This window comes from Streptomyces sp. NPDC052496, assembly GCF_040679095.1.
Lineage (GTDB): Bacteria > Actinomycetota > Actinomycetes > Streptomycetales > Streptomycetaceae > Streptomyces.
On the sequence record NZ_JBFAUH010000005.1, the window covers coordinates 169,436 to 223,675 of the forward strand.

61 protein-coding genes and 1 tRNA gene (2 of these 62 only partly in view) are annotated in these 54,240 nt (G+C 71.1%); 16 read left to right on the forward strand and 46 right to left on the reverse strand.

Translation table 11 applies throughout. The features are described 5' to 3' along the window. The 3 genes from AB0L45_RS09515 to AB0L45_RS09525 all read left to right on the forward strand — a co-directional run. Positions 1-853, forward strand: the 3' portion of a protein-coding gene (locus tag AB0L45_RS09515) for a DNA polymerase III subunit delta' (protein ID WP_365837768.1). The gene continues 437 nt to the left of window position 1, outside the view; 853 of the gene's 1,290 nt are visible here — the last part of the coding sequence; its start codon lies beyond the left edge, outside the window; the stop codon is at positions 851-853. A 356-nt stretch (positions 854-1,209) separates the two neighbouring features. After that, positions 1,210-2,811: an alpha/beta hydrolase gene (locus tag AB0L45_RS09520; RefSeq protein ID WP_365837770.1), complete on the forward strand. Its 1,602-nt coding sequence runs from the start codon at positions 1,210-1,212 to the stop codon at positions 2,809-2,811. A 60-nt stretch (positions 2,812-2,871) separates the two neighbouring features. Next, a tRNA-Thr gene (locus AB0L45_RS09525) sits at positions 2,872-2,945 on the forward strand. Between the two features lie 45 nt (positions 2,946-2,990). Here AB0L45_RS09525 and AB0L45_RS09530 read toward each other — a convergent pair. The 24 genes from AB0L45_RS09530 to AB0L45_RS09645 form a co-directional block, all read right to left on the reverse strand. Beyond that, positions 2,991-4,397: a tyrosine-type recombinase/integrase gene (locus AB0L45_RS09530; RefSeq protein ID WP_365837772.1), complete on the reverse strand. Its 1,407-nt coding sequence runs from the start codon at positions 4,395-4,397 to the stop codon at positions 2,991-2,993. 65 nt (positions 4,398-4,462) lie between these two features. After that, positions 4,463-4,666, reverse strand: a complete 204-nt coding sequence (locus AB0L45_RS09535; RefSeq protein ID WP_365837774.1) for a helix-turn-helix domain-containing protein — start codon at positions 4,664-4,666, stop codon at positions 4,463-4,465. Between the two features lie 171 nt (positions 4,667-4,837). Then, a complete protein-coding gene (locus tag AB0L45_RS09540) occupies positions 4,838-6,067 on the reverse strand; it encodes a DUF3631 domain-containing protein (protein ID WP_365837776.1) in 1,230 nt (409 codons plus the stop codon). Between the two features lie 349 nt (positions 6,068-6,416). Further along, the gene (locus tag AB0L45_RS09545) at positions 6,417-7,337 is read right to left on the reverse strand and encodes a bifunctional DNA primase/polymerase (RefSeq protein ID WP_365837778.1); all 921 of its coding nucleotides are present in this window, start codon (positions 7,335-7,337) and stop codon (positions 6,417-6,419) included. Continuing rightward, positions 7,334-7,639: a hypothetical protein gene (locus tag AB0L45_RS09550; RefSeq protein ID WP_365837781.1), complete on the reverse strand. Its 306-nt coding sequence runs from the start codon at positions 7,637-7,639 to the stop codon at positions 7,334-7,336. Before AB0L45_RS09550 ends, AB0L45_RS09545 begins: the two co-directional genes overlap by 4 nt. Before the next feature lie 90 nt (positions 7,640-7,729). Next, a complete protein-coding gene (locus tag AB0L45_RS09555) occupies positions 7,730-9,121 on the reverse strand; it encodes a DNA cytosine methyltransferase (RefSeq protein WP_365837783.1) in 1,392 nt (463 codons plus the stop codon). 124 nt (positions 9,122-9,245) lie between these two features. Continuing rightward, positions 9,246-9,644, reverse strand: coding sequence for a hypothetical protein (locus tag AB0L45_RS09560; protein WP_365837785.1), 399 nt, complete (start codon positions 9,642-9,644; stop codon positions 9,246-9,248). Beyond that, positions 9,641-10,375, reverse strand: coding sequence for an exonuclease domain-containing protein (locus AB0L45_RS09565; protein ID WP_365837787.1), 735 nt, complete (start codon positions 10,373-10,375; stop codon positions 9,641-9,643). Before AB0L45_RS09565 ends, AB0L45_RS09560 begins: the two co-directional genes overlap by 4 nt. Positions 10,376-10,615: 240 nt before the next feature. Then, on the reverse strand, positions 10,616-12,910 hold the full coding sequence (locus tag AB0L45_RS09570) for an FtsK/SpoIIIE domain-containing protein (protein ID WP_365837789.1): 2,295 nt from the start codon (positions 12,908-12,910) through the stop codon (positions 10,616-10,618). A gap of 89 nt (positions 12,911-12,999) precedes the next feature. Then, positions 13,000-13,179 (reverse strand): DUF6257 family protein, encoded by a 180-nt coding sequence (locus AB0L45_RS09575; RefSeq protein WP_365837791.1) that lies wholly within the window; start codon positions 13,177-13,179, stop codon positions 13,000-13,002. Positions 13,180-13,194: 15 nt separating this feature from the next. Beyond that, on the reverse strand, positions 13,195-13,521 hold the full coding sequence (locus AB0L45_RS09580; RefSeq protein WP_365837793.1) for a hypothetical protein: 327 nt from the start codon (positions 13,519-13,521) through the stop codon (positions 13,195-13,197). A gap of 90 nt (positions 13,522-13,611) precedes the next feature. Next, positions 13,612-13,806: a hypothetical protein gene (locus tag AB0L45_RS09585; RefSeq protein WP_365837795.1), complete on the reverse strand. Its 195-nt coding sequence runs from the start codon at positions 13,804-13,806 to the stop codon at positions 13,612-13,614. A 7-nt stretch (positions 13,807-13,813) separates the two neighbouring features. Next, positions 13,814-14,014, reverse strand: a complete 201-nt coding sequence (locus tag AB0L45_RS09590; RefSeq protein WP_365837797.1) for a hypothetical protein — start codon at positions 14,012-14,014, stop codon at positions 13,814-13,816. A gap of 92 nt (positions 14,015-14,106) precedes the next feature. Next, positions 14,107-14,481 (reverse strand): DUF6251 family protein, encoded by a 375-nt coding sequence (locus AB0L45_RS09595; RefSeq protein ID WP_365837799.1) that lies wholly within the window; start codon positions 14,479-14,481, stop codon positions 14,107-14,109. After that, complete coding sequence (locus tag AB0L45_RS09600) at positions 14,481-14,852, reverse strand: RRQRL motif-containing zinc-binding protein (protein ID WP_365837801.1); 372 nt, start codon at positions 14,850-14,852, stop codon at positions 14,481-14,483. Before AB0L45_RS09600 ends, AB0L45_RS09595 begins: the two co-directional genes overlap by 1 nt. Beyond that, positions 14,852-16,135, reverse strand: a complete 1,284-nt coding sequence (locus tag AB0L45_RS09605; protein ID WP_365837802.1) for a hypothetical protein — start codon at positions 16,133-16,135, stop codon at positions 14,852-14,854. Before AB0L45_RS09605 ends, AB0L45_RS09600 begins: the two co-directional genes overlap by 1 nt. Then, the gene (locus AB0L45_RS09610) at positions 16,132-16,284 is read right to left on the reverse strand and encodes a hypothetical protein (protein ID WP_365837804.1); all 153 of its coding nucleotides are present in this window, start codon (positions 16,282-16,284) and stop codon (positions 16,132-16,134) included. The genes AB0L45_RS09605 and AB0L45_RS09610 overlap by 4 nt, the downstream gene beginning before the upstream one ends. Further along, positions 16,281-16,733 carry a Pycsar system effector family protein gene (locus AB0L45_RS09615; protein ID WP_365837806.1) on the reverse strand — a complete coding sequence of 151 codons (453 nt, stop codon included), beginning with the start codon at positions 16,731-16,733 and terminating at the stop codon, positions 16,281-16,283. Before AB0L45_RS09615 ends, AB0L45_RS09610 begins: the two co-directional genes overlap by 4 nt. Next, positions 16,730-16,987, reverse strand: a complete 258-nt coding sequence (locus tag AB0L45_RS09620; RefSeq protein WP_365837808.1) for a DUF6284 family protein — start codon at positions 16,985-16,987, stop codon at positions 16,730-16,732. The genes AB0L45_RS09615 and AB0L45_RS09620 overlap by 4 nt, the downstream gene beginning before the upstream one ends. A gap of 122 nt (positions 16,988-17,109) precedes the next feature. Beyond that, positions 17,110-17,487 (reverse strand): NUDIX hydrolase, encoded by a 378-nt coding sequence (locus tag AB0L45_RS09625; RefSeq protein WP_365837810.1) that lies wholly within the window; start codon positions 17,485-17,487, stop codon positions 17,110-17,112. Positions 17,488-17,642: 155 nt separating this feature from the next. Further along, positions 17,643-17,831, reverse strand: a complete 189-nt coding sequence (locus AB0L45_RS09630; RefSeq protein ID WP_365837812.1) for a hypothetical protein — start codon at positions 17,829-17,831, stop codon at positions 17,643-17,645. A gap of 90 nt (positions 17,832-17,921) precedes the next feature. After that, positions 17,922-18,284 (reverse strand): HIT domain-containing protein, encoded by a 363-nt coding sequence (locus AB0L45_RS09635; RefSeq protein WP_365837814.1) that lies wholly within the window; start codon positions 18,282-18,284, stop codon positions 17,922-17,924. 116 nt (positions 18,285-18,400) lie between these two features. Continuing rightward, the gene (locus tag AB0L45_RS09640) at positions 18,401-18,589 is read right to left on the reverse strand and encodes a hypothetical protein (protein ID WP_365837816.1); all 189 of its coding nucleotides are present in this window, start codon (positions 18,587-18,589) and stop codon (positions 18,401-18,403) included. A gap of 86 nt (positions 18,590-18,675) precedes the next feature. Further along, positions 18,676-19,158, reverse strand: a complete 483-nt coding sequence (locus tag AB0L45_RS09645; RefSeq protein ID WP_365837818.1) for a hypothetical protein — start codon at positions 19,156-19,158, stop codon at positions 18,676-18,678. 508 nt (positions 19,159-19,666) lie between these two features. Here AB0L45_RS09645 and AB0L45_RS09650 point away from each other — a divergent pair. Together AB0L45_RS09650 and AB0L45_RS09655 are read left to right on the forward strand one after the other, a co-directional pair. Continuing rightward, positions 19,667-20,533 carry a GntR family transcriptional regulator gene (locus AB0L45_RS09650; RefSeq protein WP_365837820.1) on the forward strand — a complete coding sequence of 289 codons (867 nt, stop codon included), beginning with the start codon at positions 19,667-19,669 and terminating at the stop codon, positions 20,531-20,533. Next, positions 20,523-21,218, forward strand: a complete 696-nt coding sequence (locus AB0L45_RS09655; RefSeq protein ID WP_365837822.1) for an HAD family hydrolase — start codon at positions 20,523-20,525, stop codon at positions 21,216-21,218. Before AB0L45_RS09650 ends, AB0L45_RS09655 begins: the two co-directional genes overlap by 11 nt. A gap of 1,086 nt (positions 21,219-22,304) precedes the next feature. Here the strand turns inward: AB0L45_RS09655 and AB0L45_RS09660 are convergent. The 13 genes from AB0L45_RS09660 to AB0L45_RS09720 form a co-directional block, all read right to left on the reverse strand. Further along, positions 22,305-22,484 (reverse strand): hypothetical protein, encoded by a 180-nt coding sequence (locus AB0L45_RS09660; protein ID WP_365837824.1) that lies wholly within the window; start codon positions 22,482-22,484, stop codon positions 22,305-22,307. A gap of 227 nt (positions 22,485-22,711) precedes the next feature. Next, a complete protein-coding gene (locus AB0L45_RS09665) occupies positions 22,712-23,464 on the reverse strand; it encodes a hypothetical protein (protein WP_365837826.1) in 753 nt (250 codons plus the stop codon). Beyond that, the gene (locus AB0L45_RS09670) at positions 23,461-23,625 is read right to left on the reverse strand and encodes a hypothetical protein (RefSeq protein ID WP_365837828.1); all 165 of its coding nucleotides are present in this window, start codon (positions 23,623-23,625) and stop codon (positions 23,461-23,463) included. Before AB0L45_RS09670 ends, AB0L45_RS09665 begins: the two co-directional genes overlap by 4 nt. A 121-nt stretch (positions 23,626-23,746) precedes the next feature. Further along, on the reverse strand, positions 23,747-24,580 hold the full coding sequence (locus AB0L45_RS09675; RefSeq protein WP_365837830.1) for a hypothetical protein: 834 nt from the start codon (positions 24,578-24,580) through the stop codon (positions 23,747-23,749). 143 nt (positions 24,581-24,723) lie between these two features. Beyond that, complete coding sequence (locus tag AB0L45_RS09680) at positions 24,724-27,279, reverse strand: hypothetical protein (protein ID WP_365837832.1); 2,556 nt, start codon at positions 27,277-27,279, stop codon at positions 24,724-24,726. Beyond that, the gene (locus tag AB0L45_RS09685) at positions 27,276-27,728 is read right to left on the reverse strand and encodes a DUF6507 family protein (protein ID WP_365837834.1); all 453 of its coding nucleotides are present in this window, start codon (positions 27,726-27,728) and stop codon (positions 27,276-27,278) included. The genes AB0L45_RS09680 and AB0L45_RS09685 overlap by 4 nt, the downstream gene beginning before the upstream one ends. A 126-nt stretch (positions 27,729-27,854) precedes the next feature. Continuing rightward, positions 27,855-28,166, reverse strand: a complete 312-nt coding sequence (locus AB0L45_RS09690; protein ID WP_365837836.1) for a pore-forming ESAT-6 family protein — start codon at positions 28,164-28,166, stop codon at positions 27,855-27,857. 53 nt (positions 28,167-28,219) lie between these two features. Next, positions 28,220-28,552 carry a hypothetical protein gene (locus AB0L45_RS09695; protein ID WP_365837838.1) on the reverse strand — a complete coding sequence of 111 codons (333 nt, stop codon included), beginning with the start codon at positions 28,550-28,552 and terminating at the stop codon, positions 28,220-28,222. Positions 28,553-28,730: 178 nt separating this feature from the next. Next, positions 28,731-30,149: a DUF6177 family protein gene (locus AB0L45_RS09700; protein ID WP_365837840.1), complete on the reverse strand. Its 1,419-nt coding sequence runs from the start codon at positions 30,147-30,149 to the stop codon at positions 28,731-28,733. Positions 30,150-30,219: 70 nt separating this feature from the next. Further along, positions 30,220-34,263, reverse strand: coding sequence for a type VII secretion protein EccCa (gene eccCa, locus AB0L45_RS09705; RefSeq protein WP_365837842.1), 4,044 nt, complete (start codon positions 34,261-34,263; stop codon positions 30,220-30,222). A gap of 36 nt (positions 34,264-34,299) precedes the next feature. Next, a complete protein-coding gene (locus AB0L45_RS09710) occupies positions 34,300-35,181 on the reverse strand; it encodes a MinD/ParA family protein (protein ID WP_365837843.1) in 882 nt (293 codons plus the stop codon). A gap of 426 nt (positions 35,182-35,607) precedes the next feature. Beyond that, positions 35,608-36,963: a type VII secretion integral membrane protein EccD gene (gene eccD / locus AB0L45_RS09715; RefSeq protein ID WP_365837845.1), complete on the reverse strand. Its 1,356-nt coding sequence runs from the start codon at positions 36,961-36,963 to the stop codon at positions 35,608-35,610. A 169-nt stretch (positions 36,964-37,132) separates the two neighbouring features. Continuing rightward, positions 37,133-37,447 (reverse strand): hypothetical protein, encoded by a 315-nt coding sequence (locus AB0L45_RS09720; protein WP_365837847.1) that lies wholly within the window; start codon positions 37,445-37,447, stop codon positions 37,133-37,135. A gap of 296 nt (positions 37,448-37,743) precedes the next feature. On the opposite strand from AB0L45_RS09720, the gene AB0L45_RS09725 reads away from it, so the two are divergent. Continuing rightward, entirely contained in the window at positions 37,744-38,301 is a 558-nt protein-coding gene (locus AB0L45_RS09725) for a TetR/AcrR family transcriptional regulator (RefSeq protein ID WP_365837849.1), read from the forward strand. Positions 38,302-38,304: 3 nt separating this feature from the next. Here the strand turns inward: AB0L45_RS09725 and AB0L45_RS09730 are convergent, their stop codons facing one another. Together AB0L45_RS09730 and AB0L45_RS09735 are read right to left on the reverse strand one after the other, a co-directional pair. Then, complete coding sequence (locus AB0L45_RS09730; protein ID WP_365837851.1) at positions 38,305-39,735, reverse strand: amidase; 1,431 nt, start codon at positions 39,733-39,735, stop codon at positions 38,305-38,307. Then, positions 39,732-39,956, reverse strand: coding sequence for a hypothetical protein (locus AB0L45_RS09735; protein WP_365837853.1), 225 nt, complete (start codon positions 39,954-39,956; stop codon positions 39,732-39,734). The genes AB0L45_RS09730 and AB0L45_RS09735 overlap by 4 nt, the downstream gene beginning before the upstream one ends. 310 nt (positions 39,957-40,266) lie before the next feature. On the opposite strand from AB0L45_RS09735, the gene AB0L45_RS09740 reads away from it, so the two are divergent. From AB0L45_RS09740 to AB0L45_RS09750, 3 genes are all read left to right on the forward strand, one after another. Continuing rightward, positions 40,267-41,238 (forward strand): MBL fold metallo-hydrolase, encoded by a 972-nt coding sequence (locus tag AB0L45_RS09740; RefSeq protein ID WP_365837855.1) that lies wholly within the window; start codon positions 40,267-40,269, stop codon positions 41,236-41,238. A gap of 148 nt (positions 41,239-41,386) precedes the next feature. Further along, positions 41,387-42,283, forward strand: a complete 897-nt coding sequence (locus tag AB0L45_RS09745) for a glycerophosphodiester phosphodiesterase family protein (RefSeq protein ID WP_365837857.1) — start codon at positions 41,387-41,389, stop codon at positions 42,281-42,283. A 273-nt stretch (positions 42,284-42,556) separates the two neighbouring features. Then, complete coding sequence (locus AB0L45_RS09750) at positions 42,557-43,480, forward strand: arylamine N-acetyltransferase (RefSeq protein ID WP_365837858.1); 924 nt, start codon at positions 42,557-42,559, stop codon at positions 43,478-43,480. Between the two features lie 22 nt (positions 43,481-43,502). Here the strand turns inward: AB0L45_RS09750 and AB0L45_RS09755 are convergent, their stop codons facing one another. After that, positions 43,503-43,997, reverse strand: a complete 495-nt coding sequence (locus AB0L45_RS09755; protein ID WP_365837860.1) for a RidA family protein — start codon at positions 43,995-43,997, stop codon at positions 43,503-43,505. Positions 43,998-44,109: 112 nt separating this feature from the next. Beyond that, the gene (locus AB0L45_RS09760; RefSeq protein WP_365837862.1) at positions 44,110-44,814 is read right to left on the reverse strand and encodes a spheroidene monooxygenase; all 705 of its coding nucleotides are present in this window, start codon (positions 44,812-44,814) and stop codon (positions 44,110-44,112) included. A 137-nt stretch (positions 44,815-44,951) separates the two neighbouring features. On the opposite strand from AB0L45_RS09760, the gene AB0L45_RS09765 reads away from it, so the two are divergent. Continuing rightward, positions 44,952-45,551: a TetR/AcrR family transcriptional regulator gene (locus AB0L45_RS09765; protein ID WP_365837864.1), complete on the forward strand. Its 600-nt coding sequence runs from the start codon at positions 44,952-44,954 to the stop codon at positions 45,549-45,551. On the opposite strand, the gene AB0L45_RS09770 is transcribed toward AB0L45_RS09765, so the two are convergent. From AB0L45_RS09770 to AB0L45_RS09780, 3 genes are all read right to left on the reverse strand, one after another. Further along, the gene (locus AB0L45_RS09770) at positions 45,535-46,500 is read right to left on the reverse strand and encodes an alpha/beta hydrolase (protein ID WP_365837865.1); all 966 of its coding nucleotides are present in this window, start codon (positions 46,498-46,500) and stop codon (positions 45,535-45,537) included. The two genes, AB0L45_RS09765 and AB0L45_RS09770, sit on opposite strands and share 17 nt — an antisense overlap. Positions 46,501-46,566: 66 nt before the next feature. Next, positions 46,567-48,234, reverse strand: a complete 1,668-nt coding sequence (locus tag AB0L45_RS09775) for a bifunctional 3'-5' exonuclease/DNA polymerase (RefSeq protein WP_365837867.1) — start codon at positions 48,232-48,234, stop codon at positions 46,567-46,569. 176 nt (positions 48,235-48,410) lie between these two features. Beyond that, positions 48,411-49,589 carry a winged helix DNA-binding domain-containing protein gene (locus tag AB0L45_RS09780; protein ID WP_365837869.1) on the reverse strand — a complete coding sequence of 393 codons (1,179 nt, stop codon included), beginning with the start codon at positions 49,587-49,589 and terminating at the stop codon, positions 48,411-48,413. 285 nt (positions 49,590-49,874) lie between these two features. On the opposite strand from AB0L45_RS09780, the gene AB0L45_RS09785 reads away from it, so the two are divergent. The 3 genes from AB0L45_RS09785 (at position 49,875) to AB0L45_RS09795 (ending at position 52,355) form a co-directional block, all read left to right on the forward strand. Beyond that, on the forward strand, positions 49,875-50,642 hold the full coding sequence (locus AB0L45_RS09785) for an alpha/beta hydrolase (RefSeq protein WP_365837871.1): 768 nt from the start codon (positions 49,875-49,877) through the stop codon (positions 50,640-50,642). Positions 50,643-50,814: 172 nt separating this feature from the next. Beyond that, positions 50,815-51,660 (forward strand): nitrilase-related carbon-nitrogen hydrolase, encoded by an 846-nt coding sequence (locus AB0L45_RS09790; protein WP_365837873.1) that lies wholly within the window; start codon positions 50,815-50,817, stop codon positions 51,658-51,660. A gap of 110 nt (positions 51,661-51,770) precedes the next feature. After that, a complete protein-coding gene (locus AB0L45_RS09795) occupies positions 51,771-52,355 on the forward strand; it encodes a Uma2 family endonuclease (RefSeq protein WP_365838065.1) in 585 nt (194 codons plus the stop codon). 57 nt (positions 52,356-52,412) lie between these two features. Here the strand turns inward: AB0L45_RS09795 and rpsN are convergent, their stop codons facing one another. Together rpsN and rpmB are read right to left on the reverse strand one after the other, a co-directional pair. Then, positions 52,413-52,718 carry a 30S ribosomal protein S14 gene (rpsN, locus tag AB0L45_RS09800; RefSeq protein WP_365837875.1) on the reverse strand — a complete coding sequence of 102 codons (306 nt, stop codon included), beginning with the start codon at positions 52,716-52,718 and terminating at the stop codon, positions 52,413-52,415. Next, a complete protein-coding gene (rpmB, locus tag AB0L45_RS09805) occupies positions 52,718-52,954 on the reverse strand; it encodes a 50S ribosomal protein L28 (protein WP_365837877.1) in 237 nt (78 codons plus the stop codon). Before rpmB ends, rpsN begins: the two co-directional genes overlap by 1 nt. A gap of 50 nt (positions 52,955-53,004) precedes the next feature. Between rpmB and rpmG the strand changes: the two genes are divergently transcribed. The 3 genes in view from rpmG to AB0L45_RS09820 are tightly spaced (at most 8 nt apart) and all read left to right on the forward strand, a layout consistent with a single transcriptional unit that may run on beyond the window. Beyond that, positions 53,005-53,169, forward strand: a complete 165-nt coding sequence (gene rpmG / locus AB0L45_RS09810) for a 50S ribosomal protein L33 (RefSeq protein ID WP_361155585.1) — start codon at positions 53,005-53,007, stop codon at positions 53,167-53,169. Positions 53,170-53,177: 8 nt separating this feature from the next. Further along, on the forward strand, positions 53,178-53,432 hold the full coding sequence (locus AB0L45_RS09815) for a type B 50S ribosomal protein L31 (RefSeq protein WP_365837879.1): 255 nt from the start codon (positions 53,178-53,180) through the stop codon (positions 53,430-53,432). Next, positions 53,432-54,240, forward strand: the 5' portion of a protein-coding gene (locus tag AB0L45_RS09820) for a GTP-binding protein (RefSeq protein WP_365837881.1). It continues 394 nt past the right edge of the window; 809 of the gene's 1,203 nt are visible here — the first part of the coding sequence; the start codon lies at positions 53,432-53,434; the stop codon falls past the right edge of the window. Before AB0L45_RS09815 ends, AB0L45_RS09820 begins: the two co-directional genes overlap by 1 nt.

Consider the following 54,240-nt stretch of genomic DNA (forward strand, 5'->3'; position numbering starts at 1 on the left):
CCGTTCCTCCATGTCCCCGTCCGGCGGCCGTTGGCAGGTCATCGTCCTGGAGGACGCCGACCGCCTCACCGAAGGCGCGGGCAACGTACTCCTCAAGGCCGTCGAGGAGCCCGCCCCCCGTACGGTCTGGCTGCTGTGCGCCCCCTCCATCGAGGACGTCCTGCCCACGATCCGCTCCCGCTGCCGGCACGTGACCCTGCGTACGCCGCCGGTCGCCGCCGTCGCCGACGCCCTCGTACGCCGGGACGGCATCGACCCCGACGCCGCCGCGGCCGCCGCCCGCGCCACCCAGGGGCACATCGGGCGGGCCCGCCGCCTGGCCACCGACGAACGGGCCCGCGCCCGCCGCGACGCCGTCCTCAAACTGCCCCTGCGCGTCGACGACATCGGCGGCTGCCTCAAGGGCGCCCAGGAACTGATCGACGCCGCGACGGAGGACGCGAAGCAGGTCGCCGAGGACGTCGACGCCAAGGAGACGGAAGAGCTGCGCGCCGCCCTCGGCGCCGCCGCCGGTACGGGCGGCCGCCTGCCGCGCGGTACGGCGGGCGCCATGAAGGAGCTCCAGGACAAGCAGAAGCGCCGCTCCACCCGCACCCAGCGCGACAGCCTCGACCTCGCCCTGACCGACCTCACCGGCTTCTACCGCGACGTCCTCGCCGTCCAGCTGAACGCCACGGTCCCGCTCGCCAACGACGAGGCCCGCGACAGCATCCGCCGTATCGCCTCCTCCTCCACCCCGGAACGCACGCTGCGCCGGATAGAAGCCGTCATCGCCTGCCGCCAGGCCCTCGACCGCAACGTGGCCCCCCTCCTCGCAGTCGAAGCCATGACAGCAGCCCTCCGCAAGGGCTGACCCACCCCGCCCTCCAGCCCCCACCACCCCTCAACCCACCCCATCCCTCAACCCCACCCCTCCTCCCTCACCCATACGAGCACACCCACTCACCCCCACGGACCGTCCCGACACAGATACGCTCCGTCCACCACCCCCTGACACCCGCCCCAACCCACCCCCACATCCGCACCCACTCCCACCGACCACCCTCACCACCACTGACCACCCCCGCCTATCCCTCTCCCCACCCCTCCCTTCGCCCATCCACCCACCCCCCCCCATCCACCCCCCCCATTCACCCACCCATCCATCCATCCATCCACCCCCCCACTCCTGCCGCTGCGACTCAGGGACCGAGGGACCGAGGGACCGCCATGGCCACCAGCCGCCTGCTCCGCACCGCCGGTACCGTCCTGACGGCCACCGCACTCTTCGTCTCCGGCTGCTCCTCGGGCAACCCTTCGCGCGGCGCCACGGCCTCCGGGCAGCCGACGGACGGCCGTACGGGCTCCGCCGGCGCGGCCCCCGACGCGGCGACGGCCTCCCTCAAGCCCCTCCCCACAGCCATCCCGTCGGCCCTGCGCCCGTACTACGACCAGAAACTCACCTGGCGCGAGTGCGGCATCGTCGGCTTCGAGTGCACGACGATGAAGGCCCCCCTCGATTACGCGCACCCGAGCGCCACCACCGACCTGAAACTGGCCGTCTCGCGCAAGAAGGCCACCGGACCGGGCAGCCGCCTCGGCTCCCTCATGGTCAACCCGGGTGGTCCGGGGGGTTCGGCGATCGACTACCTCCAGCAGTACGCGCCGGAGCCCGACTCCGTCCGGGCCCGCTACGACATGATCGCCATGGACCCGCGCGGCGTGGCCCGCAGCGAACCGGTCATCTGCCTGTCCAACGCCCAGATGGACGACTTCACCCGCGTCGACCAGACCCCCGACGACGACGCCGAGGTCGACCGCCTCACCACCGCCATGCGGACATTCGCCCAGGGCTGCCGTACCCGCTCCGGGGCCCGCCTCGGCCACGTATCGACCGTCGAGTCCGCCCGCGACATGGACGTCCTACGGGCTGTCCTCGGCGACGACAAGCTCACCTACGTAGGCGCCTCCTACGGCACCCTCCTCGGCGCCACGTACGCCGGCCTCTTCCCCTCCCGCGTCGGCCGCCTCGTCCTCGATGGCGCCATGGACCCGGCCCTGCCCGCCCGCGCGATGAACCGTGACCAGACCGCCGGCTTCAACACCGCCTTCACCGCCTTCGCCAAGGACTGCGCCAAACACCGCGACTGCCCCCTCGGCACCTCCGGCCCCGAAGAAGCAGGCCGCCGCCTCACCGCCCTCTTCAAGAAGCTCGACGCGCACCCCGTGCCGACCGGCAGCCCCCGCACCCTCACCGAATCCCTCGCCATCAGCGGTGTGACGGCCGCCATGTACGACGAGGGCGCCTGGCCGGTCCTGCGCGAATACCTCGCCCAAGCCCTGAAGGGCGACGGCCGCGGCCTGCTCGCCCTCTCCGACTCCTACTACGAGCGCGACCCGGACGGCACGTACGCCAACCAGATGTTCGCCAACCCCGCCGTGAACTGCCTCGACCTCCCCGGCTCCTTCTCCGGCCCCGACGAGGTACGCGCCGCCCTGCCCGCCTTCCGCAAGGCCTCCCCGGTCTTCGGCGAAAGCTTCGCCTGGGCCGCCCTGAACTGCGCGTACTGGCCGGTCAAACCCACCGGCGAACCCCACCGCATCACCGCCGACGGCGCCGCCCCGATCCTGGTCGTCGGCACCACCCGCGACCCGGCCACCCCCTACCCCTGGGCCCGCTCCCTCGCCTCCCAGCTCTCCTCCGCCACCCTCCTCACCTACGAGGGCGACGGCCACACCGCCTACGGCCGCGGCAGCGACTGCACCGACACCGCCATCAACACCTACCTCCTGGAAGGCACACCCCCACCCCCCGACAAGCACTGCACCTGACCCCACCCAAACCCGGTTCGGACCACCCCCATCCGATGTGTAGACTGGGCTCCGCACCACGCCGCCTTAGCTCAGTCGGCCAGAGCGACGCACTCGTAATGCGTAGGTCAAGGGTTCGATTCCCTTAGGCGGCTCTTGCGAAGCCCAGGTCACACCATGTGTGACCTGGGCGTTTTCGTTCATCGAATGCGGCGGCGGCGTTGTGAACGGGCCGCACGGGTGTCGACGGTCTCACTTCTGGTCTCAGTGGGGCCCGGATGCGGGGCTGACGGAGGCGACGGCGGCGGTACGAAGAACTCGCCCATGCGCCGCATGGCGTCCTTCGACAGGTGGGACCGGCCCTTGACGTATCGCCGGGTCTGACTGATCTGTGTGTGCCGCAGAATCTCCATGATGGTGGGCATGTCGACGCCCAGCTCATTCAGGATCGTCCCGGCGGTGTGGCGGCTTCCGTCGTACAGGCGGCGGTCATCGATCCCGGCCTCCTGGAGCAGTTCCTTGAACTCCTCGTAGTCGGCGCGCGGGTCCAGTGGCCGGCCGTCCGGCCGCGAAAACACCACATCGTGCTCTTGCCACAGATCCCCGGCGGCATCCCGTTCCGCATCCTGTCGGGCCTTGTGGTCGTAGAGGAAGGGAATGAAGACGGGCGGGATCGGCACGGCGTTTCGGCTCTTCTTGGTCTTGGGCCGGGTGAAGGTGAGCCCGCCTTCCTTGCGTTCCGGGCAGGCGCTCGCGTGCTTGGTGCACGTCTTGGTGCACGGCTTCGGGCAGCCGCGCTTGTAGTTCTTGTGCGTGGTGCAGTCCGGCGGGCACGGCTCGAAGCGGTGTAGGCGCGCTCCACAGGCGTGCGGGTCGTCGCAACCGTGTCGCCATGTGAGGCGCTGAAGCTGCCACGCGGGGTGGAACAGCTCCGCTTCCAGGTCGACGTACGGCCAGCGCAGTCCGAGCGTCTCGCCCTGCCGGAATCCCATGCCGACACCGACGATCCACCGCATGAGGGTGGGGCGCTTCGCCGCTGCTTCAAGGAAGGCTTTGGCCTCCTCCTTGGTGAAGGGGTTGGCCTCGGTCTCGTCGATGCTCGGCGGGTCGACGAGTGTGGCAACGTTCTCTCCGACGATGCGGCGCCGGTGAGCGATTTTCAGGGCGCGCGACAGGATGCGGTGGACCTTCACGACATGCGAGGGGGCGTGTCCGGCGTCGAGCATGGCCCGGTACATCCGCTCTAGGTGTTCGGGTTGCAACTTGTCGATGCGGTGCTTGCCGATGCCGGGCACGATGTCGTTCCGAGTCTTTGACCAGTAGTCATCGAGCGAGCGCGGTTTGAGCTTCAGGCTTGCGATATCGGTCAGGTAGGTCTCCATCCACGCCGCGACGGTCGGCTTCCGGCCGGCGGCGGGCGCGCGTCCCTGGTCCCGCTGGCGCTCCAGTTCCTTCACCTTGCGCTTGATCTCGGGCTCGGTCCGGGCCCGGCGGTGGCGGCGGTCAGGACCACCGTCGCTCTTCACGCCCATCGTCACGCGGCCGTGCCACCAGCCGTCGGCGCCGAAGTAGATGGATGAATCCATGTTGGCCTTGCGGGGGCTCATGTGCTCCTCCATGCGGGAGGCGCCCCGCGCGGGATGCTCGGGGCGCCTCGATGACGTGCTTGGGGTCAGTTGGGCAGTGGGGCGAGGTTCGCCACGTACGCCTCAAGGTCGGTCCGCCGAATGCGGCGTGCGCGGCCCAACTTGATGTACTTGAGGGTGCCTTCGGTCATCAGCTCGTAGACGGTCGAACGGCCGATGGCAAGCGCTTCGGCAGCCTCTTCGGGCTTGTACAGGAGTCGGTCGACGGGAGCGGCAATCGCAGTGCTCATCCGGGGTGCTCCTCGGCTGGTGTCGTGGGCCCTTCTTCCGGGGGATCCGCAACGTCCGCCACGCCGCCACATCGCAGGTCAGAGCCTTGATCGTGTGGCGGATCGCGGATTTGTGGCGGATCGGTGCCGCCACACCGGGACGGGTGTGGCGGCACCGGGGACCGGTCGGCGTCAGCCGGTCAGGGTGATCGGTGTGGCGGTTTCCGCGGGCGTGTGGCGGCTGCCCGTGGCGGTATCCGCCACGGATTCACCCTCGCTGACCTGCGGGTGTTGCGGCGTGGCGGACGTTGCGGATTCCACAGGGGGTGGGGGACAGTACCGCGTCCAGGCGTCCATGAGGTCTTCCGCGTAGTAGCCCTTGGGGGTGCCCATAGGAGTCCGCATGCTGCGCGGCTTGATCGGCTTGTTGGCCGGGGTGACGTACTGTCCCAGCAGCCGCGCGAGCGTGCGGGAGTTCAGCGGCTTGTCGTCCACATCACCCCACGGCGCGTCATCCATGGCCAGCAGACATTCGAGGATGGCGGCGGTGGGCATCCGCTCCTCCCCGCACAGCACCTTGTCCCGCAGGTCGGTCAGCAGCCGCACCCCCAACGACGCCTCATCGTTGTCGTGCCCGGCGCTGATCAGTTCCAGGCAGGCGGCGCGGGCCCGCTTCGGCCAGTGGCCGCCGGCCGCGTCCGCCACGGCCAGCAGCGGCTCCCACACATCGGCCGGCCGGTCGCTGACGCCCTCGGGCATCGTCGGCCACGCCCCGGCGACCTGATCGCGCACCGCATCGGCCCATTCGGCCAGCCGCTCGCGCAGGGCATGCCCTTGCCCTTCGTGGAGGCGCTGGCGGTAGGGCTCCACCTTCTCGTTCGGGGCGCGCTTGCGCATCCGGATGATGACCGAACGCGTCAGCACGGTGTCCGGCAGCGAGCCCAGTCCCGCCATGGCGACCGCGCAATAGGAGTTGAAGACCTGCGCGTTTTGGTTCGAGCCCTCCCCCACGCACCGCAGCGCGCCCCCGATGCGCCGGTACCCGGCGTTCAGGAACCCCCGCAACTGTTCATCGGCCCCGGCCTTAGGTCCGAAGATGGTGTCCACCTCATCGAAGAGGACGGTGGGTAGCCCGGCGGCGGAATCGACCAGCCGGTACAGGGCGTTGGCGGATGCCGAGACCGTGGCCACCGGCCGCGGGGTGAGCAGTTCCACGATCTCCAGCGCGCGGGACTTGCCCGATCCCGGTTCCGGGGACAGGAACGCGATCCGCGGCGTGGTCTCAAAGCAGTCGATCAGGTGGGCGTGCGCATCCCACAGGGCGACGGCCACGTACCCGGCCTCGGTGGGAAAGACGTTGAAGCGGCGATGGAAGGCCTCCACCTCGTTGAGCACGGCGGCCCCGTCGATCGTGTCGGTCATGCGGCAGCCCTCCCTTCCTGGGGGTTACGGAGCGGGCAGGTCTCGCGGTGCGCGGCGTGTTCTTCGATCAGGTCTCGCACCTGGCGGTGGCCGACGGCGCTGCGGTTACGGCCGCACCGGCACGTAGAGGTGGCCGTCGGCACGGCGCCGCGCGGGACCGTGATGCGCAGCCAGGCCACGGGGTACCGCCCGGCGCTCCGGTGCGGGTCAGGATGACAAGCTGAATCGACGCCCTGGCGGGCGGCGCCCTTCGGCGCCCCACGGCCTGCGGGGGTGCGGGCCGGTTCGGCGGGGCTGGGGCCAGTGGCGGTGCAGGCAGGCATTTCAGTGGGGGAGGAGGGGGTGGGGGTCATGCCGTCTCCCTGGGCCGGGCGGTGCGGATCGACCAGTTCAGGGCGCTGCGCAGCGTCGAGCGGCACTGGTGCGGCGGCAGGCCGGTGGACTCCGCCGCCGACTGAAATGCTTCTTCGACCACGTGCCGGGGGATGTCGCCCCATGCCACGAAGCGCCCCAGCTTGCGGGCGCTGGTGAACAATGCCGCCTCCCGGCCGCCTTCCTGTGCCGCCGCCACCACGGCGGTCTCGCGTTCCAGGGCGACTTGAGCGCAGCGGGTACCGCCGCGCGGCACCCGGACCGGCACGGGCGCCCGTACGGGCTGCTGGACGGGCGTGAGGGCGTCCAGCAGCCACCCGGGCAGCGGAGCCACCGGAACGTCGTCCAGCACCTCGTACGCCCCCGCCGCCGTGGCGCTGCCCGCGCCGACGACGTAGCCACCCCACGCGCGGGTGTCGACCAGCGGCGCGAGGCGGCCCGCGCTGTTACCCAGCCGCACCCCGTCCGGCGCGGCGAAATACAGGTGCGTCCCGCCGCTCGCGGTCCGCGCCCGGTAGGTAGTGGGGACAGCCTGCCCGGCGCGCTCGCAGAGCGCCTCGAAGACCGTCGCGCCGTCCGGCGCGTTCCTCATGCCCTTGTTCTTGGGCAGGTCGAGGTCCACGACGACCAGCCCGGACGGGCCGGCGGCCACGCCGACGTTGTACGGGGCGTGGGCCCACGCGCGCTCGATGCGTTCGGGGTCGGTGGTGGCGCGCTGCTCCCACTTGCGGTGCCCGCCGGCGCACTCGCCGGTGCGGGGGCACTGGGCTTCGCCGTGCAGCGCCGGGCGCTTGTCCCCCGGCCGCAGCGGGTGCACGTGCCAGCCACGGTCCGCGGCGGCCAGCGCCGCAGCCAGCAGCGGCACCTGCGGAAGGTCGATGGGCAGGGGCGCGCTCATCCGGTGGTCCTCCTTTGCGGGAGGTGGCCGCGCCTGCGGCGCAGATGGCGCTGGCGGGCCATGTCGCCCCAATGGGGCAGCCAGATTGCGGCCAGCGGCCAGTCCGGGGCGCACGGGCAGGCGTCGAAGGCGGGCCGAATGCTGCCGCTGCCGAAGCACTGCGGGCAGTGAGGATCGGGCAGCCGGTGCAGGGCCAGAACGGGCCGGATGCGGCCGGTGCCGGGCCAGTAGCGCACTTCCAGACGGGCGCGCGGCCGGGACGGCCTGGAGCCGTCTGGCCGGGCGGGGGCATGTTGGGTCATGCTGGAGACCTCCAGTGCTCTGTTGAGTTGTGCTGGGAGGAGAGGGCGGCCCCGGTTCTTTGGAGAGATGCGGGGTCGCCCTCGGCACGTCTAGGCGATGTCCAGGGTGAGTTGGACCGGAGCGGGGGCCGTGGCTTCGAGTACGTCGGCGGCGAGCAGCGCGCGGTAGGCGGTGGTGGCCTGTTGGATGACGACGCCGTTGCCGAGGATTTTGAGCTGGTCGGCGCGGGACAGGGCCAGGTCTGTGCCGGTGACCCAGCCGGGTTCGGCGCCCATCATCCATTCCACGAAGGCCGGGGACAGGCGGCGGTTGCCCTTGGTGCCCGGTTCGGTCGGCTCGGGCGCGGGCCGTCCCAGGACCGCTTCCCAGCGGTGGATGGCGGGGCCGTAGTCGGTGCCGTTGGTGGCCACCCAGCGCCTGTCCAGGCGGACGGCCTGACCGGGCAGGTAGTAGTTCCCGGCCTTGTCGCGCTGGTTGGGCCCGCCGTGCGGCCCGTCGGACGCTTTGGGGGTGGGCAGCAGATGCAAACGGACGATGTCCGTCAAGGTGGGGCCGTACCCGCTGCCGTACGGCGTTCCGTCCGCGCGGAAGTTCGCCGTCCCACGCGAATCGGCTGCCGCCGGGGTGGGCAGCAGGTTGACCACGACCTCGTTCAGCGGTCGGCCGTTGCGCTCCGCCAGGTTCGAGGCGCCGCACTTCCAGTCGCGGGCGAGCGGGGTGGGTAGCAGGGTCACGGCGGTGCGCAGGTTCATGCCGCCCTTGCGCTTGGGCGAGAGACCGGGGCCGCCGGTGCCGTCGGCGGCGGCCGGGGTGGGCAGCAGCCTCAGCCGTCCGCCGGGGGTAGCAAGAAGACCACTTCGTCCTCCAGCGTCGGCCCGTGTCCCCCGGCTTTGCGTTTGTCCGGGTGCTGGGGTCCGCCGTTGCGTCCGAGCTGGGAGGTGGGGGTTTTCAGCAGCGGGATAGGCGACGGCGAACCAGCGGTCGCGGCGGTGGCAGGCGCCGACTTCGGGATCTCCAGCGCGTAGGCACATCCACCGCGCGTCGTACCTGATCGCGGCCAGGTCGGCGGCGACGACGTCGAGTCCCCGGCTTCGGAGGGCGGCGACGTTTTCCAGGAAGACGAGGCGGGGTCGAAGGTGGCGAATGGCTTGGGCGATGGTTTTCCACAGTCCGGAGCGGTCACCGGCGATTCCTCCCCGAGGTCCGGCGTTGGAGATGTCCTGGCAGGGAAAGCCGGCGGTGAGCGCCGCCGGGCGTGGCAGGTCGGCGGCTAGGGCGGCCCAGTCGACGGCTGTGATGTCGCCGAGGTTGCGGGCGTGGGGCATGCGGGCGGCCAGCAGGCGGGAGGCGGCCGGGTCCTTCTCGCCGGCCAGGAGAGTGGGCAGGCCGGTGACAGCTTCCACGGCCAGGTCAAGCGCGCCGGAGCCGGTGCACAGACTGATGTTGCCGCCTTCCTGTGGCGCGGCGGGGGGTTGGGTCATGTTGGAGACCTCCAGTGCTGCTCTGTTGAGTTGTGCTGGGAGGAGAGGGCGGCCCCGGTTCTTTGGAGAGATGCGGGGTCGCCCTCGTGTGTGCGAGGGGTCTGAGATTCGCGCGGGGCTTTCGTCAGCGACCGCGGCGCGGGGGCGGGTGCCGGGGGCGGCGCCGCAGTTGCTCCGTGCGCATGGCCACGTCTTCCAGGGCGTAAGCCAGGTCGGTGGCGCGCGGATGCGGGGCGCCGGTCTGCTGCTCGAAGTCGCCCACCAGCTCGGTCACGAGCCGGTGCAGGTGAGCGATGCACGGTTCGTGGAGCGGGTCGGCGGAGACTTCGGTGTACCCGGCCCGGTCCGGAATCCCTGTCACCGTGATGCGCTCACCGTGGGGGTCGGCCGTCCAGCGTCCGGTGTCCGGGTCCTGCACCGCCGCCGTCAGCTCGGCCACCCACTGCTTGGCCTCTTGGTCGAAGTGGTCGAATTCCTCTTCGTCCCAGTGGCGGCCGTCCGGGCCGCGAAGGAGCCGGTTCACGGTGCCTCGTGTGCGGGTCGGCCAGGGACCATCGGCCATTCGCCGTTGACGTGGGCGGACGGGTCGGTGCGCCGCTTGTGTTCTTGCAGTCCGGCGGCCTGTTCGGCGGCCCAAGCGATCTGCCGCTGGTGCAGGTCGGGCAGGGCCGTTGCGGCCAGGTCGGGGAAGGCGCGGGGAAGGCGCCAGGCCAGGCGGGCGGCGGCCATTGCGTCGTGTGCGGCGTCGTTGGGCCCGTCGTGGCGCACCTGGTAGTGGCGGCACAGCTCCGGCAGGGTGCGCCGGCCGCGCCGGTAGCGGTCCAGGTGCTTGTCGATGACGTACGGGTCGATGACCGGCGCCGCCTGGTCGGCGGGGAAGTCGATGTCGTGGCGGGCGCATTCGCGAGCCAGGACCGTGAGGGCGTAGGGGGCGCGGAAGACCACCAGCGGTACGCGCCACTGCCCACGGGGCCCGGTCACGGCTGCGGCGATTTCGGGCAGGGCGTCGACCACCGGCCTGCCGTCGGCCTGGGCTTGCTCCGTGGTGATGTGGTGGACGGCGGTGGCTTCGACGGGGATTTCGATGCCGGGGTCCAGCAGCCAGGTGGTGGTCTCGGCGGGAGCGCCGCCGCCGACGGCGACGACGGCCGCGGCGACGATACGGGCAGTCTCCGGGTCGGTGCCGGTGGTCTCGACATCCAGGGCCAGCATCCGGCCGTCCTGCCAGGGCAGACCGTACTGAGTTTCGGTCACGGGGGGTTCCTTTCCCTTGGCCACTGTGCGTGCCTGTTGAGGGGCAGGGGTGGAGGGGGTGGCGGAGCCTGGAAACGGGGGTGTCCGGGGTCTGCCGGCGGGGTGCCTCCATCAGGTCCATCAGGTCCATCAGGGCGGCGTTTCGGCAGGTGAGGGCTGATGGAGGCGGGTGATGGACCCTCTGATGGAGTTCTCCATCAGATTCCGGCGCCTCTATCACCTGCCTCCATCAGCTTTCGGCTACTCTGCGTAGCTCTCGGTGGCGTCTTCGCGTGCCTCGATGGCGGCCTGGACCCGGGCGCGGGAGACGCACACCACGCCGGCTTTGCCGTTGTCGGCCCGTGTCGCCTTCGGTTCGGCGCCCGCCTCGCGCAGTACCCGCGTGAGGTCGTGCAGTTCCCAGCTTGCGTAGATGTGCGGGTGCTTGCTGATGAGCCGCCGCAGGACTTCCTGGGTCTGGACGCGCTTGCCGTCCCCCAGTGCTTCGAGCACGTTGGTCAGGTGGTCGGCTTCCTCCGCGGGGTCCGCGCGGGTCTGCGTCTGGACGCCGGCCCGGAGGGCCTTGGCCCGTTCGGCGATTTCCTTGGCCGCGTCGATGTCGATGTAGTGCGTGCGCACGGTCACCGACGACTGGCCGGGGGCGAGCTTGATTCCGTCGCCGGCGACCACGAGCGTGCCCTTGTCGAGTCCCTGGCGCAGCTTGTGCGGGGCGGCGCCGCCCGCCAGGGCCTGGGCCCCGACGGCCATCTCCGCCTGCGACTCGGTGCCGACCACGAGCGAGGCCCGGATGTGGTTGCCCTCGCGGGACCGTTTGGGCAGGTTCTCGTTGGTCGGGTCCTGCGTGCCCTCCCAGGTCGTGACGCTCACCGCGCGTCCCTGGTCGTGGATCTTTTTGATGGCCTGGAAGTAGCGGCTGTCGGCTTTCGATCCCCCGTAGGGCGCGCCGTACTTGACCGTCCCGTTGTCCGTGACATGCGTTTCTCGGGCGCCGGAGCCGTAGGCGACCTGGGCCTCATCGATGATGACCACCAGGGGATCGAACCGCGGGTCAGCCAGGATCTTGTCCTGTGACCAGCCCTTTTGGGTCAGCTCGTTCATGAGCGCGATCCGGCGCCCCATCTCCTCTACGGCCTCCTCGGCCATCTCCGTGGCCGCGATGACGTGCTCATCGGTCGGTCCCTCGATGAGCACTTCGGCCAGTCCCCGGAGCATCGACCAGTCACCGACGCCCTTGAGGTCCGCGAGGCGGAACTTGACCCGGGGATCAAAGGCGAGCCACAGGGCCAGGGCCCGCAGAGAGGCGGTTTTGCCCTGGTTGGACAGGCCCGTGATGAGCAGGTGCCGCTGGAAGAGCGAAATCAGCGCCGTGTCGCCGCGCAGGTCCTGGCCCCACGGTGCGCGGCCCGACTTGTAGTCGGCGCTCACCTCTGGGTCTGTGACCAGCGGGGACGGGCCGATCGGCTCATCGAGGGCGCCGGAGTCGGCGATCCACATGCGCACGGTGCGGGGCGCCGGCGGAATGCTCATGTGCAGTTCGTGTTCGTGGCGGCTCATGTTCTCCGCCAGCTTGCGGCGCTTGCCCAGGATCTCTTCCGTTGAGACGCCGGACGGCAAGGTGACATCGACCTCCACGCCGCGCCCGGCGAGGGTGATCGGCCCGAGCATGCCCGCGGCCCCGTCGGCCGCGTCCTTGATGGCCTTCTTCAAGGCGGTGTTGCCCAGGTCGGACAGGGCCTTGACCACGATGGACGGGGTGATCGGTACATCGTCCACGGTCGCGGAGGCGGGCCGTGCCCAGGCGGGCGCCGTGCCCTGGGCCTGTCCCGCCTTCCACAGGTGTGCAAGCGCCCCGAAGAGCATCAGAGCCAGCGCGGGGCCCCAGGCCACGGACACGAACCAGCACACGGCCTGGATCGCGTCGATCGCGGCCAGCGTCGGGGCGATGACGTCGTGCAGCTGGTGGCTGTGCACGGCCATGCAGGCACCGAGCAGCAGTAGGCCGCCCTCTGCCCCGGCGGTGGCGATGGCGGCCGACTTGGCCATGTGCGGCACGCCCGTGATCAGCTCCATGCGCCGGCGGTGCCGGTCGGCGCGGAACTTGTCGGCCTTCTCCTGCCATTCACTGGCCAGTTCGTGGTTCCCGGCCGCGACCGCGGCGGCGCGCATCTGGTGGTGCACGGTTACCGTGCGGCCGTGCCAGGCCCGCTTGGCGACGACCCCGGCACCGCCGAGGACATAGGCGCCGTTGCGGGCCATCAGACGCGCCCCCTTGCGGGTGCGCTCGTGCATGACCACGGTGCGCGGCAGACGGGCGGTGCGCTTCCACGCCGAGACGGACGATGCCCCCGCACCGTCGGGCGGTGCGCCATCGTCCTGCGGAGCCGGTACCGGCTCGGTGTCGGCGTCCGCGGGCGGTGGCGCGGGTGCGGGCTTGGTGAGGTCGACGGGCGGGTGGCCGGTGCGGGCGCGGTGTTCTTCGAGGTCGTGCACCGTGCCCATGGCCGGGGCCGGGGCTTCCGGCGCCAGATCAGTCATGATGGTCTCCTCCGGCCCGCGCAGTGCGGGCGGGTTGGGCCCGGGACGGCCGGTGTGCTTGCCGGCCAGGCGGCCGTCCCGGGGCGCAGCTACTGGGATCGGGCGTTCTGTGCGGCGCGCTTGCGGGCGCCGTCCAGAATGCGGTCGAACTTCGCTTGCAAGTCGGCTTGGTCCACCTCGGGCCCGGCCAGCTCGCGCTTACACATCCGCGCACCGAGCCAGACCAGTTGGGCCTTCTCGGCGGCGGTCAGGGGCGGGTCCTGCGCCATACGCGCTCCGTTCGGTCAGGCGGTGCCGGTCAGGGGGTGGGTGCTGGACGGGATGGCGGCCGGGCGGGCCATGGGGCAGGCCGTCAGGTGCGCATCGGTCCACTCCCAGGCGGCCCGCAGACCGTCCCGGTAGGGGCCGTCGACGTACGCGCGGGCGTCGCCGCGGACCTCGCCGATGCCGAACGGCACGACCGTGCCGCAGGCGTGGCAGCGGGCCACGGCCTGCACGGCCACGTCAACGGCCACGTCGGTGTCGGGGTTGAGCGAGCGCATGTGCCAGCCGGGCGGCATCGGAATGCCCGCGGTGCGGCGCGCACCGGTCGTGCTCTGCGAAAACTCCATGTGCCGATCTCCTTCGGGTCGGCGCCGGGCGGACTGCCCGGCGTCCCCCTCACCGCCCGGAACACCTCCGGGCGGATCGGGGGCGGCCGGTCAGCCGACCGGGCGCAGCTCGGAGGGGCGGCACGGCACGGGGCCGATGAGCAGGCCGGCGCCGTGGACGGTCCAGCGGCCGTCTGTGCGGTGGGTCGGCGGTGCTTCGTCCACAATCCGCCCCGTACGGCCGGCCGCGCGGGGGTCGTCCTCGCACGAGGTGATCAGAACCTTCTGACCTGCGTGGAAGCTCACGGTGCGCCTACAGGGCGCCACGGCGCTGGAGTTCCCGGGCGATCTCGTCCTGATCGATGACGTGATCGGCGGCCAGCAGGTCATTGCCGGAGGCGGCGCAGTTCAGCTGCTTCTGCTCCCCCAGCAGGGCGTACGAGTCGTGCAACTCGCGGTCGGTGTAGCGGGAGTAGTCGGGCTCCTGCGACGCGTCCCGAATGTACTTGCGCATGGAGATCGGTCCTTTCGACGGGTGGACCGGGGTTGTCCCGGCTCCCCTTGCCGCCCCGGTGGTGCCGGGGCGACGCGGGCAGCCGTCCGCCTTCAGCGGCGGGCCGCGGGCTTGCCGCCCGGGGCGGGCGGGGAGACGGCGCGCACCACGCTGACCACGCCCCACACCCCGACTGCGACGATCAGGCCGCCGATGACGAGGATCGTGGCGACGGAGACGGTGGCGGCGGCCAGCAGTGGCCCGAAGTACACGCCCGCGGCCACCGCCCCGGCGCCCGCGCCGGCGCCGAGGGCGACGCGCTGCACCGTGCGGTCCGGCGGCGCCTGGTGAATGTGCTGGACGATGACGCGGTGCCCGCCCTCGTCGGCGTGCGGCAGGGGTTCGGGCCGGTAGACGACATCGCCCGCGCTCTGCTGCGCGCGGGGAACGGGAAGCTGGTTGTCGAACTGATAGCGACGCCGGGGCATCACGACTCCTCACACGAAGAAAGACGGAGGGGGTAGGCGGCGCGCTGTGGGCCGGATTCGGCGCAGGGCACGCACATGCCGAGGGAGCGGGGGATGCAGTAGCCGGCATCCGTGCGGCACTGCGGGCAAAGGCGGCGGGCGCGCATCATCGCGGCGTGCGCACGCCAGCGGCCTGGCGTCATCGGCCGGACCGGCCGGGCCAGGTCGATGCGGTAGAGGTAGGCGACCAGCGGACCGCGGCGCCGCCGCGGCCGTTTGAGCTGCGCGGCCACCGGCTGCGCACCGGGCCGCAAGCCCCGGGCGCGCAGTTGGCGGCGGGTGGCATAGCCGTCCGGGGCCAGGCGCCACCGGAACACCGGCAGCGCCCCCATCACGACACCGCACGTTCGGACGCGGCCCGTTCGGCTTGCAGCGTCTCGCGCAGGACACGGGCCTTGGCCGGGGCGCAGTGGACCGCCCGGCGGATCGCCTCGGCTGTCAGCTCTTCGATTGGCCAGCCCTCGGTCGCCGCCCGGGCCTCGATGAGCAACTGTTCGGCGGTGCGCTTCGGCGGAGCCGATCGGGCCGACTGCGGCACCCGCCCGGTCGCCCGGCGCGGCCGGGCCGATGCGGCGGCCACCACCGCGACCGGCCGCACCACCACCGGCGTCGGATCGGGGGCCGGGGCCGTCGATCCCACGTCGACCGACACCGGGGCCGGGCCGGTCGATTGTTCCAGCTCACCCGTAGACCGTTTTACGGTACTAGAGGTCGTTTTTTGCGGTTTTGCTTCCAGGGCCGGTGCCGGGCCCGGGTCGGGGACCTCAGCCGTGGGGGCGGGGGTCTGGGCCTGGCGCATCCGATCGGCCGATTGCACGGCCTGGCGGTGCAGATCGGGCGTCATGCCCGGCGCGTCGGCGCCGTGCACGATCGACCATGCCCTATCCCACGCGTCGTCCGGCGTCAGGTGATCGATCGGGGCAGCGGACAGCAGCCGATCGGCGACCTTGCACACCTCGCGGTGGTGCCACCGCCGCCGCCGGGCGTGCCACCGCTCGCGCCGGGCCTCCTGGTCACCGGCCGCCACCGACAGGGTCGACACCCACTGGCGGATCTCGAAGACGGCAGGACCCAGCAGAGTGACGGCGGCCAGCCCGGCCCCCACCGTCGCGGCGTCGGCCGCGCTCAGGCCGTGGCCTGCCAGGCCCGTGCCATAGCCGTAGTTGACCCACGCCGCGAACCCGGCGCAGGCCACCACCAAGCCGCGCAGCAGCCAGCGCACCCAGCCAGCCAACTCGCGCTGGTCGGCGTAGGCGACACCGGCCGCCATCACCCACGCCGCCCCCTCCAGCGCCAGCGGCAGGGGCAGCAGCAGCGGCGAGACGCCGACGAAGTGCAGGACCTGCGCAGGCAGGGACGCCAGCCCGGAGGCGACGACCAGGGCGAGGGTGCCGCGCCGGTAGACATGCTCCGGCGTCAGCGCCGCCGCCCGCCGCCCGGCCCGCTCCGCACGGCGCCGCAACCGGGCGGCCCGGTCGGCGTCCCGGTCGGTGCGGGCCTGGTCCCGCAGGCGCGCGGCCCGCTCATCTTCGGCCCGCTGCCGCGCGGCCCGCCGTTCCTCGGCCGCCGCGGCGTCCAGACGGCGTTGTTCGCGCCAGGTGGCCACGTCGCTCATGCCGGGCCCCCGAGCGGGCCGGTGCGGGTGTAGTCGAGAGCGGCGTCAAGGAGGTGGCGCTGTTCGGCGAGCTGCCCGGCGCGGTAGGCGCGTGGGTGCAGGCGGCGATAGAGGCGGTGGCGCAGCGTGGGGCGGGGCCGACGCTTCACAGGGCACCTCCCGCCGTCAGGGCGGCGGCCATGACCAGCAGGGCGCCCCCGACAAACGTCAGGTCGATAGCGCGGCGCAGCCGGCCGTACTTGCCCAGCGCGATACGCGACAACACCCGGATGTGGTCGGCCCGGCGGTCGATGCGCAGATCGTCGCGGACCTCCTCGCCGGTCAGCGTCGCCCACCGCGGGAAGCCCGCCGACCTTCCGGTCAGGCTGGGCCGGACCGTGGCCAGCAGCAGCCCGACGGCGGCCAGCAGGGCCGCGATGCCCAGCGCGCCGACCAGACGGGCCGCCGACGGCACCCGCAGGGCCGTCGCGGCCGTGGCCACACCGGCCAGCACCGCCCCCTCGAAGGCGATCAGGAGGGCGACCTTGGTGTCGGTGCGGGCGATCTCCTCCTTCACCTCGGCGTGCGCGGCGGCCAACGCCTCGTGCAGGGTGCTCATGCCCCCACCTCCGGGCGCTCCGTGGTGGTGCGGTTGGCCAGGTCGCGGCGGGCGGCCAGCAGACGGCGGCGGGCGCGGCGGATGCGCTGCTCGTCCAGCTCGCTCGGCGTGCGGTCCAGGACCGAGATTTCCGCGTCCAGCACGTCGAGCGCCGCCGTGATGACGGGCATTTCCTGCTCGATGGCGTCCAGTTCCGCCGCCGTCGGCTCCCGCTCCGGGGCCCCGACGGCCGTCAGCATTCGTACAGTGGTCATGGGTCGTGTGTCCTCTCAGGCGGGACGGCCCGAAGCGGCCCCGGGGAGGCACCCCCGGGGCCGCGGCCGTTCAAGCAGGGCGCGGCCGGACGGCCGGCGCCGAAAGGGATGTGGCTGTGCCCTCAGCAGGCCGGGCGGACGGCCGCGATGATGTCGGCGTGGTCGAACGCCAGCGGCGGCAGGCCGTCGAGCGGGAACCAGCGGGCGGCGCGGGCGTCGTCCCCCGCGGTGACGGGGGTTCCGGCGGGCACCAGGGCGAGGTAGGCGTCCGTGGCGTAGCGGCCGCGCGGGTCGCGGCCGGGCTCCGCCCACGTGCCGACCGGGCGCAGGTCCCGGGCGTCCACGTGCAGGCCGGTCTCCTCGGCCAGCTCACGGGCAGCGGCCTGGCGGCTGTGCTCTCCCGCATCGACGTGGCCGCCGGGCAAGGCCCACTGGCCCTCGTACGGCGGCCAGTCACGCTCGATCAGCAGCACCTGACCGTCCGGCGTCACGGCCACCACGTCAGCGGTGTAGCAGATGGTCGATCACGTCGGCTCCTTCCGGAGCCGGGTCTGTCCCGGCTCCCCTCACCGCCGGTACGAGACCGGCGGATCGGGCAGCCGACGGCCGGTCCCGGCCGGATAGCCGGGCAGCCGGCCACGCGGGCAGCGGCAGGTCAGGCGTTGAAGGTGATGCCGTGGCTGCCGCCGGTGATGTGCACGCCGTCCACGCCGTCCTCACGGACGTTGGTGCTGTCGTACTTTGTGCCAGTGCTGGTGTTCTCGTAGGTGTCACCGTCGCCGGTGTGCACGGCGCCGGTGCCGGCGTTGACGACGGTGTTGTTGTCCTCGTTGCGCTTGCCCATGACAGCTCCTGTTGTTGTCCCGGCCGGACCGGACCGTCCGGCCACCGCCCCCCGCACGCACACAGCGTGCCGAGCACGGCGGCCGGAGGGTCAGGCGGCGGACTGCTGAGGCGTCCAGGGCAGCGGCAGCGCGTCATCGGCGACGCGCGGCACCACGTGAATGTGCAGGTGGAACACCGTCTGCGTCGCGGCCTTGCCCTTGCTGGTGATGAGGTTCAGCGAACCGCCGATGCCGGCGGCGTACTCGGCGGCGCGGGCCATGGTCGCGCCGGTCACCGCGGGGTTCTCGGTGGCGTCGGCGACGTGCACGGCCGGGATGACCAGCACGTGGCCGTCGGTGACCGGGCCGAGCGGCACGATCGCGATCGCGTCGTCCCAGCGGGCCACCACCGTGGCCGGCGCCTCACCGGCGACGATGCGGCAGAACACACAGTTCGTGGAGCACTTCGACATGACGGAATCCCCTGTTGAGTCGGGAAGCAAAGGTCAGGCCGGTGATGCGGCCCGAGACGGCCCCGGCGGTATTCCGTCGGGGCCGTGCCCTGTTCGCAGATGCCGCAGCCGGTGGACTAGCGGTCGAAGGTGTGGCTGATGTGAATGTCGGCGTGGTCACCGTTGATGACCGTGGTGTCGCCGTTGCTCTGGGCGCCGTTGATCTGCTCACCGGTGCCCAGGTGGGTCGGGGCGTCGATGGACTCGATCCGCGTCTGCGCAAGGGCCGCGATGTCGATGCCGTCGTTGCCGCGGTTCTTCGCCATGAAGGCTCCTTCGTGATGCCGACCGGACGGTCCGGCCGCCGCACCCCACACCGGGCGAAGGGTGCGGAGCACGGCGGGCGGGCCGATCAGATGCCGTTGATGCACCGCGCCGCAGCGGCCACGAACGCCGCGTGGGCGGCGCGGGCGTCGTCCCCGCGGGTGTCCATGTCGGCCTGTGTGGTGGTGTCGTCCACCTCGCTCAGTGCGAACGACGTGCCGACAGCGGCGTCGGCGCGGTGCAGGAGGCCGGTGTCGTCGGTGACCAGGCGCAGGGCATCCTGTGCGTCGGTCACCTCGGAGCGGGTGTTCCAGCTCTCGAAGCGGGCCGCTTCCTGCTGCTCCGTCGAAGCGTCCAGGGTCCGCAGCTTCCAGCGGGTGTAGAGGGTGCGGCGGTGCGCCTTCAGCGCCCGGATCAGCGCCAGTGCGGCGTCCTGCTGTTCACGCCGCAGTCGCTCGCGCAGCGCGGCCTGCTCGCTGCGGGCGGTGCTGTGGCTCTGTAAGACGCCGGCGACCAGGGCACCGCCGAGGGTGCCGAGTACGGCGATGATGCTGGTGATCGTGGTTTCCATCAGGTGCCTCTCGAAGTCGAGGTCAGCGGAGTACGAGCGATCACGGCGCCCCGCCGCCCGGCGTCGCCTGATGGCGGGCTGGACGGCGGGAACCGTGAGCACTGGTGCTCAACCGCGCGGAAAGTTGGGGTGCGCGGTGGTGACGCGGTGGGCGTAGCCAGCGCCGTGCCGGTCCAGCACGGGCGGCGCCCCAAGCGTTCGTCGCATCGGAACCTCCCAGGTAGGAGGGGCAGTTACGGGGTGTCTCCTTCGGGAACACGAGCTCCCGTTTCAGGCGTATGGAGACGTGACCTTTCGGTCTAAGCCCTCCGGATGACAAGGCCCCGGGCGCCTCCCCCCGTCCACCGCGGGGCTCCTGGTCGTGCGGTTGTGCAGGTGAACCCATCCCGGCCTGACCAACTTGGCTAGCCCGGTAGGCACGAGAACAACGTAGCCAGTCTGGCTAGTCATGTCAACACCTGGCTAGCCTGGCTGCTCTGATCGCGGTGAAAGGACGTAGCATCGAGGCATGACCTTCACACCCGAACCCTTGGACCCGGACGACGACCGGCCGCCGTTTGAGCAGGTGGCGAGCAGCCTTGGCGCCGCCATTCGGACGAAGAAGCTAGGCCCCGGCGACAAGCTCCCCTCGCACAAGACACTGACCGAGCTGTACGGATTCGCTCGCGCCACGATCCAGCGGGCCCTCCGCGACCTGGAGGACGAAGGTCTCGTTGTGTCCCGTAAGGGCAGCGGCGTGTACGTCCGCAACCGCACTGAACGGCCGGCCGGTCTCCGCCCGTATGTCGAGCAGGCGTTTGCCAGTACCAACGTCTCGATCGACTTCGCCGGCTTTTCAAGCGAGACCCTGCACAGCGCCCTTCAAGAGCCCATCGACAAGATTCGCGTTGGCCGCCTGACCCCTTCGAGCATCGCCATCCGAATCCTGGTGCCGGACATGTCGGTGCCACACGCCGCGCCTGTGCGACGCGAAGACGGGACGGACGACCCACGCCTACGCCGCCGGATGCACGACATGATGGTCGGCTTCACGCGCAGCATCACCAACTCGATCCATGAGTTGAGCGTTCTCGGTCTGGTACCGGAAACCAAGGTGAGCGTGCGTGTCCACACAGGGACGCAGTTCTTCAAGCTGTACGTGATCAACAAGGAAGACGCGTTTTTCGGGTACTACCCCATCCGCCCCAACAAGGTGGTCGCGGAGGGCGAGGCCATTGAGATCTACGACCTCGTAGGGGCCGATGCCACGCTTTTCCACTACTCGGTGAACGAAGGCGAGTCGTCGAGTGGAGCGCAGCAGGTCGAGCAGGCGCGCATGTGGTTCGACAGCGTTTGGGACACCATCGGAAGGGACCTCGGCCCTGATGGAAAGTGACAAGCTCACCACGGTCATCGGGGAGTCCAGCGGGATTCTCTTCGACTTCGACGGGCCGATCTGCGACGTGTTCGCAGGTCTGCCCGCCCCCGGCGTCGCCCAGGACCTCACGGAAGTCGTGGCTGGACACGACGTGCCCCTTGGCGGCAAGGCACGCGGCCTTGAAGACCCGATGGAGATTCTGCGCCTCGCAGTGCAAGGCGGCGAACCAGTCATCCGAGTAGTCGAGGAAACACTGACTAAAGCCGAAGTGTCGGCCGTGAAGGTAGCGGGCCCACCGATTCCCGGCGCGGTCGCTGCCCTCGAAGCGGCGCACTCATCCGGGCGAAAGACTGCCGTGGTCAGCAACAATTCCACAGCCTGTGTACGGGCATTTCTGACTCAACACAACCTTCATCACCTAGTGCACGAGGTGATCGGACGCACCGCCTATCGACCGGACCTGATGAAGCCCGACCCTCACTCGCTATTGATCGCCGCCGAACGACTTGGCGTTCCCCCGAAACGCTGCACGCTCATTGGTGACTCGGTGACAGACATCGAAGCTGCCCGTACTGCCGGAGCGATGTCGATCGGCTTCGCCAACAAGCCTCACAAGGACCTCGCCCTGACCGAAGCCAGGGCTGACGTGGTGATCACCGACATGGCCGACGTGGCCGGCGCTCTCGCATCGAGCCCCTGGTAGCGCCCCTCCGAGCGACCAAGCGGCAGGGGCGCCGTCATCGCGGGGAGCCCAGGTAAGAGCCATCGGAGGCGGTCCGGACTCCGCCTCGCGCGACCAGCGAGGTACCGGGTTCGACCGGTCTCAGTTCTGGTCTCGTTGCCGACTCGATCCGAGACGGTGCGTGAGCGTCCGCCGTCGTCCGATAACCCGCCTGACCAGCGTTGAGAGACGGCGGTGGACTACCACGGACCAAGATCGGACAACTCGTAATGCGTAGGTCAAGGGTTCGATTCCCTTAGGCGGCTCAAAGAGAGCCCAGGTCACCTAATCTGTGACCTGGGCTTTTTCTTATGTCGAGCCCCTTCGAGGCCGGAACTCAATGATCGTTGCCCCTCATCACGTCCGTCGCCTGCCCATCCGGTTCGGCGGTCGTCTCGACGGTCTGCTCGGCAAGGCGGACGAGAGCCCCCCGCGCGGCCTGCTCGATTCGGGGATCGACTCTGACTTGGCGGGGGACTGGAAGCCCCGGGGCGGTGTGGTGGTGGCGAGAGGGACGGTCTCGGCTTTGGGCCTGGGGGGAGTTCGCCTGCCGGGGCGGTGGGTGTGGCAGCGGACACGGAGGATCCGCCTCCGAGGCGTGTGAGTGCGGGATGAGAGCGCGCTCCTGGCGGGCTCTACACGGCAGTCACGGGCGTACCGTCGAGACATGGATGGCGACGACATACGCGCGGTTCAAGAACTCCACAGGACAGCCCTCGGGCATGCTGTGAGCGCAGCGGCGGAGGGGCGCGGCGCGGACGCCCACGGCTTCCTACAGATTTACTTTTTGCTGCAAGGCGTAATTGCGGGCCAGCACAGCCCACGCGGAACAGACCTGCCTTCCACGTACGACACGTGCGGAGAAACGACGGCCGACGTGCACAAACGGTATGCGACAGAGTCCTCGTTCGAGGCATCCACCGATCCGCACGCACGACAGTCCGGGCCTTCAAAAGATGAGTACACGCTGCCGACCCCTCCTGAGAGGCAAGCCGCCCTGCGTAAGGAGTCGGACGAGGCGTACCGAGAGCCGGGTTCCAACTGAACGCGTAACGACTGGGGTTGCCTTCAGTAGGGGACCAGCGGCAGGCGTACGGTGGCACGCCGTAGCCCGAGCGGGCCGAACGGCGAGCCGCGGTGGATGCCGGTCAACTGCCCCCCGGAAGTCGGACGCGCGGCGAGGTCACGTACAACGATCAGCAGCGGCCGGGTGGCGAGTGAAGCTTCCCAGGCGACGCGCAGGTGCACGTCGCCGAGCGCGGCGGCGACCTAGCCGCTTCCCACAGGGAGCTGTTGACGCTCCCGGCCTTTACTCGCCTTCACGGTGGTTCATCTGGCATGGACGTACCGTTGCGTGGAATGGTCACGCAATACATCCCATCCTGCGTTCGCTTGGTCAAGCGAACGCATGTGATGCGCCACCAGGCGGGCGTTGTGTCGGTTCCTTGGCCCAACTAAGTCGCATCTTCGCTCGGCTAGCGAGTCGCACCGGCCGTGAACGTTCCCAGGAGGTTGGCTGCCTCGATCTCGTCGATTTCGACCAGAGAAGCATCCGACCCCTTCTCTTCAGCAGCCGTAATCCGATCTGTGGGTTCCCAGCGCAGGTTCTTCCCGAACGATTCGTCGCGCTGCGCGTTTCGAAGCTTGCGGCGCCGTAGGAGTGGAGCACCATCGCCGACGGCCGCGTAGTACGTGATGCGCCCATTGGCGTCGACGGCATCAAGGACGGTGTCGTCGAGCGTGGAGAGGGCGGGGCTACGGAGATGGCCTTGCAAGGGCCCCGGCTTGAAAAGTACTCCTGTCAGGTCGAGGAAACCGGCGTTGTCACGAACGAACTCTCCCCCACGCTCATAGAAGAGAATCAGCGGTTCATAGAGATCGGGGAGGTCAGGAGTCGCCGACGGGCTCCGTCTGCGCAGTTCATTCAGGCGCACTGCACCCGAGCAGGTGCGCCTGACGGCCCCGGTGGGTACGCCGCTCAGGTATTCTTCAAGATGTGCGGCGAGGCCCGTAGGCAGATGAAATTCTGCGTCTACGTATGGCGTGACATCGAAGAAAGGCCACTCACTGTCGGCCGAGTACGCCTGAGCCCACAGGGCCGCCCGTCGCATGTACTCACGCAGCAGAATGCGACGAGACATGACGTGCCCGAACGCATGATCCCAGTCTCCCATCCAGGTCACCGCTCGAAGACGGTTGAGTGTGAGGGATGACGTCCGGTCGTTCACTTGAGGTCAATCCCCTTCGAGTGCAGCTCCTGGAAGAGGGCTGCCAACACCGCGTCAATGTTTGCGAGGTTGGGTGCCAGCTCGGCCTTCGGGGTATCGAAACGCATCGCGCGAACGTGGTTGAGCCCGCCTCGGTTCTCATTGAGTGCGAGTTCATGCATGCCCGCATCGCGCGGCTCACGAGGCCAGGTACGCTAATACCCTGACTCTCCCGGGTCGCTGTCGCGGCAGCCGAGGCGACCGGCTTTCTCGGTGTCCGCACCGCCCTGGCTGTGCGCCAGGTCAGCCTTGACCCGCGAGCTCTCGCAGCCTGTCCAGCTCTATCACGTCGGGTTTATGGTCCGCGTCGAGGCCGGCCAATTCCGCCAGTGCCTGTGAGGGAGACAGGCCCCGGTCGTACGCGGAAGCGAGTCGCTCCAGCCAAGAGAGCGAAACTCTGTAAGTTTCATCGTCGTCGAGGTCTCGCGGTTCGAAACTCGCGCCGTTCTCCGCATCCGAGGCCCAGAGGTATCCGAGCACGCCGTGTCCGGCGCGCACGGGGGCGTACTGGACGATCCCCTTCACCGAGCGTTTGTAGCCGATGTGGCCGAACCCGGGTGCGTGCCTGAAGACGCTGTACCGGCGGGGGATTTCGAAACTCGTCCACACATCAGATGCGGTGCCGTCTTCATCGTAATAATTTTCGACGCCTGTTTCGGTCGGCTTGCCGAAGTGCGTGGGATCGTCCGGGTCGGTCTCCGAGTTCAATGCTTCCGACAGGTCGCGGAGCGCGGCCGACAGTCGTGGCGCGTTAGCCGTGTACACGGCGTGCTGAGCGCGACCTCTCAGATCGTGTGGCATCCATGCGTCGGAAGGGGTAGTCAGGGCAATACCGACATGGTCGAGAAGCAGTGAAGCCCCGACCTGGAAAAGCCGTTCCTCGCGGGATTCCCCGTCATCGGTAACGATGACCCCGGTGCTTTCAGTGTCGGCGTAGACCGACCCGATCTTCCCCGGGCGCAGTCCCGCCTTGACCGCGTCGGTCAGCTGTTGGGCGGGGTCGGGCCATGTGGGGTCGAGCTCAAGGTTTCCCCGGAACAGGTAAGAGTTCGACTGCCCGGCTTCGTGGACGGACACGGACACTCTTGGAGGATCGATCACGAGGCGATGCCTGCGCAGGACAGCGTAGGCGGTCAGCAGTTCACGGAGGCACGCGGCGACCTTGTCCTCAGTGTGCTCGTCCCGCCCCCAAGTCCAACGAGCGACAGGCGTACTCGCGATCACAGTGTTCCTTCCGGCATGAACGTACCATTGGGCGGGACGATGATAATCCCGTCCTCGACCCGAATGATGAACTGGATGTTGGTGTTGCCGTAAATATCGGTGAGACGCTGTCGAGCCCGCATGGCCTCGTGTTCCGCGATCGTGCCCTTGGTGTCGATGACGAAAGTCCTGAAATCGGCCCCCGACTCATCCAGCTGCTTGAGATTGTCAAATATCTTCTTGATGAGCCTTTTGGGATTCTTGACCTCTTTGAACTGGTAACCGTGGACATTGCCATCCGCGTCGCGAGCCATCACGTCGAGGTCGGTGTGCTCGCCTGTCCGAACTCCCGGCTTCAGCTCGATGCCGCCTTTGATCTCGAAGGCAATGTCGCGCAAGCCTGTTTCGTGCAGTCGGTTGGCCAGTCGAATTTGTTCGATACCGCCAGCCATCTTGTCGGCTTGGCTGAGGCTCGACACTACTTGATCAAAGTGTTCGGTGCCCTTGAACCTGCCCGACGCAATGGTGTCAGCAATCTCGCGTCCTGCTGGGATGCTGGCCAGATTGGTCAAGACCTTTTCAAGGTCGTCGGCTTTGACCTTGGTGCCACGCAGTTGCGTCCGGATCAGCTCCTCCTGCCGGCCCCCGCGCTCCAGGGGGCCGGATCCGTCACGCGGCCTCTCCCAGCCTCCGGTGTCACCGAGCCCGTCTCCGAAGGTGGTGCCTGGTCCCACCCTCGTTCCGCCTTCAGGCTTCGCCCCGAGGGAACTGGAGCCGCTCTCCGAGTTGCTCGGAGGCGCTGTATGGCCACCGTTGGGTGAGCTTCCCGTCTGGCTGTCGGTGTGACCATGTTGGCTCTGCGCGCTGGGACTGTCACGATGTCCGCCGCCTTGACCGACGTGCGGTCCATGGCTGGCCGACGGGCGGACGGTGTGGTCGTCGGCGCGGCCGCCGGGCAGGTGGTCGGTGCGGCCCCCCGAAGGAGCGTCACCGGCCGACCCCTTGGGAATGCCATCACCCGCGCGCATCGGTTCGGATGCGTCCGAACCGATGCGCACCACGTCGTCTCCGCGACCACCGACGCCGACAAGGGCCGGCTGTCCTTTCCGGGCCGGGGTCTCGGGCACCGGCGTATCCGCGTCCGCCTTCGGATTCGGGGCGTTCTCCGCCATGGCCTTGTCGCCCTTTTGGAAGAGGCTGCCATCCTCTTTGTAGAGGGAGCCGTCTTCAGCCAGGTACGCTCCAGGGCCGTCGAAGGGGTTCTTCACCGAGTTCGGCGGAAGAACGACCGTGCCGTCGGGCAACTTGATGTTTCCGTTGGGGAGCTTGGTCGCTCCGTTCGGGACGGCAATGCCCTTGGGCAGCTGCACCATTCCGTCCGGCCTCTGTACGGCTCCCTCGGGCAGGCTGTATGCGCCCTCGGAAATGGTCGGCATCTCGATGTGACCGGCGTCCCTGAGGCGTGCCATGACGTCACCGACCCTGGTCACCCCCGCCCCAGCCCCCTTGAGGACATAAGTCATCGGGTCGACGGCCTGACCCACCCTGCCGCCGAAGGAGAGGGCCTTGGCGGCGGTTCCTGCTTTGCCCGCGCCCGATACGGCCGCGCCGCCGCCGCGGGTGGCGATGGCGGTGAGGATGTTGAAGACAGCTCCGCCCGCGGCGCGGGAGTTGTTTGTGCCCCATTGGTCCCAGGCCAGCATGGCCTTGCCGGTCTCGACCAGCGCCGTCCGTGAGTTCCGCAGCCAGGAGGGGAGCATGTTGCCGGGGACGGTCAGGTAGGCGGTGCCCAGGGCGGGTATGGCGGCGATGGTGATGGCGGTGGAGAGCTTGGCCACGTTGACCCAGGCCTCGCCGGCGGCGTCCCAGCCGTCGACGCCGACCAGGGTGCCCAGACCCTTGACCGTGCCCCACAGGCCATCGACGACGAATCCCTTGCCGAAGTCGTAGACGTGTTCCCACACCTGCCAGGCGGGGACGGACTCCTCGACCGCGTCGCCCCAGGGCAGGCTCTTGGACTGCTTGAGGGCCTCGGCGTCGTAGCCGTACATGCCCTTCTGGTTGGTGCCGTCGTTCGTCCTGAGGGCGGTGCCGCCCACCAGAGCGACGATCTTCCCATGGCAGTCGGTTTCGGCCCTCTGGAAGGCCGCCCAGACTTCGGCGATCTTGTTGCGGCGGGCGAGGTTCTCCTCGACCAGGTCGCCGTCCTCGTTCCAGTCCTCGTCGGCGGCGTCGCCGGCCCGGAAGTCGGCGGCTTCCCGTTTGAGCTGCTCCAGCTGGTCGACCAGCGGGGTGATCTCGTGAGCGTAGGTGCTCAGAGCCTTGGAGATGACCTGTACGTCGTGGTCGAGGTCGCGTGCCGTGCGCGCCACCGGTTCGGTGACGCCGAACAGTTGGTCCGCCTCGGGCGCCTTGTAGAACGCGGAGAGGCCGCCGAAGGACGTGTGGACGTCCGAGCCAGCTGTCTTGATCTTGGTGCCGTCTTGGGCCAGCGCCTTCACCTTGGTCTGGAGCAGGCCGAGATCACCGGTGTAGACCGGTACTCCGGCCGGGTCGACCGGCGCGTCGTTCACTGCTTCCCCCCGAAGTCCTTGAGAGCGTCCAGCCGCACGGCGCGGGCGGCGTTCTGGGCGTTCCTGGCTGCCTCCAGGTCGCCCTCGACGTACTCACCGGTGGCTCTGGCGGCGCCCAGGATGGCGGCCTGGGCGCGGTCGGTCATCGCCTTCATGTCCCCCTGACGGTGGGACGCGTACTCGGCGATCGCGGCGGCGACCGGTCCCGTGGCCTTCTGCGGCATCATGCCGGGGGCCACCGGACCCACCGGCTTGTACGCCGTCAGCACCGGCGCACCGTTCGGCAGCGTCGTGGCCTGCGAGCCCGGCACCGCCGTACCGGCCGCCCGCGCTGCCTCCTGAAGGTCCGCGAGCAGCGTGTTGAGTGCGTTGACCAGGTCCTCGGCGTGTGCGCCGACGGCCTTCAACTGCCCCTGCACACCCTGCGGCTGAATGTCCCATGACGCCATGTACGCCCCCCATACCGGCAAAACCGTAGCGCCGCCCGCATGCTCCGTGCGGCGCTGCCACCCCGTGATGCGCGAGCCGTCGGCGTACCGGGGAAGGGAACTCCCCTCCTGGTGCGCCGGTTCGGCTCAGCCGATGTTGTCGACCGCGGCCTTGGCGCGGGCGAGTGTCTGGTGGGCCGTCCCGTCGTTCTTCTCCAGCGTCGACCGCAGAAGCTGGATGATGCTCTTGACCTCCTGCGACGCGCGATTCCAGCGCATCTCCTTGCCGTGGTACTCGTCGGCGACACCGTCCGCCGTGAAGTCGGCCATCGCGGCCTTCACCTGCGCGTCGCGCTCCGCGATCACCTGTTCCAGGCGCGCGATCACGGACTGGATGTTGCCCTGTGCCTCCGCCGACGCGCCCGTGTCGTACGAACGGCGGTCCATGCCAGCAGCCATGACGTTCGATCCCCCTGTGCTCTTCGGATACTTCCTTGGCGGACGGGCGGGCGTCAGCGGCCCGAGAAGCGCGCCGCGTCGAAGTTCGCCGCCGCCATCTGCGACCGCGCGTTGTCGGCCTGCTCCTGGTCACCGGAGCCGAACGCCGACTCCATACCGGTCTGGCCGCCCACGATCGCGGACAGCGCGCTGTTCAGGGCTGCCGTGATCTCGTCGGCGCGCGACTTGAACGAGTCGAAGGCCGCCTTGCCCGCTCCGTTGAACTTGCTCTCCAGCGGCTGCGCCGCCTGGACGAGCTGGTGGATCAGTGCCCCCAGCTCCGTACCCGAACCCTGGGACTGCGACCTCAGGGTCGAGAGCGTCTGTGCCCCCATGTCGAACTTCATCAGGCCCCCCACCAGACGTGCCGATCGTATGTACGCATCTCTATCAACCGGGTCATCAACGGTGCAATCCGTATCTCCGATCCTAGGACGAGGGTGTGACAGTGACCGGGACAGCGGCACGGGGCCCACGTGGTGCGCCGGGAGCGTAGGTATCACCGAGACGCCGCGCCGTGCGCCCTCAAGCCCCCTTCAGGTGCCGCATCAGGTGCTCGTAGTCCCGCCACCCCGACACGTCCGACGGATCCCCGGGCAACGGGTAGTACAGGGCCGGCCTGGCCTTCGGGCCGAGGCGGACGGGCGCTGTGGCCAGTGGCGTGCACAGGGCACGGTCGTCGGGCATCCGGTGCACCTCCTCCGCGCCGAGTACGAACGCCACGGGGACGCCGGGGCCCTCGAAGCGGGCCGGCACTGCGAGGTCGCGGCGGGCCTTGCGGATCTGTATGAGCATCGACTGGAGGTGGTGACGGGTGGCCAGCACCTCCGCGGCCCGGGGGAGGGCCTCCACCGGTGGCTCCTCGACGGCCCCGTAGCCGCACATCAGCGTGACGTCTTCCTCCACCCCCGCCTTCGTACGGCTGATGCGTACCGTCGCGAGGGCGGGCCGCGCCGGGGAGCCGACGACCACGGCCCAGGTCGGTTCGGGCGCCCTTGCGTAGGCGAGGTCGGTCAGGTGACGCGGCGACCAGGGGAGGCCGGCGGGTTCCGCGGTTCCCCAGCCGGCCGGAGGTTCGCCGGTCAGCTCGCGCCACAGCGCTTCCAGCGCGCCGCCGAGAACCAGCCGTTCGTGTGCCGGGTGGACGGTGCGGAAGGTGACGGCCAGCTGCCGCTCGCCGGTGGGGGCGACCTCCTGGAAGGAGGCGGCCAGAGTGGCGCGCGGGTCGTCGATGGTCGCGTCGGGAGCCGCGACCGGTGCGAACATCTCGCCCTGCCAGCACAGTACGGCTCCGGTCAGCCCGTCGTAATAGCCGTCCCGTTCGTCCCGTACGACCCAGCGTGACGGCCAGCTGCCGAGGTTGTCCCGGACGGCGGGGGAGAGGGTGGTGCCCGCCGGGGTGACGACCTGGAGCCCCAGGCCGACGCGGGCGGCGGTACGGAACGCGTCGGAGAACCAGGCGGTCATGGCGACCACCGGGCGGTCCTGGATGAGGACGGCGACCTTTTCGGTGAGGACATCGATGGCGGGCTGCGTGGTGGCGGGGGCGGGCGCGACGCTCATGCCGTCGGTCGGCACCACGGCCAGGTTGCGCGCGGCCTCCGGGGGCCAGGCGGAGCCGCCGGAGAGGGTGGCCAGCCGGGCCGCGAAGGTGCCCGCGAGCCGTTCGGCCGTTTCGACGCCGGTGGTGGCGCGGGCCTCGGTCCACCAGTAAGGGACCGGTGGCGCCGTGGCACCGAGCAGCCGCTCGGCCTCACCCTCCACCTGTACGAGCAGGGGCGCCTCCACGGAGACGAGAGGGCGTCCCTCCGCGTCGCACAGGCGCAGCACCGCGCCTTCCCCCGCAGTGTCGACCAGCTTGTCGGGCCCGCCGGAGAGCAGGCCCGCCAGCAGGCTCCAGGGGTTGGGCATGCGCTCGGTGAGAGCGACGACGTCCTTGGTCATGTGGTCGTCCGGTCCTTCGTCGTCCGTGGCTCGGCTGGTGTACGTCGGGTGGCTCGCGCGAGGGCTCGGGTCACTCGGAGGCGTACACCGTCTGGATCAGGCGGTGGGGCCGGCCCCTGCGGACGAGTACGCCGCGGCCGGCGGGCTGCTGGGAGGCGTACAGGCCGGGAAACAGCTGGCCCTCGCCGCGGTCGCCCGCCATGAGGAGCGCCGTGGCCCCCGATTCGCGCAGGCTCTGCACGAGGGGCTCGTACATGCCGCGTGCGGCGCCGGCGACGCGGCGCGTCAGGACGAAGTGGAGGCCGATGTCCGCAGCGGCCGGTATGTACGGCAGGAACGGGGCCAGCGGTTCCTGGCCTGCGGTGGTCAGTACGTCGTAATCGTCGACGAGGACCACGATCCGTGGGCCGCCGCCCCAGCTGCCGGGTTCCAGCTCCTCCAGGCGCGCGGTGTCGTCGGGCAGCCGCTGCTCCAGTACGGTCGCGATGCCGTTGGCGAGGCCCGCACACAGCTTGGTGTTGTACGCGTAGCCGCCGTTGAACTCCTCGGGGACCGTGCCGCGCAGGCCGCGTCGCGGATCCATGACGGCGAAGACCAGCTCGTCCTCGCCGTAGCGCTCGATGAGTCCGCCGGCGACGGCTTTCAGAAGGTTCGTCTTGCCGCACTCGCTGTCGCCGAGGACGAGTAGGTGCTGGTCGTGGGCGAACAGGTCGAGCAGGACGGGTTCGAGTGCCGTCTGGTCCAGGCCGATCGGCACCCGCGTGGGTTCGGCGGCCGGACCCGGCAGGAGCTGCGGCTCCAGGAGGTGCGGGAGGACCCGTACCGGCTGGGCGACCTCGCCGCTCCAGGACGCCCGGACCGTGCGGGCCGTCCGCTCCAGGACCGCGCCCAGCTCCGCGGTGTCGGCGATGCCGTCCGTACGGGGCAGCGCGGTCTGGGCGAAGAGCCGTCCGTCGGTGAGGGCCCGGCCGGGCTCGTCCGGGGCGAGGGTGGCGGCGAGCTTGTGGTCGATGCAGGACTCGCCCGGGTCGTTCAGCCGCAGCTCGACGCGGGTGCCGAAGTTCGACTGCACGGCGATGCGCGCGTCGTTCCAGCGGAGCATGGCGGCGACGACGTGGACGCCGTAACCGCCGCCGCGTCTGAGGATGTCGGTGACGTGGTCGTCCAGTTCCTCGAAGTCGTCGCGCAGGCCGCCGAATCCGTCGATGACCAGGACGATCTCGGCGGAGGCCAGTCCGGGCAGCCGGCCCGCCGCGTGCAGGTCACGCAACTGGTCGAGGGAGTCGATGCCGTGCTCGCGGAACAGCTCCTCCCGGATTGTGAGCATGTTCCGTACCTCTTCGACGGTCCGCGCCGCGCGTTCCCGGTCGGCACGCCCCGCGACGCCGCCGACGTGCGGCAGGGCCGAGAGGGCCTGGAGCCCGCCGCCGACCAGGTCGAGGCCGTAGACGCCGACCTCCTGCGGGGTGTGGGTCAGTGCGAGCGAGAGGACGAAGGTACGCAGGAGGGTGGTCTTGCCGGACTGCGGTCCGCCGATGAGCGCGGCGTGGCCGCCGGCCACGGTGAGGTCCAGGTACCACTGGCCCTGCCACTGCCTGGCCGGGTCGTCGAGCAGGCCGAGTGGCACCCGGAGCGGGGACCGGTTCCTGCCCGCCGGCCGAACGCGGTCCGCCGGCGGACCCTCCGGGTCTCCTCCGGTCGTGGAGCCCCGCGCGTCCAGGAGCTGCATTCCGCGCCGTCCCACGTCCAGCGGCCCGGCGACGGTGTCCAGTGCGATCGCTGCGGGCAACGGGGGCAACCAGATGCGGCGTACCGTGCCGGGGGCTTCCGCCAGTTGCTCGACCATGACCCCCAGCTCGGTCGGCCCGGTCTCGCGACGGCGCACGGCCGGCTCCTCCGCGTCCGCGGCCTGCCCGCTGCCCGTGGTGTTGAAGGCGTCGTAGGGGAGCGCGCGGGGCGCGGTGTCCTCCTCGTCCGTACGTTGTACGGGGCCTCGGTAGGGGCCCGAGACGTAGCTCGCCTTGAACCGGTCGTAGTGGCTGGTGTCGACCTTGAGGTAGCCGAAACCGGGCAAGGGCGGCAGGTGGAAGGCGTCCGTGGTGTCCAGGACCGTACGGGACTCGTCGGCGGAGAAAGTACGCAGGCCGAGCCGGTACGAGAGGAAGGTGTCCAGCCCTTTGAGGTTGCCGCCCTCGATGCGCTGGCTGGACAGCAGGAGGTGGACGCCGATGGAGCGGCCGATGCGGCCGATGGACAGGAACAGGTCGATGAAGTCCGGCCTGGCGGCGAGCAGTTCGCCGAACTCGTCGATGACGACGAACAGATGCGGCAGGGGCTCCAGGCCGGGCCGCCGGGTGTTGCGCAGCGCGGTGTAGTCACCGATGTCGGCGATGTTCCCGGCGTCCTTGAGGACCTGCTGGCGTCGCTTGACCTCGCCGGCGAGCGAGGCGTGGACGCGTTCGACGAGGCCGGCCTGGTTCTCCAGGTTGGTGATGACACCGGCGACGTGCGGCAGGCCGGCGAACGGCGCGAAGGTCGCGCCGCCCTTGTAGTCGACGAGGACCAGGGCCAGGTCCTCCGGCGGGTGCGTGGCCACCAGGGCGAGGACGAGGGTACGCAGCAGCTCCGACTTCCCGGAGCCGGTGGCACCGACGCACAGGCCGTGCGGGCCCATGCCCAGCTCCGACGATTCCTTCAGGTCCAGGAGCACCGGTTCGTGGGAGTCGTTGATGCCGATCGGTACGCGCAGGAAGGCGCGTTCGCCGCGCGGCGCCCACAGGCTGTGGATGTCGAGCCGTGCCACGTCGTCGATGCCGAGGAGACCGGCGAAGTCGACCGGCCCGGACAGGGGAGCGTCCACGAGTGACTCGGCGGACAGGCGCAGCGGCGCCAGCATCCGGGCCAGCCCCTCGGCGAACGGGGCACCGACCCCGTCCACGGTGCCGTGCGCGCTGACCGGTTCCGGCTCACGCAGGTCCTCGACGACCACCTGGTCACCGTCGACGGTGATCCGGATGCTGACCTGGCCGGGCTCCTGGACCCGCCGGCCGAGCAGGTGCAGGACGGTGACGCCCATGTCGCGCAGGCCGACCGCCTCGTCGGGGCGCGGCAGTTCCACGGCGTCCGCGCCGTGTCCGTCAGCGACGACGAGCAGCCGGGAGGTCAGGGACAGGGCGTCCTTTCCGGAGAGGCCGCGCCGTACCTCGGCGGCGTACGAGGCACGCCGGCGCAGTTCGGGGCCGAGCTGCCGGGCGAGCTGCGGGGCGGAGGGTGCGGTGCGCCGGGCGGCGACGGGACCGTCGTACTGCTCCGTATCCAGCAGGTGCGGGAGCCACTTGGCCCATTCCCAGTCGGCGATCCGGTGGCCGGGCACGGCCAGCGCCACACCCACGTCGTCGGGGGCGTGCAGGACGGCCGTCTGGACGAGAAGGGCCCGCGTGACGCGCAGGCAGTCCTCGCGGGGGCCGATGACACTGACGTTGCCGACGCGGTCGAGCGGGACGGTGAGCGGGAGATCGGTGCCGGTGCGGAAGCGGGCCATCAGGGCGGACGCCTCGTTGAGCATGAAGCGGTCGGGCGGCGTGAGGACCGATGAGCCCTGTTGAGTGATCCGCAGGTCGCGCACCGGTATCTCACCGGTGCCGACGCGTACGCGCAGGAAGTCACGGTCGGTGCGCCGGCGCTCCCACACCCGGGCCGGGTCGCGGACCATGTCGTACAAGGCGGGCGGCGGCGGGTCGAGGACGTCCGCGCTGCTGCGCCGCTCGCGCTCCTCACCGGCGAGTTCCTCGCGCAGGTCCTCCAGATAGGTGAGGTACGCCTCGCGCTGGGTGCGCCGGGTGCGCTGGGCTTTGCCGCGCTGCGAGAGGACGAGCACGACCGAACCGATGACGGTGACGAGCAGGATGATCGCGCCGAGCACGGCGAACTGGCTGTTGCGTACGACGGTCATCATCACCACGGACGACATGACGCCCGCGACCGGCAGCAGCGACATCGCGAAGTTGCCCGCCTTCCCCTCCGGGAGGTTGGGCGGTGCCTCGATGAGGCGGGGCTCGGGGGCGGCCGGGGGCTTGGTGGTCCTGGCCGGGCGGTGGATCAGTCGGGTACTCATCGGCGTCCGTCGTTCGCGGTCGGGCTCGGCATCCGGTCAGTGGGGCTGCTGGGCGAGGTGGAAGACCTCCGCGGCGAGGCGGGCGGTGGCTTCCCTGGTCGGGTGGGCGAGCGAGGCGGTGTGGAGCGGGCCGCCGGACGCCAGGTGGCGGTCGTACGGCAGGGTGTGGACGCGGACCCCGGTGGACCGGAGTTCCCGGGTGGCGGCGTCGAGGTCGAGCCCCGGGTGGGGCGTCAGTTCGGTGAGGACGACGGTGGTGCCGGTGATCAAGCGGCGGGGCAGGCCCTGCATCCACCGGAGCACCGCGTACGTACTGCCGATGCCTTCTGGCGTGGCCGGGCTGGTCAGGACACGGCTGTGAGCTGCGGCGAGCGCGACCCGGCCGACTTCGGCGGGCAGCGTCTCGCAGTCGATGACCATCACGCCGAAGTAGCGGCGCAGGGCGACCACGGCCCGTTCGTACGCCCGGCTGTCCAGGCTCGCGCCGATTCGGCCCTGGCTCGCGGGCAGCAGCCAGGCGTTGTCCGGGAGCCGGACGAGGTGCTCGGTGACGTCGGACAGCGTCATGTCGGGGGTGACGAGATCGGCGACGTCACTGGTGGTCCAGCGCACCGTCTCGGCGCCCAGACGCAGTGGCAGCGAGCCGAGCGCCGGGTCGGCCTCCAGGAAGAGGACCGGGTCCTGCCGGTAGTGCGCGTACGCGGTGCCGAGCAGTGCGGCGACCGTGGACTTGCCGGAGCCGCCCCGGATGGAGGTGACGGCGATCTGTCGGCCCGTCGTCACGGGGCGCTGGAGCACCTCGGCGGTACGGGTGGCTTCGGCGACCTCACGGGCGGCCGACGAGTAGAGCGTACGGCGCAGGGCGCGTACGGCTCGCGCGGCGACGGACTCGCCGTGCCGGTGCTTGCGGGACACCATGCCAGCCGGCCCGTCGCCCAGTACGGTGCAGGCCTCGGGGGTGCTGCGGGACGGATGTAAACGGGCGTCTTCGGCGGCCGGTGCCTGCGGAGTTCGTTCCTGGTGCTGGGGGTCGGCCTGGGCGGAGGCTGCGTCCTGCTGAACGGTCTCCGGCCTTGGCTTCCGGGTGGTTTCCTCCTGAGCAGGTTCCGGCTCCCGGATGGCTTCTTTCCGAACAGCTTCCGGTCCCGGCTCCCGGGCGCTCTCCACGGGGTGTTCCGGACCTGACGGGGAATCGCTGTGCGCCGACTCTGCTCCGCTCTGCGCAGCCTGCTGAGGAACGCCCCGCAGGTCACGCAGTACGTCACGCTGCCAGTCGCCTCCGTTCGGCATACCCGCCCTTCTCCCCCCGACGTGCTGCCCCTCGCGGAGCACCTGCAATACGACTCAGAACCGGTTGAGCAGCTGTCCGTACACGCCGAACACACCGAAAGCGAGCGGGAAGAGCCCCACCATGCCGATGGATTCGACCAGGTCGGCCACGCGCCGCAGGCGCACCTGCACATGCTCGGGAAGCTGCACCGCCAGCACGAGCAGGGGCAGTACCGCGGCCGCGCACAGCACCGCGAGGGGCCCGGCGGCCCCCGCGTGCTCCATCCACACCACGACGAGCCGTATGACGAGGCACGACGCGGCGGCGAAGAGCGCGACGACCTCGGCGACCAGCGGAAAAGCCCGTGCCTTCGACATCAGGACCACGACGACGAGCGAGGCCGACACCACGGTCCACACGGAAGGCCGCGCCGCCAGGGTGAGCAGCCAGCCGGCGGCGGCCGCCGAGACGGCCGTGACCGCCGTCGACAGGGCGAGGCCGCGGTGCGTCACCGCCAGCGCGGTACTCACCTGATGCCGGCTGACCGAAGCACCGCCCGACCGACGGTCGTCGAGCGCGGTGAGCCCGGACGCCATCAGGGCGAGCCGCGGCAGCAGGCCGAGCAGCATCAGGGAGAAGACGGCCATGACCGCGCCCAGCCGGGCCGGTTCGGCCTGCACGGCGGCGGCCGCCTCCCATGCGACGGTGACCGCGCCGGTCGTCACGGCACCGACGAGCCCGCCCTTGCCGAGCGGCGAGAAGTAACCGAGGAACACCAGCGCCAGGACCAGCGCGCCCGCCACGGCCGCGAGGCGCGCCGCGCCCGGCCAGGCGTACGCGTCGGCGGCCGTCCACGCGGCGAGGACGCCGAGCCCGCCGGCCGTGGCCAGCAGAGCGGTCGCCAGGCCCCGGTTGCCGCGCCCGAGCTTGGCGACCAGCGCACCGGCCGGCAACAGCACCAGGGTGACGGCCGCCAGGACACCGGCCAAGGCACTGAGGGGGACTTCGCGGCGGGCGAGCAACGCGGCGGCCATCGCGAAGACGACGGTGGCGACACCAGCGCCCGCCCTGCGGGCCGCGGGCCGCCAGCGCCAGGCCCGTACGTCGAGATCGTCGGCCACTTGGTCGGTGACGTCGTGCACCACGGGAGCGGGCGGCGCGGAGTGCGTCCTGACCAGCCGGAGTACGGCGCCGTCGGCGATTCCGGCGGACGCCAGCGTGCTGTCGTGCGGCAGCGCGGAACCGTCGGACGTGATCAGCTGCCGGGACATCGGACGTGGCTCCGGCCGGTCGTCCAGCAGCGTCAGGATGTCCGGGATCAGCTGTCCCACCGGTGTGTCGGAAAGCAGCACGATGTCGGCCCGGCGCCGCTCACCGACCAACGTCACCCGGCTCAGCCGCGCCTGCGAAGTTGTCGCTCTGCTCACCACTTGCGGGAACCTACCATCGGGGCACCGCCGAACTCCCGGGCCGGCCGGGCACACCGGTGTTCTTGGCCGCTACTCGTTCTCGTTTCAAGGAAATCGCCCCCCGTCGCGCCTGGTTCCCGCGTCTCTGCGGAAAAGTCGTAATGCCCGCCCCCATGCGAACAACGCATTTCTAGGAAGTCGCCGACTTTGCCGGCTTCGCCGACTGCCCCGGATTCTCCGGTTTCTCCGGCTGCTCGTACTGCCGTATCTGGCGCTGCTGCTTCTCCTGCTCGGCCTTCTGCTGCGCCAGCGTGTGCTGCAGGAACGACCATGCGACGCAGCCCGCACACAGGACGGCCGCGACGACGATCCCGGCGAACACCTTCCCGAGGCGTTCGTCCGCCGTGCGCCGCCCTCGCTGGGCACCGAACAGCAGAGCATCACGCATCCTGCGCCGGCGTACCGCCACCGACTCCAGCAACTGACTGTCGTAATCCCGAGCCATTTCTCCCCCCCCATGCCCTACCTCTGCAACATAGGGCATGGGTGTGACAAAGGGGCACCCGATTGCTGCCTGGGAGCCAGATCGGCGGGGGCGGGGGCGGGGACGGGTGAGGTGGAGCGTCAGGGGGGGCGTCAGGGGTGGGGGAGTCAGGAGTGGGAGAGCCAGGGGTTGACGCAAATATTTCGCGTTAAGGTGGGAGGGTGAGTGAAAGGGTGCGTGAGGGTTCCGGGGGCGGGGCCGCGGCCGGTAAGGGGAGTCGGAAGGCCGCTGCTCGGCCTGGGGGGCGTAGTGCGCGGGTGCAGGAGTCGGTGCACCGGGCCGTGCGGGAGCTGATCGCCGAGCAGGGGCGGGACGGGCTGACGGTGCCGCTGGTCGCGGCGCGGGCCGGGGTGACGCCGTCGACTGTGTACCGGCGGTGGGGTGACCTGCAGGAACTGCTGTCGGACGTGGCGGTGGAGCGGCTGCGGCCGGAGGGCGCGCCCGAGGATCACGGGTCGTTGCGTGCCGATCTCGGCGCCTGGACCGAGCAGTTCCTGGAGGAGATGGCCTCTTCGGCCGGCCGTGCGTACACCCGGGACGCGCTGGCGGGCGACCCGGACGGCAGCAACGCCGGGCAGTGCTCCGAGTACGCGGCTGAGCAGCTGCGGATCCTGCTGGAGCGGGCGGCCGGGCGAGGGGAAGCCGTACCGGCGTTGGAAGAGGCCATGGATGTGGTCGTGGCGCCGGTGATGTACCGGACCCTGTTCCGGCCGGGGCCGGAGACAGAGGTGGAGGCGAAGAAGGCCGGGGCAGCCGGCTCCGGGGCCGTTGCTGACTACGCCCGGCGCCTGGTGGAGCGGCTGCTGCCCGGCTGACGGTCAGGACGGGGCGATCTCCGGGACCGGCCGGTGCGCGGTCTCGTAGGCGTGGCCGAGTTGCAGGAGGGTGGATTCGCCCAGCGGGCGGCCGATGAGCTGCATGCCGATGGGCAGGCCCTGGTCGTCGAAGCCGACGGGGAGGGAGAGGGCGGGGAAACCGGTGAGGTTGGCGGGGGCGGAGAGGCGTACGTAGGCGTCGGAGACGGCTTCTGTCGTGCCGTCGGACCAGGTGAAGGTCTGCTGGTCGGAGCGGGCGGCGGTGGCGGGGACGGTGGGGGCGGCTATCGCGTCGAGATGACCGCCGGTGCCCTGGAAGAGGTCCAGCCAGGCCTGGTGCATGAGGGTCCGGGTGCGCTGGGCGCGGATGTAGTCGGTCGCGGGGACGAATTCGCCGGCTTCGAGGAGCGTCCGTACGTCGTCGGAGTACAGGTCGGGGACGGTCCGCAGGCTGTCCTGGTGGTACGCCGTGGCCTCGGGAACCATGTGGCCCCACTGGACGGCCTGGACGTACTCCGTCATCGGGACGTGTACGGGTACGGCGACGGCCCCGAGCGCGGTGAGGGCGTCGACGGCGGCACGGACGCCGGCTGCCACCTGGGGCTGCACGTGGTCGAAGTAGTAGTTCACGGGGACGCCGATGCGCAGGCCGGTGATCGGTGCGCCGAGGGCGCGGGTGTAGTCCTCGCGGGGGTGGTCCAGGGAGGCCGGATCGCGCGGGTCGTGGCCGGCGAGCGCCTGGAGGACCAGGGCCGCGTCACCGACGGTACGGGTGAGCGGGCCCACGTGGTCCAGCGACCACGACAGGGACGTCACGCCGTACCGGGAGACCAGGCCGTACGTCGGCTTCAGGCCGACGACGTGGTTGAGCGCGGCGGGCACCCGGATCGAGCCGCCGGTGTCGGTACCCAGGGCGAAGGTGGCCGTGCCGGCGGCGACGGCGGCCGCTGAACCGCCGCTGGAGCCCCCGGCCACGTGCTCGGGTGACCAGGCGTTCCGGGTCTGCGGGGTCGTCAGCCCGTACGCGAACTCGTGGGTGTGCGTCTTGCCGATCAGCACCGCACCGGCTGCCCGGAGCCGCTCCGTCACGGCGGCGTCCGCGTCCGGTGTGTGGTCGGCCCGTACCCGGGAGCTGGCCGTGGTCGGTACGCCGGCGACGTCGATGAGGTCCTTCAGCGCCACGGGGATGCCGTGCAGCGGGCCGCGGTGGTGCCCGGCGGCGATCTCCCGCTCGGCCTCCGCGGCGGAGTGCAGCGCTGCCTCGCCGGTCACCGTCACGTACGCGCCGGCCTTCGGGTCCACGGCGGCGATCCGGTCGAGGACGGAGGTGGTGAGTTCGACGGGGGAGAGGGCGCGGTCCGCTATGAGGCGGGCGGCTTCGGTGAGGGGGAGGTGGTGGGGGAGAGGGGCGACGGGTGAGGGGGTGTGTGTCATGAGGTCTTCCGGGGGTGGAGGGGGGCGGTGTGAGGGGCTGCGGTGAAGGAGGAGGCAGGAGGTGTGTCGCCCAGGGGGAGGGTGCGGAGGGAGCTGATGACGGAGTCGATGGCGTTGACGGTCGCGGTGACGCCGGGCAGCCGGTCTTCGGCGAGGGGGAGTCCGGCCCGGTGGGCCAGGCGGGTGATGTCGTCGGGGGTGAGGTCGGGGGAGGGGGGCACGGTGTCTCCAGGGGCTTGATGGGGGTGGGTGGGGCTTGCTGGGGGTTGGGTGAGGGCTGGGGTGAGGGCTGGGGTGAGGGCTGGGGTGAGGGCTGGGAGGGCGTGGCGTTAAAGCTAAGGCTTTGCGTTTGGGGAGCCTAGGGGGCTAGTCTCGGTTAAGGCAAATATTTAGCTTTTGGTTGCCGGGGGAGGCGATCCCGCCCCGTACTCGGCTCTGTCGACGCCCCTAGCCCCACTCCCGCCCCCGGTCCCACTCCCGCCCTCGGCCCCACCCCCGCCCTCGGTCCCACCCTTGCCGCATGGAGGTCTCGTGTCCCCCCGCCCCGCGCACACCTGGCACGTCGGCGACATCGTCGTGCACCGCATCGACGAAGTCGTGCTGCCGCCCGAGACCGGTGCCTGGCTGCTTCCCGGCGCGACGCCGGAGCTCGTGTCCGAAGTCCCCTGGCTCGCGCCGGAGTTCGTGCACCCTGACGGAACCCTGCGTGCCGCCGTGCACACCTTCGCGCTGGAGATCGGAGGTTTGCGCGTACTGGTCGACACGGGTATCGGTAACGGCAAGACACGCGCCAACCCCGCCTGGCACCAGCTCGACACGCCCTACCTCGACCGGCTGGCCGCCGCCGGCTTCCCGCCGGAGCAGATCGATTACGTCATCCTCACGCACCTCCACGCGGACCACGTCGGCTGGAACACCCGTCGCGCCCCCGACGGCAGTTGGCAGCCGACGTTCCCGCGCGCCCGCTACCTCACTTCACGCACGGAGTACGCCTATTGGTCCGGCGTCGAGATGGAGGAGAGCCGCCGCCAGATGTTCCGCGACTCGGTCGCACCCGTACGGGAACACGGTCTGCTCGACCTGATCGACGTCACCGAGCCCGGCACCGAGATCCTTCCGGGCCTGACCCTCGTACCGGCGCCCGGTCACACGCCCGGCCAGAGCGCGGTCGCCCTGCACAGCCAGGGCGAGTCGGCGATCATCACCGGCGACTGCGTGCACCACCCCGTGCAGCTGGCGCACCCGCAGCTGTGCAGCAGCGTCGACATCGACCCGGAGGAGGCCGTACGGACGCGCCGGCGGCTGTTCGACGAGGTGGCGCGCAGCGGGGCCCTGATGCTGGGAAGCCACTTCGCGGCGCCGACGGGCGGTCTGGTGCGGCGGGAGGAGGGGAGTGCCGGGGCGGGTACCGGGACCGGGGCGGGTGCCGGAATCGGAGCGGGTGCCGGAGTCGATTCGGGTGAGGGGCTGCGGTATCGGCTGGTGCCCCTGGGCGGCGAGTGACAGCCCCTCGGCGCTCTACGCTCTCCCTGAGGGACGGCTTCCGTACCGCGCGCCCCCGCATGGCGGCATTCTTGAATGCTTAAGGGCATATCGGGGCAAGGCTGTCGCTGTCGTTGCTGTCGGTGGTGGGCGCGCCCGGGAGGCCCTGATGAACCAGAGATCGGTCCGTGTCGCGGCAGTCACCGGATGTGCCCTGCTGATCGCGTCCCTGACGCCGGTATGGGCAGGCAGCGCGAATGCCAGTTCGGGAACCGCCGGTCGGGTGACGGCTCCCCTCACCGATGTCGTGGACATTCCCTGGCTCACCGGCCCGGTGGTCGTCGCGCACCGGGGCGCCTCACAGGTGGCTCCGGAGAACACCCTGGCCGCGGTGGACGCGGCGGACCGTCAAGGTTTCAAGTGGGTCGAGAACGATGTGCAGCAGACCCGGGACGGGAAGCTGGTGGTGATGCACGACGCCACGCTGACGCGGACCACCAATGTCCGGCGCGTGTTCCCCCATCGCGCCCCCTGGCGGGTACGGGACTTCACGGCCGCCGAGATCGCTCGGCTGGACGCCGGGAGCTGGTTCAACAAGCGCTTCGCACGTGAACGGGTGCCGACGCTCGCGGAGTTCCTGCGGCGCATGGAGGACCACGACCTGCGGCTGCTGCTGGAGATCAAGAACCCGCAGCAGTACCCCGGCATCGAGGCGCGCATCGTCAAGGAGCTGTCGGGCGCGGGCTGGCTCGGCCGCGGGCACGTGCGCCGCCGGCTGGTGGTGCAGAGCTTCAGCGCGAGCAGCGTGCAGACGGTGCACCGCCTGGTGCCCAGCGTCCGTACGGGGTTCCTCGGCAACCCGCCGCTGAACGCGCTCGCCTCGTACGCGCGCTACGTCGACCAGATCAACCCGCAGCTGTCCAAGGTGAACGCGCAGTACGTGACCGCCGTCCACCGGCTGCGCGGCGTGCACGGCCGCCGGATGGAGGTCTTCGCCTGGGACGTGCCGCTGCGGAATTACGCCCGGATCGCATCGGCTTACGGCTTCGACGGGGTCATCGTCTGAGGAGGACGGCGGCTGCTGGGCGCGATGCGGGGGGAGGGAAAACCGGGGCTACGGCGGCTAGGGGGCTGCGGGGGTTACGGGAGTTGCAGAAGTTACGAGAGCTACGGGAGTTACGGAGTTACGGCATGAGCGCCGTAAGGCAGGCGCTCGCCGGCTCCGGCCGGTCGTCTCGTAGGGTCGCGGGGGCGGCCGTCACCGACCACAGGTGAGCAGCCACCCCAGAGCGAGACCCGAGCCCCATGCCCCGGGTGACAGAAGGAGCAAGGACCGACCATGACGGACAGCGCGCGCACCGGCAGCGCTTGGAGCGGGGACGAGCTGGACCTCGACGCGTACCTCGCGCGGATCGGTTACGAGGGCGAGCGCGCGCCGACGGCGGCCACCCTGCGGGAGCTGCACGCCCGGCACGCCGCCACCTTCGCCTTCGAGAACCTGGAGATCGTCCTGGGGCGGCCGGTCCTCCTGGACCTGAAGTCCCTCCAGGAGAAGATGGTCGGCCGCCGCCGCGGCGGTTACTGCTACGAGCAGAACCTGTTGTACGCCGCCGCGCTGGACCGGCTCGGCTTCCAGGTCACGGGCCTGGGCGCCCGTATCCGCATGGGTGAGGCCACCAAGATCCGGCCGGTCACCCACGCCCTGCTCAAGGTACGGCTGGACGGCGAGGGCTGGATCACCGACGTGGGCTTCGGCGGCGAGGCGCTGCTGGCGCCGGTCCCGCTGCGGGACGGTGTCGAGGTCCGGCAGGGCGGCTGGACGTTCGGCCTGGTGCGGGAAGGGGCGCCGGCGCGGGAAGAGGGACGAGCAGGGGGACCGGCGGGGGCGGACAACACGTCGGGCGGCACGCCGGACGGCACCTGGGTGCTGCGCTCGCGGCACGAGGACGGCTGGTTCGACCTGTACGCGTTCGGCCCGGAAGCCCGACACCCGGCGGACTACGGCGTCTTCAATTACTACATCTCCACCCACCCGCGCTCGCCGTTCACCGGCCGTACGGTCGTCCAGCAGCCCGGTCCGGACCTGCGGCGCACCCTGATCGGTACGGAGCTGACGCTGACCCGCCCCGACTGGTCCCGCGAGGTGCGCCAGGTCCCGGCCGAGGAGATCCCGGCCGTACTGGAGGCGGACTTCGGGCTCGTACTGGACGAGCGGGACGCGGCCGACCTGGTGGCACTGCACCGGGAGGAGCCGGTCGCGTGAAGGTGCCGGCCGCTCGCGGGGGCTACCGGACGACCGCGAACCCCTCGATCTCCACCAGCGCCGCCTCGTCCCACAGCCGTGTCGCGCCGATGACCGCCATCGCCGGGTAGTCGGTGCCGACCAGGCGCTTCCACACCTGGCCGATGGCCGCCGCGTTGCTGCGGTAGTCGGCCACGTCCACGGTGAAGACGGTCAGTTTGGCCAGGTCGGCGGGGCCCGCTCCGGCGGCCTGGGCCGCGGTCAGGAGGTTGGCGAGCGCCCGTTCGAACTGCGCGACGATGCCGTCACCGACGATGCGGCCCGCGCCGTCGAGCGCGGTCTGGCCGGCCAGGAACACGATCGTGCCCGGCGCGGCCCGTACGGCATGACTGAATCCGGTCGGCGGCGACAGCTCGGACGGGTTCACCCGCTCCAGACCGCCCGCCGGCGCGGGCGGCGCTCCTACCGGGCCCGGCCCGCCACTTTTCCGTTCGTCCCGTTCCCGCTGCGCTTCCCGCCCGTCCCGCTCCGCACTCATGACCCGTGTGCCCCCTCCGTAGTCAACCCGCATCGTCCTCCCAAGGATTGCAGCGCATTCCGCTTCTCCTGCGGAAGGTGTGGATGCTGTGGAAGCGGTCCGGCCACCCCCCTCACCCCGAAACCCCCAAGTCCGCCCCCATCCCCGCCCCCACCGACCCCTCCCCACCAAGCGCCCCCGTCCTCGCATACGGGCGGAAACGGGCGAACGCCGCCTCATGATGGAACGGCCGGGCCTGATCCGCCGCTACCGTGTCCCGGTGTTCGGGCCGCTGTGCACCGTAGGCGTACGCCGTCATCTCGCGCAGGCTGCGCCATATGGAGAAGGTGCCGACGAAGCGGGGCGGCCGGGCGAGCGCGGCCGAGAAGGTCATGGCAGGGTCGGTGGCGGCCCGGCCGGACGCGCGGGAGTTGGCGCGCAGGAACCGGCCGAGGCCCCTGAGCCGGGTCTCGCCCAGCGTGAGGACGGCCACCTCTTCGTCGTCGTCCGCCGGGCGGGTGCCGGGCGCGACGTCGAGGGCCATGCCGGACCAGGAGCCGCGTACCCCGAGCGGTTCGAGGCGGACGTGCCGGCCCGGGGCGAAGTGTCGGGCCAGCGGGTGCTCCGCGAGGAAACGGTCCAGCGCGGCGTCGTCCTCCCAGGACGCGAACAGTGCCGCGCGCCCGGGACGCAGCCGCGGCAGGCCGGCCGCGATGTCACCGGTGAGCGTGGTCTGCGCGTGCCGCAGCCCGGGCAGGGTGCCGGGGCGTGGGCGGGAGCGCAGGACGTCCGGGACGGCGCGGAGGCCGATGTCGGCGAGATGCACGGAAACGATCATGTCGAACCCCGTTCCAGGGCACCGGACGCCCGGCCCGGCACCCCTCAGCCGTTATTACTAACGCGTATACTTTGCGGTACACCAACTGGTACGACGGTACCGCCAGTATCCGCCTCAGTCACCGCGAAGGCGAGCCCATGAGCCACATCGAGCGGACCCGCGCCGCCCGCGCCGAGACCCGTACGCACATCGAGGACACCGCCGCCCGCCTCTTCGCCGAACGCGGTTACGCCGGCACCACCATCGGCGACATCGCCGCCGAGGCCGGCCTGAGCAAGCCGATGCTCTACCGCCACTTCGACTCCAAGAAGGAACTCCACCTCGCCCTCCTGGAACGGCACCGGGACGAACTGGCCGCCGCGCCCGTCGAGCAGCTCCTGCACGGTGAGGGCGACCTGGTCACGCGCATGACGGCGATGTACGACGCCTGGTTCGGCCACGTCCAGTCGCACCCGTACACCTGGCGCATGATGTTCCGCGACACCACCGGCGACCCGGAGGTGCAGGACTTCCACCGCGCACTGCAACGCCGTCAGCGCGATACCGATGTGGCGCTGCTGCGCGCGTACGTACCGGGGCTGCCGGAGGCGGAACTGGAGCCCCTGGGAGAGGCGATCCGCAGCTCCCTGTACGGGCTGGCGCTGTGGTGGCTGGACCGGCCCGAGGAGCCGCGGGAGGTGCTGGTCGCGGCGATGGTGCGGATCACCCGGGGGCTGGTCGCTACGGCCGGCGGCTGAGTACGGCCTGCGGCCCCACACGCACCTGGAGCGCCGCACGCAGCTGCCCCGTCCAGGCAGCCGTCGTCTCCCGCGCAATGCGGGAATCCGGTGCGAACATCTCGAAGCCGTGCCAGGCTCCCGGCACGTAATGCAGCGCGACCCGCACGTCGGCGTCCATCAGCCGGCGGGCATAGGCAAGCCCGGTGTCCCGCAGCGGATCGAGGCCGCAGACGACGACGCAGGCGGCGGGCAGGCCGCGCAGGTCGGTGGCGCGGGCCGCTGCCGCGTACGGGTACGTGGCGGCGCCCTCGGGCGCGTAGTGCCGCCAGCCGCGCTGGATGAACGCGCCGTCCGGCAGCCGCGGATCGCCGTCCGCGGGCGTGGGGCCCGTACCGGCCGTGTCGTCCAGGTCCGGTACGACCAGCGACTGGTGGACGAGGGCCGGGCCGCCCCGGTCACGGGCCATCAGGGCGACGGCGGCGGCGAGCCCGGCCCCGGCGGACTGCCCGCCGACCGCGAGGCGCGCGGGATCGACACCGAGCGCCGCAGCCTGACCGGCCGTCCATTCCAGAGCGAGGTGACAGTCCTCCACCGCCGCCGGGCACGGATGTTCCGGGGCGAGGCGGTACTCCACGGAAACCACCGCGGCCCGCACCTCGCGGACCAGCTCGATCGCCGTACGGTCCTCACCGGGCGGCGCCTGCCCGAACGTGTAACCGCCGCCGTGGAAGTGCAGCACCCCGGGCAACGGGCCCGGCGCGTCCGACGGCCGGTAGATCTCCACCGCCAGCAGCGAACCGTCCGGCCGCGGCACCGCGTACCGTTCGCTCGTCACCCCGGCGCGGTCCGCCGGGAAGTGGCGGGCCAGCGCGTGCAGGCCGGCGCGGGTGCCCTCGATGTCGGCGTACGGGTCGAGCAGCGGAGGCAGCTCCTCCAGTACCGGCGCAAGCTCAGGATGGACACGCACAGCAGGCACTCGTTCCTTCCCTCCCCGTCCCCGCACCTCATTCCTCCCTCCGTCTACCCCGTCACCTCACTTCGCATCGGCGTAGCACTCCACCACCGCCGTACTGAACGGAAACCGCACCGGCGTCGCACCGAACGCGATCCGCCCGGCCAGCTCGGCGGCTTCCGCGACGGCCGCGGCCGCCGTCCCGGCCTCCTCCTCGGGAGCGTGCACGATCACCTCGTCGTGCTGGAAGAAGACCAGTTCCGCGCGGAGCGGCGCCAGCGACCGGCGCAGCGCGGCCAGCATCAGCAGCGCCCAGTCGGCGGCGCTGCCCTGGACCACGAAGTTGCGGGTGAAGCGGCCGCGGGCCCGGGCGCCCGCCGTGCTGCCGTACGCCGGGGCCTCCTCCTGCGGCAGGCCCGCCTCGTCGGGCGGTGCCACGGAGGCCGGCGGGCACGTACGCCCCAGCCAGGTCCGTACGAGACGGCCTTCCTCGCCCGCGCGGGCCGCCACGTCCACGTACTCCACCGCGTCCGGGTACCGCCGCCGCAGGTCCGCCAGGTGCTTGAGGGCGTCCCCGGACGTCTGGCCGTAAATGGCACCCAGCAGCGCCAACTTCGCCTGCGCCCGGTCGCCCCCGAAGGCACGCGCCGCCAGGTCGGCGTACAGGTCGCGGCCGCTGCCCGCCACCTCCATCAGCCCCCGGTCCCGGGAAACCGCCGCCAGCACCCGCGGCTCCATCTGCTCCGCGTCCGCGACCACCAGCCGCCAGCCCGGGTCGGCCACCACGGCCCGGCGCACCACCTTCGGGATCTGGAGCGCGCCGCCGCCGTTGGTCGTCCAGCGGCCCGAGACCGTGCCTCCGGGCAGGTACTCCGGGCGGAACCGGCCCTCGTGCACCCACTGCTGCAACCAGGCCCAGCCGTGCGCCGTGTGCAGCCGGTACAGGCGCTTGTACTCCAGCAGCGGCGCCACCGCCGGATGCCGCACCTCCTGCAGCTCCCACTTACGGGTCGACCGCAGCGCGATGCCGGCGCCGGCGAACGCCTTGACGATCTCGCCCGGCAGGTCCGGGCGCACCCGCACACCCTCCCCGAACGCCCGCGAGACCTCCTCGGCCAGCTCCGCCATCCGGCGCGGCTCCAGACCCCCCGGGTAGCGCTCGCCGAGCAGTTCGTCCAGCAGCTCCCGGTGCACGTCGGCCCGCCACGGCAGCCCGGTCCGCCGCATCTCCGCGGCGACGAGCATCCCGGCCGACTCGGCGGCCAGCAGCAGCCGCATCCGGTCCGGGTGCTCGGCCCGCTCCGTACGCTCCAGCTGCCCGGCGTACACCTCCAGCAGCGCCGTGAACTCGTCCACCCCCGGCGGCAGCGGCACCGGGCCCGGCTCGAACAGCGACGGCTGGGTCTCCGCGCCGCGCACCGGCGGATCGTCGGGCACCGGCAGCCGGTGCCGCCGCGCCCACGCCGCGGCGAGCGACCGCGGCTGGCCCGACTGGCCCTCCTCGTGCCCGATCAGCAGCGCCTCGGCCGCCTCGACGTCGTAGCACCGCTCGACGCGGACGCCGGCCGCGAGCAGCGTGCGGTACGTCTCCGCGGTCGACCGCCACACCCAGCGCTCCGCCTCCGGACACGCCCGTACGGCCTCCGCCACGCTCGCCGCGCGGACCGGCACCCCCACGGGACGCCCGGCGGCGTCCACGGCACACGCCGCCACACCCCCGTCACCGCATCCCCCGACCACCCACCGCATACGTTCACTTTCCCATCCGGCCCCTCTCGCGGCCTTTCTCACATCTCACGGGCTCCCGCGCCCGGCTCCCGAAAACCGGCATGCGCCCGCTCCGCCCCTCACACCCCGCCGCCCGCACCTCGCGCTCCCCACCCGCGCCCCGCACGCCTCACCCCGCGCACGTCCCCCCGCACCCCTCAGCCAGTAACCACCTCCAACTCCCGCCCCAAACAGCCCCCCAGCCTCTCGACCTCCTCCCTCAGCCCTTCGAGCCCCTTCAGCCCCTCCAGCCCCTCCGGCCCCCTCAACGCCACCCCCGAAAGGTCAGCACCCTCGAACACCGATATCCGCAGGACCGACGAGTCCGTCAGGGACCACACACCGACGACCCGGCCCCCGAGCACGACCACCGGGGATATCCACCCCGCCGCGCGGCTCACCTCCGCACGGTGGGCGGGCGGGACCAGGCGTGCGTCGGAGGTGCCGGGCCCCAGGACGTACTGGTCGAAGCCGGGGAGCAGGCGCAGCTCGTCGGCCGGGGCCGGGGCCGGGGCCGTACCGGCCAGGTCCTCCACGTCGTCCGCCATCACGAACGCCCGCTCCCCGTCCACGGACACCTCCGCCAGCTGGCCGCGCAGCGCCTCGAACCACCCCCGCAGCACGCCCTTGCGGGTGGCCCCCCGCAGCAGCCACGCGTCGAACACCGCGGGCGTCGCCGGTCCGTGCGCGCGCAGATAGGCGGGGATCACGGTGGCCGCCGCCTCCTCCGGGTCCGGTATGCCGCGCCAGCCCGGCACCCAGGACCGGGGCGACGTGAACGTCACATGCCGGCCACGGGCCGGCCCCTGGCACAGCCGGCCCGTCCACGCCAGCGGCTTCAGAACCGTGCTCCATCCGGACGTCAGCTGCTCTCCGAGCCCGGCCAGGCCCTTTCGCGCGAGCACCGCGTCGGTCAGCTCCCGCCGGGTCAGCACCTGCCCGTCCAGAATCTCGTCGACCGCCTCGCCCAGCGCCGCCAGCTGCGAAGGATCCACTCCGAAGGTCCGCTGCCAGGCGGGCTTCTCCCAGGTCCGCGCGGCGGCGAGCAGCGAGAGATACGCACCCGCCCCGGACGCGGGCAGCAGATGCAGCGTGCCCCGCATGGCCCACGTCCTGACGAGTGAACGCGCTTCCAGCGCCTCCCGCACGCCCGCGACCGAGGGCTCCACCTGCCGCACCGCGACCGCCAGCTCCGCCGACGAGGCGACCTGCGCCTGCACCCCCGCCAGCCGCCCGACGATCTCCTCGGCCGGCGCGTCCGTCCGCGGCGCGAGGCTCTGCCGCCGCAGCCGCCAGGCCAGCACCTGCTCGTGACTCACCCGCACATCCCCGTTCATGTGCCCATTGCACACCACCCCACTGACAACGGCCCCGCCCCCGCCGCACCACTGCCCCGCCGCACCATTGCCCCCGCCGCTGCTGCCACCGCCATGTCACGCCACTGCCACTGCCACCGCCGCCCCAGCCCCGCCCCCGCCCGTCAAGTCATGTCGTCAACCCTGACGTTGGCCGGTTAGCTCCCCTACCCGGCCCACCTGACTAGGGGGAGAATGCGCGCGCCGACCCAGGTCACGCACCCCGCACCCATATCCCCGCCCACGGCAGACAAGGGAGTCGCCCGTATGGCCATCGCGCACCGCGCCATCGGTTCTGGACCGCACCCGGTGATCGTTCTCCACGACTGGTTCGGCACCTCGGCCAACTGGGGTTCCGTCCTGGACTTCCTGGACCGGGAGGCCTTCACGTACGCCTTCCTCGACTGCCGCGGCTACGGCGACCGCAAGTACGTACCGGGCCGCTACGACCTGCCGGAGATCGCCGGCGATGCGCTGGCCCTCGCCGACCAGCTCGGCTGGGAGCGGTTCTCCCTGGTGGGCCACTCGATGGGCGCCGAGGCGGCGCAGCAGGTGCTGGTCCGCGCGCCCCATCGGGTGAACCGGTTGCTCGGTCTCGCACCGGTCCCTGCCGGTACGTACCCGATGGATGACGCGACGCGCGAGCTGTTCTACGGGGCCTCGGCGGACCCGGAGAAGCGGCGCGCGATCATCGACCTGGTGACGGGCCACCGCGCCGGCCGGATCTGGCTGGACCGTATGGTGCGCCACTCCCTCGACATCTCCCGGGTGGAGGCGCACGCGGCCTATCTCGCCAGCTGGCAGCAGCTCGACCTCTCGGAGGCGGTGGCGGACGCGGCGAAGCGGTACTCCGTGCCCGTACGGGTGGTCGTCGGCGCGTACGACCTCGCGCTGACCGCCGGCCTCATGCGCGAGACCTGGCAGCGGTGGTACCCCGAGGTGGAGATCGTCACGATCGAGGGCTCGGGGCACTATCCGATGCACGAGACACCGGTGGCACTGGCCACGACCATGGAGGAGTTCCTCCGCGGCTGACCCGGGCCCGCGCGGCTTCCGTGGCCCCTTCCCGCGAACAGGCCCGCACCCGCTTCCTCTGCCAGCATGGCTACGTATCACCCGTAATGCCGCAAACCATGCGTAAAACGGGTGTACCGCCCGCCGTGCGCCGTCCCGGTGGGCGCGACGGCCGACGGAGCGAGGTGCGGGCATGCGGGTGGCTCTGGCGCAGACGGACTGCGGGCTGGGCGAGGTCGACGCGAACCTCGCCACCGCGCGGGAGGAGGTCGAGAAGTCGGCGGAGCAGGGTGCCGACGTCGTCGTCTTCCCGGAACTGAGTCTGCACGGGTACCACCTGGGCGCCCTCTCCCGGGACGCCTCGATCGAGGCCCAGGACCCGCGGCTGCGCGACCTGAGCCTGCTCGGCCCGGACGTCCTCGTGGGCTTCCACGAGCACACGGTCCTGCGCGCCTACAACACGGCCGCGTACTACGCCGACGGCGCGCTGCTGCACGCGCACCGCAAGCTGTACCTCCCGAACTACCTCTCCTGGGAGGAGCGCAAGCACGTCAGCCCGGGCCAGTCGCTGCGCGCGTACGACCTGACGAAATCACCGAGCGGCGGCCGGGGGGCGACGCTGGTCTGCAACGACGCCTGGCAGCCGGTGCTGCCCTGGATCGCCGTGCAGGACGGCGCTGAGGTGCTGTTCGTCCCCACCAACAGCGCGGCCAGCCTCGACCCGGAGGCGATGGACACCGGCTCCTACTGGGACACGCTGCTCTCCTACACGGCGCGGATGCTCCAGTGCTGGATCGTCTTCGTCAACCGGGTGGGCAACGAGCACGGTGCCGCCTTCTGGGGCGGCTCGCGGGTGGTGGATCCGCGCGGCACGGTGGTGGCGCAGGCGCCGAAGTGGGAGACGGCGCTGGTCACGGTGGACATCGACCTCTCCGAGGCGCGCCGCCAGCGCCGCGCCGTCCCCCTGGTCGCGGAGGCCCGCCTCGGTCTCATCGACCGCGAGGTGCGGCGCCTGATCGACGAGGGCGGGGACAGTTGAGGTGGCCCGGGGGGAGGGCACACTCGTTCGGATGAAGAGTCACCCGAATGCCGGCGTGGTCTCGCTTAAGGTGGCAGTGTCGCTCCGCACGAAGGAGGTCCACCGTGGCACTGACCGTTCCGGAACCCGAACCGTGGGCCGCCGATGAGCGGGCACCCGCATCGGCCGAGGATGCCTTCGAAGCGTTGAGCGCGGCAGCCCCCAAGGGATGGCGCGTGGAGCTGATCGAAGGGGAAATCCACGTGGTACCACCTCCCGTAGGCAGGCACGAAGAGATCGTGTCGGAACTTTCAGGGCAGGTGCGGGATCACCGTAAGGACCTGGGGCGCTACACGAACATCGGGCTTTCCGTCCCGGGAGCCTCGTCCACCGGAAAGGTGATTCCCGACCTGGCGGTCGCCCCGAAGGGGAGCTTCGACGACGACATCGGCTATCACGACCCCTCGCCGGTCATGCTGGTCGTCGAGGTGCTCTCGTCCTCGACGGCGGGGCACGACCGGATCAAGAAGCTGCGCGGGTACGCCCGTGCCGGTATCCCCTGCTACCTGCTGATCGACCGTGCCGCCAACCTCGCCATCCTCTGCTCGAAGCCCTCTGGCGAGCGATACCTGTCCATGACGGAGATCGACCTGGCCGAGAAGGTCATCCCGCTGCCGGATCCTCTCAACTTCGATCTCGACACCACCCAGTTCTGAGCTGCTGGGCCGGCCCGCCCCGAGTTCCGCAAGCGAGGCGGGCCGCACCCGCACCCCCTACCAGCTCGACTTCCGCACCCCCGGCAGGAACCCCGCGTGCGCCTGCTCGCGGAGCTTGACGCGGGAGAGGCCGAACGCGCGGAAGTAGCCGCGCGGGCGGCCGTCGACGCTGTCGCGGTTGCGTACGCGGGTGGCGCTCGCGTCGCGCGGCTGGCGGGTGAGTTCGCGCTGGGCGGCCAGCCGCTCCTCCTCCGGGGTGTGCGGGTTGCGGATGACGGACTTCAGCAGGGCCCGCCGGGCGGCGTAGCGCGCCACTGTGGCGCGCCGCTTCTCGTTCTTCGCGATCTTGCTCTTCTTCGCCATCAGACCTTCTCCCCTCGGGCGCGGATCCGGGCGACGGCCGCCTCGATCCCGATCGTGTCCACGGTCTTGATCCCCTTCGTGCTGAGCGTGAGGCGGACGTGCCGCCCCTCGCTCGCCAGCCAGTAGCGCTTGCGCTGGATGTTGGGGTCGAACCGCCGTGACGTGCGGCGGTGGGAGTGCGAGACGGACTTGCCGAAGCCGGGGCTGCGGCCGGTGAGCTGGCAGTGGGCGGACAAGGTCAGTACCTCCTAATGAAAATGGAAACCATTTCTGTATAGTAGCGCCCATGGCCCGCAACGAACTACGACCCGTGATCAAGCTCCGGTCCACCGCCGGCACCGGCTACACCTACGTCACCCGCAAGAACCGCCGTAACCACCCCGACCGGCTGGTGCTGAAGAAGTACGACCCGGTCGCCGGCCGCCACGTCGACTTCCGAGAGGAGCGCTGAGCTACGCCATGAAGCCTGGAATCCACCCCGCCTACGGGCCCGTCGTCTTCCGTGACCGGGCCGCCGATTACGCCTTCCTGACCCGGTCGACCGCCACCAGCGACAAGACGATCGAGTGGGAGGACGGCAACACGTACCCGGTCATCGACGTCGAGATCTCCTCGGCGAGCCACCCCTTCTACACGGGGACGGCGCGCGTGCTGGACACCGCGGGGCGCGTCGAGCGGTTCGAGCGCCGGTACGGGAAGCGCGGGGCCCGCTGATGGGCGGCCCGTCGAGGGAGGGCGCGCCCGGCGGCCCCGGGGGCGGCTTCGGGGACCGGCTGTCCGTGGTGATCGTCGGCGGGCTGCACTCGGACGCCCGCCGGACCGCGGTGGAGCGGCTGCTGCACGCCGTGCCCGGCAGCGTCGCGCTCCACCACGATCTCGCCTCCGCCACTGAAGGAACGGTTCGCCGGACCGTGCGGGACGCCGGCGGCGTACTCGACACGGGCGAGGCGCCGCTGGTCAACGACTGCGCCTGCTGCGCGCTCCGCGAGGACCTGGTCCCCGAACTGGAGCGGCTGGCCGACGGCCGCACCTGCCGGCTGGCCGTCGTCGAACTGTGGGACTCCGTCGAGCCCAAGGCCATGGCCGAGGTCGTCACCGCCTGCGGCGGCGAGACCCTGGCGCTGACCGGTGTGATCACGGCCGTCGACCCGGCGCTGCTGCTGCCGTACCTGGGCTGCGGCGACGACCTGACCGAGGCCGGGCTGGCCGCGGCCGCCTCCGACCAGCGGACCGTCGCGGACACCTGGGCCCGCCAGCTGGAATATCCGCCGGTGCTCGCCGTCGTACCGGGTGAGGAGGAGGGCGACGCCGCCGATCTGGCGCTGCTCGCGCAACTGCACCCGACGGCGCGGCTGGTGGACGCCGACTCCCCGGGCGAGCTGGCCGCTGCGGCGCTGGCCGGATTCGACGTGGAGGCGGCCGCCGCGCGGCAGCATCCGGCGTGCGCGCTGCTTCCACAGGAGGCCGAAGCGGACGGCGTCGGGACGCTCGTCTGGCACCGCACCCGGCCCTTCCACCCGGC

Excerpts from the sequence above, each read along its gene's own strand:
- AB0L45_RS09760 (WP_365837862.1), bottom strand. The coding sequence starts at position 44,814 with ATGATCGTTTCCGTGCATCTCGCCGACATCGGCCTCCGCGCCGTCCCG.
- AB0L45_RS09630 (WP_365837812.1), bottom strand. The coding sequence starts at position 17,831 with ATGGGCAAGCGCAACGAGGACAACAACACCGTCGTCAACGCCGGCACC.
- AB0L45_RS09690 (WP_365837836.1), bottom strand. The coding sequence starts at position 28,166 with ATGGCTGCTGGCATGGACCGCCGTTCGTACGACACGGGCGCGTCGGCG.
- AB0L45_RS09520 (WP_365837770.1), top strand. The coding sequence starts at position 1,210 with ATGGCCACCAGCCGCCTGCTCCGCACCGCCGGTACCGTCCTGACGGCC.
- AB0L45_RS09745 (WP_365837857.1), top strand. The coding sequence starts at position 41,387 with ATGAACCAGAGATCGGTCCGTGTCGCGGCAGTCACCGGATGTGCCCTG.
- AB0L45_RS09645 (WP_365837818.1), bottom strand. The coding sequence starts at position 19,158 with ATGGAAACCACGATCACCAGCATCATCGCCGTACTCGGCACCCTCGGC.
- rpmG (WP_361155585.1), top strand. The coding sequence starts at position 53,005 with ATGGCCCGCAACGAACTACGACCCGTGATCAAGCTCCGGTCCACCGCC.
- AB0L45_RS09550 (WP_365837781.1), bottom strand. The coding sequence starts at position 7,639 with ATGACCCAACATGCCCCCGCCCGGCCAGACGGCTCCAGGCCGTCCCGG.
- AB0L45_RS09655 (WP_365837822.1), top strand. The coding sequence starts at position 20,523 with ATGGAAAGTGACAAGCTCACCACGGTCATCGGGGAGTCCAGCGGGATT.
- AB0L45_RS09540 (WP_365837776.1), bottom strand. The coding sequence starts at position 6,067 with ATGACCGACACGATCGACGGGGCCGCCGTGCTCAACGAGGTGGAGGCC.
- AB0L45_RS09615 (WP_365837806.1), bottom strand. The coding sequence starts at position 16,733 with ATGAGCACCCTGCACGAGGCGTTGGCCGCCGCGCACGCCGAGGTGAAG.
- AB0L45_RS09790 (WP_365837873.1), top strand. The coding sequence starts at position 50,815 with ATGCGGGTGGCTCTGGCGCAGACGGACTGCGGGCTGGGCGAGGTCGAC.
- AB0L45_RS09685 (WP_365837834.1), bottom strand. The coding sequence starts at position 27,728 with ATGGCGTCATGGGACATTCAGCCGCAGGGTGTGCAGGGGCAGTTGAAG.
- AB0L45_RS09580 (WP_365837793.1), bottom strand. The coding sequence starts at position 13,521 with ATGGAGTTTTCGCAGAGCACGACCGGTGCGCGCCGCACCGCGGGCATT.
- AB0L45_RS09640 (WP_365837816.1), bottom strand. The coding sequence starts at position 18,589 with ATGGCGAAGAACCGCGGCAACGACGGCATCGACATCGCGGCCCTTGCG.
- AB0L45_RS09750 (WP_365837858.1), top strand. The coding sequence starts at position 42,557 with ATGACGGACAGCGCGCGCACCGGCAGCGCTTGGAGCGGGGACGAGCTG.
- AB0L45_RS09535 (WP_365837774.1), bottom strand. The coding sequence starts at position 4,666 with ATGAGCACTGCGATTGCCGCTCCCGTCGACCGACTCCTGTACAAGCCC.
- AB0L45_RS09670 (WP_365837828.1), bottom strand. The coding sequence starts at position 23,625 with ATGCATGAACTCGCACTCAATGAGAACCGAGGCGGGCTCAACCACGTT.
- AB0L45_RS09575 (WP_365837791.1), bottom strand. The coding sequence starts at position 13,179 with ATGGCGCAGGACCCGCCCCTGACCGCCGCCGAGAAGGCCCAACTGGTC.
- AB0L45_RS09775 (WP_365837867.1), bottom strand. The coding sequence starts at position 48,234 with ATGCGGTGGGTGGTCGGGGGATGCGGTGACGGGGGTGTGGCGGCGTGT.
- AB0L45_RS09785 (WP_365837871.1), top strand. The coding sequence starts at position 49,875 with ATGGCCATCGCGCACCGCGCCATCGGTTCTGGACCGCACCCGGTGATC.
- AB0L45_RS09635 (WP_365837814.1), bottom strand. The coding sequence starts at position 18,284 with ATGTCGAAGTGCTCCACGAACTGTGTGTTCTGCCGCATCGTCGCCGGT.
- AB0L45_RS09815 (WP_365837879.1), top strand. The coding sequence starts at position 53,178 with ATGAAGCCTGGAATCCACCCCGCCTACGGGCCCGTCGTCTTCCGTGAC.
- AB0L45_RS09600 (WP_365837801.1), bottom strand. The coding sequence starts at position 14,852 with ATGGGGGCGCTGCCGGTGTTCCGGTGGCGCCTGGCCCCGGACGGCTAT.
- AB0L45_RS09590 (WP_365837797.1), bottom strand. The coding sequence starts at position 14,014 with ATGCGCAAGTACATTCGGGACGCGTCGCAGGAGCCCGACTACTCCCGC.
- rpsN (WP_365837875.1), bottom strand. The coding sequence starts at position 52,718 with ATGGCGAAGAAGAGCAAGATCGCGAAGAACGAGAAGCGGCGCGCCACA.
- AB0L45_RS09755 (WP_365837860.1), bottom strand. The coding sequence starts at position 43,997 with ATGAGTGCGGAGCGGGACGGGCGGGAAGCGCAGCGGGAACGGGACGAA.
- AB0L45_RS09730 (WP_365837851.1), bottom strand. The coding sequence starts at position 39,735 with ATGACACACACCCCCTCACCCGTCGCCCCTCTCCCCCACCACCTCCCC.
- AB0L45_RS09720 (WP_365837847.1), bottom strand. The coding sequence starts at position 37,447 with ATGGCTCGGGATTACGACAGTCAGTTGCTGGAGTCGGTGGCGGTACGC.
- AB0L45_RS09620 (WP_365837808.1), bottom strand. The coding sequence starts at position 16,987 with ATGACCACTGTACGAATGCTGACGGCCGTCGGGGCCCCGGAGCGGGAG.
- AB0L45_RS09545 (WP_365837778.1), bottom strand. The coding sequence starts at position 7,337 with ATGAGCGCGCCCCTGCCCATCGACCTTCCGCAGGTGCCGCTGCTGGCT.
- AB0L45_RS09570 (WP_365837789.1), bottom strand. The coding sequence starts at position 12,910 with ATGACTGATCTGGCGCCGGAAGCCCCGGCCCCGGCCATGGGCACGGTG.
- AB0L45_RS09555 (WP_365837783.1), bottom strand. The coding sequence starts at position 9,121 with ATGACCCAACCCCCCGCCGCGCCACAGGAAGGCGGCAACATCAGTCTG.
- AB0L45_RS09695 (WP_365837838.1), bottom strand. The coding sequence starts at position 28,552 with ATGAAGTTCGACATGGGGGCACAGACGCTCTCGACCCTGAGGTCGCAG.
- AB0L45_RS09765 (WP_365837864.1), top strand. The coding sequence starts at position 44,952 with ATGAGCCACATCGAGCGGACCCGCGCCGCCCGCGCCGAGACCCGTACG.
- eccCa (WP_365837842.1), bottom strand. The coding sequence starts at position 34,263 with ATGAGTACCCGACTGATCCACCGCCCGGCCAGGACCACCAAGCCCCCG.
- AB0L45_RS09650 (WP_365837820.1), top strand. The coding sequence starts at position 19,667 with ATGACCTTCACACCCGAACCCTTGGACCCGGACGACGACCGGCCGCCG.
- AB0L45_RS09595 (WP_365837799.1), bottom strand. The coding sequence starts at position 14,481 with ATGCCCCGGCGTCGCTATCAGTTCGACAACCAGCTTCCCGTTCCCCGC.
- AB0L45_RS09710 (WP_365837843.1), bottom strand. The coding sequence starts at position 35,181 with ATGGTGTCCCGCAAGCACCGGCACGGCGAGTCCGTCGCCGCGCGAGCC.
- AB0L45_RS09605 (WP_365837802.1), bottom strand. The coding sequence starts at position 16,135 with ATGAGCGACGTGGCCACCTGGCGCGAACAACGCCGTCTGGACGCCGCG.
- AB0L45_RS09780 (WP_365837869.1), bottom strand. The coding sequence starts at position 49,589 with ATGAACGGGGATGTGCGGGTGAGTCACGAGCAGGTGCTGGCCTGGCGG.
- AB0L45_RS09530 (WP_365837772.1), bottom strand. The coding sequence starts at position 4,397 with ATGAGCCCCCGCAAGGCCAACATGGATTCATCCATCTACTTCGGCGCC.
- AB0L45_RS09700 (WP_365837840.1), bottom strand. The coding sequence starts at position 30,149 with ATGACCAAGGACGTCGTCGCTCTCACCGAGCGCATGCCCAACCCCTGG.